This is a genomic window from Luteibacter sp. RCC_6_2 (assembly GCF_041360655.1).
Classification (GTDB): Bacteria; Pseudomonadota; Gammaproteobacteria; order Xanthomonadales; family Rhodanobacteraceae; genus Luteibacter.
Window position 1 is genome coordinate 170,997 of record NZ_JBFUPQ010000008.1, and the last position, 51,846, is coordinate 222,842.

Genomic DNA, 51,846 nt, shown 5'->3' on the forward strand with positions numbered 1-51,846 from the left:
GAACCTGATCGGCTCGGCCACGCATCTTGGCGAGAAGCCCAAGCTCGAAGACCTGATCGGCGTGATCAAGGTGGTCCTCGATGCGTATTCCGACAACAAGCTCGACCGCGTTTTCCTGGTCTACAACGACTTCGTGAACACCATCGTGCAGAAGCCGAGCATCGACGCCCTGTTGCCGCTGTCGCTGGTGGCCACGGAGCTCGAGAACGCGGAAGGCAAGACGTCCGAGGGCGTGAAGGTCGAGCAGACGCACGACTGGGACTACATCTACGAACCGGACGCACGCACGGTGCTCGAGCACCTGATGACGCGCTACATCGAGTCGGTGGTGTACCAGGCGGCGCTGGAAAACCTCGCCAGCGAACACGCCGCGCGCATGGTCGCCATGAAGGCCGCGTCGGACAACGCCAGCAAGGTCATCGGCGAACTGACGCTCGTCTACAACAAGGCGCGCCAGGCGGCGATCACCCAGGAAATCTCGGAAATCGTCGGCGGCGCCGCCGCGGTCTGACCGAACACGTCATGGCGACGCGAAAGCGGCGCCGCTACAGAACCTAAAGAAGATTCATCCGGAGCATTCCATGAGCCAGGGTAAAGTTGTTCAGATCATCGGCGCGGTCGTCGACGTCGAATTCCCGCGCGACCAGGTACCGCAGGTCTACGACGCACTGAAGATCGACGGCACCGAGATCACCCTCGAAGTGCAGCAGCAGCTCGGTGACGGCATCGTGCGCACCATCGCGCTCGGTTCCACCGACGGCCTGCGCCGCAACCTCATCGCCCGTAACACCGGCGAAGGCATCAAGGTGCCGGTCGGCAAGGCCACGCTCGGCCGCATCATGGACGTGCTCGGCAATCCGATCGACGAAGCCGGTCCGATCGGCGAGCAGGAAAAGTGGGTCATCCACCGCGAAGCCCCGTCGTACGACGAGCAGGCCGCCGCCAGCGAACTGCTGGAAACCGGTATCAAGGTCATCGACCTGATGTGCCCGTTCGCCAAGGGTGGCAAGGTCGGCCTGTTCGGCGGCGCCGGCGTGGGCAAGACCGTCAACATGATGGAGCTCATCAACAACATCGCGAAGGCGCACTCGGGTCTGTCCGTGTTCGCCGGCGTGGGTGAGCGTACTCGTGAAGGTAACGACTTCTATCACGAGATGAAGGACTCCAACGTCCTCGACAAGGTCGCGATGGTGTACGGCCAGATGAACGAGCCGCCGGGCAACCGCCTGCGCGTCGCCCTGACCGGCCTGACCATGGCCGAGTTCTTCCGTGACGAGAAGGACGAGACCGGCAAGGGCAAGGACGTCCTGCTCTTCGTCGACAACATCTACCGTTACACGCTGGCCGGTACCGAAGTGTCCGCGCTGCTCGGCCGCATGCCGTCGGCCGTGGGTTACCAGCCGACGCTGGCCGAGGAAATGGGCGTCCTGCAGGAGCGCATCACCTCGACCAAGACCGGTTCGATCACCTCGATCCAGGCCGTCTACGTTCCCGCGGACGACCTGACCGATCCGTCGCCGGCGACCACCTTCGCGCATCTGGACGCGACCGTGACGCTGAGCCGTAACATCGCCTCGCTGGGTATCTACCCGGCGGTGGACCCGCTCGATTCCTCCAGCCGTCAGCTGGACCCGGCCGTCATCGGCCAGGAGCACTACGACACCGCGCGCCGCGTGCAGATGACGCTGCAGCGCTACAAGGAACTGAAGGACATCATCGCCATCCTCGGCATGGACGAGCTGTCGCAGGAAGACAAGGAAGCCGTGTCGCGCGCCCGCAAGATCGAGCGCTTCTTCTCGCAGCCGTTCCACGTGGCCGAAGTGTTCACCGGCTCGCCGGGCAAGTACGTGGCGCTGAAGGAAACCATCCGCGGCTTCAAGATGATCCTCGACGGCGAGTTGGACTACCTGCCGGAACAGGCCTTCTACATGGTCGGCGGCATCGACGAAGCCATCAAGAAGGGCGAGGAGATGGGTGCGAAGAAGGCTGCGTAAGCCCTCTTTCCCCATCCTCGACCAACGGAAGACCAGCCCATGACCCATACCATCCGCGTCGACATCGTCAGCGCCGAAGCCGAGATCTACTCCGGCGAAGCCACGCTCGTGGTCGCCACCGGTGAGCTTGGCGAGCTGGGCATCGCGCCGCGTCATGCCCCGCTGATCACTCGCCTGAAGCCCGGTCACGTGGACGTGGTGGCCGCCAACGGCGAGCGCCAGCAGTTCTACGTCTCCGGCGGCATCCTCGAGGTGCAGCCCCAGGTCGTGACCATCCTCGCCGACACGGCGGCCCGCGCCGCCGATCTCGACGAGGCGGCCGCCCTGAAGGCAAAGGAAGAGGCGGAGGCCGCACTGGCCAACCGCGGGCCGCAAATGGACGTCGCCGAAGCCCAGGCCAAGCTGGCGGAGGCACTGGCCCAGCTCCAGGCACTCGAACGCATGCGCAAGACGCTCAAGCACTGACCGGCGAACACCGATCAAGGAAGCCCCTCCCAGGAGGGGCTTTTTTGTTGTGGAAGCCGATCCGGTAGAAGCCGACTTTGGTGGGAGCCGACTTGTCGGCGATCCCGCGGCAGCGGGCCGGCTATCGCGAGCACCCATCGCCGCTGAAGCGGCTCCCACCAGAGACCGCAGGCTCCCATTGGAACCGGCGGTCTTCATCCGAAAATGACTAGAGCGGCGCAACACTCGATGACTACGTCACTTTAGCCGCATCATGCGTATCCACTACCGTCGCAGTCTCTGGATCATCGGTGTCGTCGCCGTCGTGCTCATCGCGGCGCGGCTCGCCCTGCCGTATGTGGTGCTCGACTATCTCAACGGCCGCCTTTCCCGCATGGGTGCTTACTCGGGGCATATCTCCGACATCGACATCCATCTCTGGCGTGGCGCCTACTCCATCGACCGGCTGACCGTCACCAAGGTGGACGGCAAGGTGCCGGTGCCGCTATTCGATACGGCACGTGCGGATATCTCGCTCAGTTGGCGGGCGATCGCGAAAGGTCACATTCGCGGAAAGATCGATTTCCACGAGCCCGTGGTGAACTTCGTCGACGGTCGTGGCGAGGGCGATACCCAGACGGGCAAGGGCGTGGACTGGCGGGCGCAGCTGCGCGCCCTGGTGCCGACGCAACTCGATGAGGTGAACGTGTTCAATGGCACGATCACCTTCCGCAACTTCGTCTCGAGTCCGAAAGTGGATCTGAAGATGACGGACGTCAACGGGACGGCGACGAACCTGACGAACGTGCAACGCGAAGGAGGGTCGCGCGTGGCGCACCTGCACGCCACGGCCAAGGTGCTCGGAGACGCCCCCCTGGAAACACGCGCGGAGTTCGACCCGCTGGAGCGCTTCGGTGATTTCCGCTACGAGTTGAGCGTCCGCGACATCAAGCTGGTGAAGGCCAACGACCTTGCCCGCGCGTATTCCGGACTCGATTTCGCGGGCGGTGAGGGTGATTTCTTCATGGAGTTGCAGGCCAGGGACCGCCGATTGAGCGGTTACGCCAAGCCCTTGTTTCACGGCCTGCAGATATTCAGCTGGAAGCAGGATGTCGAGCAGGACAAGAAGAACCCGCTCAAGCTTGCTTATGAAGCCGTGGCCGAAGGCGTCACCAAGATCTTCAAGAACCAGTCCAGGGACCAGTTCGCGACCCGTGTTCCCATCTCCGGAACCATCGACGACAAGAACGTTTCCGCCATGGAAGCGATCCTCGGCATCCTGCGGAATGCCTTCGTCGAGGCGTACAAGCCGAACCTCGAGCACCTGACCGAGCGGCCGAAAAACGACTAGCCGACTTGGCAGGGCGCCGTAAACGCGCGAAAGTGCGGCCCTCCCTTACCGGCAGGCAAGCGTGCCCATGACCGTCAAGCCACTCCATGTCCTGATCCTCGCCGCGGGCGAGGGCAAGCGGATGAAGTCCGCGACCGCCAAGGTGCTCATGCCGCTCGCTGGGCGGCCCCTGCTGGCCCACGTGATCGACGTCGCCAGGACCCTGAATCCCGCAGGCATGCACGTGGTGTACGGCCATCACGGGCAGCAGGTGCGCGATGCCTTCGCCAGCGATACGTCGCTGGCGTGGATCGAACAGCGCGAACGCCTGGGTACGGGCCACGCCGTGCGTACCGCGCTCGAGGCCATGCAGGCGGCAGGCAAGCCCGAGGGCCGCGTGCTCGTCCTGTATGGCGACGTGCCCCTCATTCGCGCCGAAACGCTGGCTGCGCTCGTGGCCGCCGATGACGGCCTGGCCATGCTGGCGACTCGTCTCACCGATCCGCGGGGCTATGGGCGCGTGGTGCTCGACGCCGCCGGCAAGGTCCGGCACATCGTCGAGGAAAAGGATGCGAGCGCGGCGCAGCGCGCCATCGACCTGGTGAATACGGGGATCGTCGCCGCCGATGCGGCGCGGCTGCTCGCGTGGACGCAGCGGCTCGGCAACGGCAATGCGCAAGGCGAGTACTACCTCACCGACATCTTCGAAATGGCTGCTGCCGAGAACACACCGGCGGCCTGCGTGGATTGCGACGCGGTCGAGGCTTCGGGTGCCAACGATCCCTGGCAGTTGTCCGGGCTGGAAGCCCTCCATCGCGAACGGAGCGCACGTGCGCTGGCCCTGGAGGGAGTGCGCTTCGCGGACCCCTCACGCCTGGACGTGCGCGGCAAGGTAAGCGTCGGCCGCGACGTCGAAGTGGACGTCGACGTCATCTTCGAGGGTGAGGTGGAACTGGGCGACGACGTGCGCATCGGTCCCTTCACCCGCGTGCGCAACGCGAAGCTCGCCGCAGGTACCGTCGTCCTCGCCCATTGCGACCTCGATGGCGTGGTGACGCACGGGCCGTGCACGATCGGCCCCTTCGCGCGCCTGCGCCCCGGGACGGATCTCGCCGCCGGAGTACACATCGGCAATTTCGTCGAGACGAAGAACGCGCGGATCGCCGAGGGCTCCAAGGCGAACCACCTGAGTTACCTCGGCGATACCGTCATAGGCAGCAAGGTGAACATCGGCGCCGGCACCATCACCTGCAACTACGATGGCGTGAACAAGAGCCGCACCACGATCGAGGACAACGTCTTCGTCGGCTCGAACAGCGCCCTGGTGGCGCCCGTGACGTTGCACGCGGGATCGACCATAGGCGCGGGGTCGGTCATCACCAAGGACACCCCGCCGGACGCGCTGACGCTGTCGCGTGCACGCCAGAGCACGATCGAGGGCTGGCACCGGCCGACGAAGAAGGGCTAGAGCGATATCAGGCGCGATAGCGCCAGCCGTCGATTTCCACCAGCAACTCCGCGCGGCAGACATCGCCATGCACGAGTAACAGCGGAGCGCCCGGCAGGTGTTTCGCCGCGAAGCCGCGCACGGTCTCCTCGTCCTCGGGGCGTCGCACATAGACCTTCAGCGGCGCCGACGGCCCGAATCCATGCGGCATGCCACTGGTGTCCAGCAGCGTCTCCAGGTTGCGCAGCGTCTCGGCCAGTTGCGCCTCGATGTCGCCGGCATGCGCCGAGGCATGGCCGACCACCGCCGCCGTACCCGAGATGGCGAGCACGTCGTTCGCCGGCAGTAGCGTGGCCCGCGCGAAGCTCGGCGGAGTACGGCCGTACTGGCGTGGGTAACGCCATGCGCTCACCTGGCGGGGATTTTCCACACGGGTGCCCGGGCGGTCCGTCGCGAGGAGATAGACCTGCAACAACGCCGTGTCGGCGTGGTGCCCGATCGCCGTGGCGGCAGGGTAGCCCTGGGCGAAGATCTCGCCCATGCCGCCGATCCTCCCGGTGCAAAAATGCTTGTAGCGTTCGTCGTCGCCGCTGCCCGCGTTGATCGCCCCGAGGTAATTCCATATCCGCTGGACATGCCGTTCCTCGGCCGTGGCCACGAAACGCGACAGCAAGCCATAGGCATACCGTGCCGCCCCTTCGGGACCGCCGTGCTCGTCCTCGTGGCACTCCACCGCGGCGAACAGCCAGCCACCTCCGCGCGACCAGCGCAGGTCGCCCTGGCGGCCGCGGTCCACGTCGCCGTCCACTTCCCAGACCTCGGCCGGCGCATCGCCCAGGGGCTCCAGTGCCACGCGCAGCCAGCGTGGGTCGTCGTGGACCGGGGCCGCGGCACCGAAGCCGAAGGCGGCCAACGTGGAGGGCGACAGGGCCGCCGCCGCGGGCCGGTAATCCACCCGTGGCGATGTAGGGGCCGAGAGCGGATTCCGCTCTCGCATTTCACTTCCTGGGAGCATCGGGTCTTCCATCCTGCGCGTTCGGAGCATGATATCGCCCCAGCGTCGGCGGGGAACGTGAACGCGGGTTGGATTCATCAGCCTGAACACCGTCCTAAGCGGCCCCAAAGACCCCTGTGTTAAACTTCGCGGTCGCTGCCATCCGGGGGGAGGCAGGAACATCCAGGACCTGGAAACACCAATGGCAACGCAGACCGCAGCACAGCACGAACTCGCCGAACTCATCGTCACAAGTCTCAATCTCGAATCGGTGCAGCCCGCCGACATCGATCCCGAGGCGCCCTTGTTCGGCGGCGAGCTGGGCCTGGACTCCATCGATGCGCTGGAAATCGCCCTGGCCGTTTCCAAACGCTACGGCTTCCAGCTGAAATCCGACAATCCGGATAACCGGACGATCTTCACGAGCCTGCGCACGCTGTCCGAGCATATCGAGCAGCACCGCGCCGCGGCCTGACCGCCGTTCAGGTCGCACTTGCCCGGGGCGTGCTTTGCTTCGCCCTGGACGGCCGGGCGAGAACCGCTATCGCCGGTGTGGCCCCGATCGTGCTCCGGAGATACCGATGACCGATCCGACCGATATCGCACCCTGCGTGCGCCCGCTGCGTTTCGACGCGGCACACCCCAGCTTCGCCGGTCATTTCCCGGGCCGGCCGATCGTCGCCGGCGTGCTGCTGCTCGAGGCCGCGGCCACCGCGCTGCGTGAATGGCGCGGACTCGTCGTGAGCCAGGTGATCGACGCCAAGTTCCTCGCGCCGCTCCTGCCTGATGAGGATGCCCATATCGAACTCGTCGCGGTGGACGCCGTCCGTTTCCGCTTCACGATCCGCCGGGCGGCGGAGGTCCTCGCGCGAGGCACGCTCGAGGGCATGGCATGAGTCACTGGAAGCAACGCGAAGGCGGCAGCCTGTTCGCCATCTGGCTGATTCGCACGATCGCACTGAGGCTCGGACGGGGCGTGGCCCGCGCGCTGCTCTATCCGATCGCCTTGTACTTCTTCCTGCGTCGTGCCGACGAACGCGCCGCCTCGCGTGCGTACCTGTCGCGCGTGCTGGGACGCCCCATCACCGGCTACGACGTCTTCCGCCATATCCACATGTTCGCCGCGACCCTGCTGGATCGCATGTTCTTCCTCGCCCATGGCGAACGCGATTTCGTCGTCGACGTGGAAGGCCTGGCCGATCTCGACCGTTGCATCGATGGTGGCCACGGCGTGCTGTTGATCGGTTCGCACCAGGGCAGTTTCGAAGCCCTGCGCGCGCTCGGCGCACGGCGGCCGGACGTGCCGTTGCGCGTCGTGCTCGACAAACAGAAGACTCCTGCGCTCACCACCGTCCTCGAAGCGCTCGCGCCGGAGGTCGGCGCGGCGGTGATCGACGCCTCTCGCGGCGGTGCCTCGGTCGCTCTGGCGATGGCCGAAGGGGCCGCCCAGGGCGGCATGGTCGCGCTGCTCGCCGACCGCGGACACCAGGGCGAGTCGATCTGCCGCGTGCCCTTCCTGGGCACGCCTGCGCCGTTTCCCGTGGGGCCGTGGCTGCTCGCGTCCGCGCTGAAGATTCCCGTGGTGTTGTGCATGGGCATCTATCTGGGCGGCAACCGTTACCGTCTGATCTTCGAAGCGTTCTCGGATGGCATCGACATTCCCCGCGCGCAGCGCGCGGTCGCTCTCGAAGCCGTCGTCGCCCGCTATGCCGCGCGCGTGGAGCACTATGCACGCCTGTATCCCTTCAACTGGTTCAATTTCTATGACTTCTGGCAAGAAACTGGCCCTGCTGACGAGCCTGCTGCTACCGCTCACGTGCCTCGCCACTCCGACGCCTGACACGGACGCCGCGAAGGCGCTGGTAGCGAGCCTCAACCGGCCCGCGGCCGCACGCACCTCGTTCGCCGAGGCGCGTTTCATGCGCGTGCTCGACAAGCCCCTGGTGGTCTCGGGCGAACTGGCCTGGCTCGGTGGCGATCGCCTGGAGCGCCGCGTCGACACGCCGATGAAGGAAACCTCCACGATCGCCGACGGCGAGGTCACCCAGGAACGCGAGGGCAAGAAGCCGCGAAGCTTCTCGCTGAAGCGCGCGCCGCAGTTGAAGGTGTTGCTCGACAGCTTCGTCGCGTTGCTCGCCGGCGATCCCTCACGGCTGGGCGAGTCCTTCGAGATCGCCCTGGGCCGCGACGCCGACCGCTGGCAATTGACCCTCACCCCGCGCGATCCACGGATCGCGAAGCAGATCGCCGCCATCCATGTGTACGGTAGCGGCAAGGTGCCGCGTTGCATGCGCATGGACGAGAGCGATGGCGACACCTCGATCGACCTGCTCGGCGAGCTCGCCACGAAGATGCCTGCCGAACCGACCCGCGAAGGACTCATCGCGCAGTGCGGCGGCGCGATGTGAAGGGCGCGCGCCTCGGCATCCTCGTCGCCTGGCTCGCCGCGCTCGCGGCCCTGGGCGCGATCGTCGCCACGCAACTGAAGGTGGGCACGGACCTGCGCAGCTTCATGCCGGCACCGACGACGCCGGACCAGAAGTTGCTCATGGACCAGGTCGGCGAAGGTCCCGGCTCGCGCCTGCTTCTCGTCGCGATCGACGGCGGCGACGATGCCGCCAAGGCCGCGTTGAGCCGGGGACTCGCCGCCGCCTTGCGCAAGGAGGCCGCCTTCACGCAGGTGGTCAATGGTGACTTCGACCTCGGCATGCTCGATACCCGCCTGATGCCTTACCGGTTCCTGCTGTCGCCGACACTCGATACGCAGGCGCTGGACGAGGACTATCTCGCCGACCAGCTGCAACAGCGCCTGGACGACCTGGGTTCGCCGGCGGCGACCTTGCTCAAGGGCCTGTTGCCGCGCGATCCCACGCTGGAAACCTTGAAGCTCGCCGAACGCTGGACCCCGGCACGCTCGCCGGAGGTGCGCGAAGGCGTCTGGTTCTCCTCCCGTGGCGAGGCGCTGTTGCTGGCGCAGACGCGCGGCGCCGGCTTCGATCCCGGTGCCCAGGACGAGGCGATCGGTCGCCTGCGCGCCGCCTTCGCGGCACTGCCGGACAGTGCCGGCTCGCACCTGACGATCAGCGGTCCGGGGTACTTCACGGTGGTGGTCAATGCGCAGACGCGCGACCAGGCCGACTGGATCGGCCGCATTTCCACCATCGGCTTCATCGTGTTGATGCTTGCCGCCTACCGCAGCGTGAGCAGCCTTCTTTTCGGCGCCTTGCCCGTGGCGACGGGCGCACTCGCCGGCATCGCGGTGATGACGCTGTGCTTCAGCGAGGTGCATGGCATCACATTGGCCTTCGGTTTCACCTTGCTCGGCGTGGCGCAGGAATACCCCATCCGCCTGCTCAGCCACCGCCGCGCGGGCGAGTCGGCCGTGGCGAGCGTGAAAGGCCTGTGGCCGCTCCTGCTGACCGCGATCGCGTCGGCGTGCATCGCCTACCTCGCGTTCTACGCTTCCGGCGTGGGTGGCCTGAAACAACTCGCCGTATTCACCATCATGGGCTTGCTGGCCGCGGGATTCACCACCCGTTATGCGCTGCCCTACCTCTTGCCCGCGCGCGCGCGCGATGTGGCCGATACGCCGGGACTGGCCCGCTTCCGTGGCTGGCTCGATGCCTTGCCGCGTCCGCGATGGCTGCCGATTCCCGTGGCGGCGGCCGCGGTGGCGATGCTTGCGTTCGCCCCCGGCCCGTTCTGGCAGAACGACCTGTCGGCGCTGACGCCTCTGCCGCGTGACCTGCTGATGACCGACGCGCGCCTGCGCGGCGAACTGGGCGCGCCGGATGTGCGTTACCTGCTGGTCGTGCAGGCACCGACGGCCGATGGCGTGCTCGCGGCGTCGGCGAAGCTCGAGCCGCGCCTGCGCGAACAGGTGGCGGCGAAGACGCTCGATGGGTTCGAGTTGCCTTCGATCTACCTGCCCGACCTGGCGACGCAGCGTGCGCGTCAGGCGAAGTTGCCGGACCGGGCGACGCTCGACGCGGCGCTGGATGGCGCGCTCGATGGCATGCCGTTCCGCAAGGACCTCTTCGCACCGTTCGTGGACGACGTGGAAACGGCGCGTGGCGCGCCCTTGCTTACGCCGGACGTGTTCGCCCGCTCGCCCCTCGGACAGCGGCTCGCGGCGATGCTGGTGCCACGCGGAGACCACTGGGTGGGTCTGTCGGCACTGAGCGGCGTACACGACGCGTCGGCCATCGCCGCAGCCGTCGCATCGGCTGGTGCGAACGCGCGCCTGCTCGATCTCAAGGACGCGTCCGAATCGCTGGTGGCGGAATACCGTACGCGGATACTGCACGCGCTGCTCGCGGCGACGTTGCTATTGCTCGTCACCATCACCCTGGCCCTGCGCAGCGTACGGCGTGCATGGCACGTGCTGGCGCCCATGACGCTGGCCACCTTCCTCGTGCTGGCCGTGGAACGCGTGGTGGGCATCCCCATATCGCTGTTCCACCTCGTCGCCCTGATCCTCGCCGCCGGCCTTGGCCTGCACTACGCCCTGTTCTTCGAGCGCGATACGGGCGATCCCGCCGAACAACGGCGTACCCTGCATGCGACCGTGGTATGCGTGATCTCCGCCTTGCTCGTGTTCGGCATGCTCGCGTGGTCGTCGATCCCCGTCTTGCGCGCCATCGGCCTCACGGTATCGCTCGGCGTCGCCTTCCATTTCTGTCTCTCCATCCTGATGGCACCGCATGCTCGCCAAGACCGACTTCATTGACCTGGTGCCCCACGCGGGCGACATGTGCCTGCTCGATGGCGTGCCGGCGTGGGATGCCTCGTCGATCCACGCGATCAGCACGAGCCATGTGTCGATGTCGCATCCGTTACGGGGTGAGGAAGGACTGCATGCCGTCCACCTTGCCGAATACGGAGCGCAGGCGATGGCCGTTCATGGCGCGTTGCTGGCACGCGAAGGAGGCGCGACGGAAGCCAAGCCGGGCATGCTGGTGAGTTTGCGTGGGGTGAAGCTGGCGGTGCAGCGTATCGACACGCTGGCGGGCGTGCTCGACGTGCATGCCGAGTGCCTGATCGCGGACGAGGGCGGTGCGCAGTACAGCTTTCGCATCGAGCACGAAGGGCGCGAGATCGCCTCTGGCCGCGCCGCGGTCATTCATCCGGCAGGATGACGGTCGGCCCGGAGGGGCTGCTTGAAAGGGGACTGATGAGGAGCCTGACCGCTACCCTCCGGGCCGACCAGGAGAGTCTGCGTGGCGGGCGTCTCACGGATCGCGACTGCGTCTCAGGCGACGCGGTCGAAGAGTTCCATGGGCGTGTCTTGCGCCCCGAGCAGGTGCTCGGCGCCTTCCCTGAGTGATGGGTGATCCACCGCGGCGCGTTCGACGATGCTCCCCGCCAGCGAACGCATCATGCGAACGTTCTCGCGCAAGCGGTAGGCGAGGGTCTCGTCGTCGAGGGTATCGTGCAACGTCGCGTTCATCGTGGCGAACCAGGTCAGGTCGCGCTGGTCCATCATGACCTTGCGATTGCGGCCTTCCGATACGGCGTGCCAGCGTTGGAAGAACGCCTGCATCCCGGTGTTGAGCTCGGCCGATGCCATCAGCTCGGGCCCCATGCGGGTGATGAACGCCGCGTCGCCCAGGCGTTCCTGGAAGACGATCTGGCAAAGCACGCCCCAGTAGTAGGCATAGTCCCAGATGACCTTGATCGGCAGCACTTCCGGATCGCCGAACAGGTTGTACTGCCCGCGATACATCCGCAGCGTACCTTCGTAGAACGAGAAGAACAGCCGTTCATAGTGACGCGCGTGCGCGTTCAACTGCTCACCTTGGCGATCCAGGCCGACCAGCAGCGTGATGTACGTATTGGCGATCGCGATGAAATCGCTGCCGGGCGAGTAGAACGGATCGAGGAACGCACCGGCCTCACCCGTGAGGCCCCAGCGATCGGGCGAGAACATCCTCGCGCAGCCGTAGGAAAAATGCCGGAAGAAGGCGAAGTCGAGCAGTTTGTCGCGCCGGCTGGCCACGTGGCGTGCGACGACGGGCTGGTGCTCCTGGAGCCACTCCAGGGCGAGGTCGAAGGTCTTCATCGTTTCCAGCGGATGCATCGACGCGTCCGCCACGATGCCGACCGAATGGGCGCCTGAGGACAAGGGAATCAGCCAGACCCAATAACCGGGGCCACACAGATGGTTCGTCGAGCGCCAGCGCTCCGGCGGCTCGCAGCGGCCTTTCCACGCGGCGTCGTCGCACCAGCCATCGATCTCGAGCCTGTCGTCGATGCGGAACCATACGGCGTTGGCGTGATGGCCATTGTCGCGGGTGAGATCGAGCTTGCGGCGCATCAGCCCGGCACGGCCCGAGGCATCGAGCAGCCAGCGCGCCTGCAAGTCGCCGGTGCCGGTGGCCGTCTCGAAACGAACGGTATGTGGCTGGGTGCCGGCACCGATGTCGAAGCCTCTTACCGTGACGCCTTCGCGAAAGTCGATGCCGCGGCGGCAGGCCTCGTCGCCAAGGAAGTTTTCCAGGATGCCGCGGTCGATCTGGTAACTCGGCGTCGGCAGGACGGCGCTCACGCCCAGTTCGGTCACGTCGGCAAGGTCGTCCCGCCCTTCGGAAAAGAAGAAGCGGAAGCCGAACTTGCGGATATGCGCGTCCTCGAGATGCGCGCGCAGTCCCAGCGTGTCCGCGAAGTAGTGCGCGGCGATCTCGACGGTGGACTCGCCCACCTTGTGTGCCGCCACGGGCAGCGGACGAGCCTGCCGCTCGAGCACGACGATGTCCATGTCGGGATAGGCGCCCTTCAGTTGCAGGGCCAGGGTGAGCCCGGCAAGGCCCCCTCCAAGGATGACGGCGTCGTGTGGCGTGCGATCCATCGTTTCGACCTCGTGCGTGGTTGCCCGAATCAGTATGCCGTGTGCCCTGCTTCCCGTTCCTGGATGATCGTAGGCTTCGCACGTGAACGGCGATAGCTGGCGATGGCGTTTCCGTAGTGGATGATCCGGCCGATCGTATAGAGCGTGATCCGGCTCACGTCGCGTACCGGGCTGAAATGGCTCAGCCGGAATTCCCCCTGGTAACGCGAAGCGATAGGCACCGAGACCACGTCGATGCCGCGTTCACGGCAGGCGGTGATGAGGACGGCGGCCTCGAAGACGAAATGTTCCGCCGGCAGGTCGACCAGGTCCAGCGTCTCCCTCGGATACAGCCGCTGCCCACTCTGTGTATCCGCGATCGCTCGTCCACAGGCCCAGGAAATGCCCCAGTCCGCCACGGCATTGGCACGGCGCCGCCCTGGCGGCTGTTGTTCGCGTTGCAGCAGGCGCGCACCGATGACGATGCTGCCGGGGTAGCGGCGGCTCGCCGCGAGCATGGCGGGGATATCGGAGGCGAGATGCTGACCATCGCCGTCCATGGTGACCACGGCATCGTAGCCGCGGCGGAGAGCCTCGCGAAAACCGCTACGCAAGGCTTCGCCCTTGCCGCGACGTGTTTCATGGCGGAGCAGGGTCACCGGCATCGCACCGACGATGTCGGGGGTACGATCGTCGGAGCCGTCGTCGACGACGATTACGGGAAGGCCTAGCGCGAGCGCATCCGTGACGACCCTGCCGATGGCGCGCTCTTCGTTGAGGCACGGGATCAGGATGCAGTAGCGCGGCTCGGAGGCACTCACGCGGCAACCTCCACGTCGATATGGAGATCGAGTCCGTTCGCGGCCGGCAAACGCAAGGCGGTGGACCGGGTCAGCGCGAGGGCGCGCATGAGGATGATGGAGCGCGCCGATGGATTGCTCGCGGCGATACCGTCCAGCCAGGGGTCGCCCAGGGCCTCGCTGCCGCTGTTACCGGGCTCGGGCGTGATGGCGAGCCGTACCGCGGCACCGTCGGCCCGTGGCGACAGCACGAGCGCCACCGCGAACGGTCCCGTGGTGCTGGTCATGCCGCCGAGGGGACCGGTGCCCGCGATATCGTAGCTGGCCAGCAACACGTCCTGGTCGTCGGCCACGGCAAGCGTGGCGGCTTCGAGCAAGCCGGCGCCGAAGACGTCTTCACCACCGGATATCGCGCTGGAACTGGCGTGGCAGTGCGTGGCGATGGTCCAGTAGCCGGCCGGCGCGTTGTGCACGGAATTATGGAAACGCGTGGGCGACAGTTCCGCGGGCGCACGGGCCAGTGTGTCGCACATGTAATCGGTGATGACCTGGTCGCCGTGGGCGGAGGCGAACACGCAGGGCAGGGTGGCCGCATCGAGGCCGCTCATGCGTATCGCCTGCCCGGCCACGGCCACGGCCAGCAATACGCTTTCGGGTGCGCGGCGGCGCTCGTTCGGTGGCAGGGCGTCAGCCATCGGCCGCTCGGTGGCGGCAGGGGAGGCGCCGCCGGTGACGATGTCCCGGAACGCATGCCAGTCCGACGCGCCCGGCGCCCACAAGCCGATGCCCTTCACCCAGACCGACAGCGCGGCGCTCATGCGGCGTGTCCTGCATGGGCGAAGGCGAGGCAAGCGTTGTTGCCGCCGAAGCCGAAGGAGTTGCTCAGCGCGATGCGGATGTCCCGCGTTTCGGTTCGCCACGCCATCTGCGGTCCGCATAGCGGGTCCGGCTCGTTCGCACCGAGGTTGCCCGGGACACGTCCGTCGCGCATGGCGAGCAAGGTAAGCACCGTTTCGAGGATGCCGGCGGCGCCCAGCGTGTGGCCGGTGAAACCCTTGGTGGAACTGGCCCGCGTATCGGCCGGAAAGGTGCGTGCCACGAGCGCGGCCTCGACTTCGTCGTTCTTCTGGCTCGCCGTGCCGTGCAGGTTGATGTAGTCGACATCGCCCGGGGCGATGCCTGCGCGCGCCAATGCATCGCGCAATGCCAGTTCGGCGCCGAGGCCGTCCGGATGCGGCGTGGACATGTGGTGTGCGTCGCTGGCTTCGCCATAGCCGATCAGGAGCGGTGCATCGTTCGGTTCCGTCACCCGTTCCAGGATGGCGAAACCGGCGGCTTCGCCGATCGAGATGCCGTTGCGTCGCGCATCGAACGGCCGGCAGGGGTCGGGCGATACCAGCTCGAGCGAGTTGAAGCCAAACAGCACGCTATCGCACAGGCTGTCGGTACCGCCGACGATGGCGGCGTCGACGAGGCCCAACCGGATCATCCGTTCCGCGTTGGCGAATACTTTCGCGCTCGACGAGCACGCGGTGGCGACGGTGAGGCACGGTCCTTCCAGTTCGAACGCGGCGGCGACGAAGCCGGCGAGCGAATGGGGCGTATGCAGCACCGGGCGGTGCAGGTCGGCGGGCATGCGTCCGTGGTCGAGACGCCGGTAGCCTTCCTCGGTGGCGCCGATGCTCGCGGTCGAGGTGCCAAGCAAGATGGCGACCCGGCCGCTGCCGTAGCGCTCGCGCGTGGCGCGCACGGCGTCGGCGAAGCCGTCCTGGCGGAGGGCCAGCCAGGCCAGCCGGTTATTGCGGCAATCCCAGTCGGACAGTCCGGCGGGAAGCGGCTCTTCCTCCACGCCGGCCACGCGGCCTATCCAGCAGTCGAGCGGGGCGACACTGAAATCGTTGGGCGACAGGCCGCCGCGTGAGGCGGCGAGGGCATCGGCGTGGGCCTGGAGGCCGCGGCCGAGGGCGGAGGTGGCGGTGTACGCGCGGATGGCGAGCGGAGGCATGGGATGGGGCATGCGGCGAGCCTATCCTTTTTGATCGATAGCGTCGCGTGAACGTGGACGGGCGTTCAGGCGATTGCACGGTGCGCCCGGAATACGCAGACTGCGCGTCTCCCCGGGATCGTCCCCATGTCCGGTATCCAAGCACCCAAAATCCTGCGCCGCGGTGTCTGGCGGTACCTGAGTGACCGCGACATCCTCCTCGCGGCGCTGGTGACCGCGATCGCTTTCGTGGGCAGCCTCGGCCTGCTGTACGCCGCGCACCTGGCGCGTGTCTGCTGGCTGGCGGGCCGCAGCCCGGCACGGGTGGCCGAGCGCAGGACCATGCTCGTCTTCGGCCGGCGCCTCGTCGACGACAACCCGGAAACCGATTTCATCGGGCGCCTTGCCCGCGTGCGGGAACATGCGTTGGTCGGGAAGGCCGAGCGCGTGCTCCTGCTCGGCGGTTTCAGCGGGGGAACGATGAGCGAGGCGGACGCCGGCGAGCGCTGGTTGTTGGCCGAGGGATGGCCGCCGGACGTGCCGATGTTGCTGGAGCAGGTCTCCATCGATTCCCTGGAGAACCTGCGCCACGCGCGGGTGTTGTTGCGTGAGCGCGACGATGTTCCCTTGCCGCGGGTCTGGTTGGTCACGAGCCGCTATCACCTCGCCCGTTGCCTCTATCTCGCCCACCGCCTGGGCTTCGATGCCGGTCCCCTCGCGGCGGAAGAACGCTTGCCGCTGACCCGGCGTTATCTCGCGAGGATACTGATGGAGGCCGGGTACCTCATGTGGATCGATACGGGCATGCGCTGGGCCGCCTTGACCGGCAACCGGCGTATGGCCGACCGCATCTCCTGATGCGTCGGTTCCACGCGGCGGCGTGCCGCAGCAGGCTCGTCGCCGCGTCTTGCTAAGCTCCGCTACATTCCCTACCCGTAAGAGGCCACGCCTTCCATGTCCGGACAAGCCGACCTTGCCGAATCGTTCCTGCGCGGCCTGCAGGACCGCATCTGTGCCGCCATCGAAGCGGTCGACGGGACGGCTCGTTTCGAAGAGGACGCGTGGACGCGCCTCGCTGGCGGTGGCGGGCGCACGCGCGTCCTTCGCGACGGCGGGATCTTCGAACAGGCGGGCGTCAATTTTTCACGGGTGTCCGGATCGCCCCTGCCACCCAGCGCCACGGCGCACCGGCCGGACCTGGTCGGCGGCAGTTTCATCGCGACCGGCGTGTCGCTCGTCTTGCATCCGCGCAACCCGTATATCCCCACCACCCATGCGAACGTGCGGTACTTCGAGGCCTCCAAGGAAGGCGCCGAGCCCGTCTGGTGGTTCGGCGGCGGATTCGACCTCACGCCCTTTTATCCGTTCGACGAGGACGTGCGCCATTGGCACGGCGTGGCGAAAGATCTCTGCGAGCCGTACGGCGACGACGTGTACGCGCGCTACAAGCGCTGGTGCGACGAGTACTTTTATCTGAAGCACCGGGGGGAGACACGCGGTGTCGGCGGGCTGTTCTACGACGACCTCAACGAGGGTGGTTTCGACCGCTGCATGGACTTCACCCGCGACGTCGGCGAGGGCTTCCTCGATGCCTACCTGCCCATCGTGGAGCGCCGCCGCGAGATGCCCTGGGGCGAACGTGAGCGCGAATTCCAGTTGTACCGCCGCGGCCGCTACGTGGAATTCAATCTCGTCTACGATCGCGGCACGCTGTTCGGTCTGCAATCCGGGGGGCGTACCGAATCGATCCTGATGAGCCTGCCGCCGCGCGTGCGTTTCGAATACGCCTATGCGCCGGAAGCCGACAGTCCCGAAGCGCGGCTGCAGGAATACCTGAAGCCGCGCGATTGGATCTGATGGCGCTTACGGCGCGCTGCCCGAGAACTTCTTCGCGGTGGCACCTTCGATCTTGCCGACCGTCGCGGAATCGCTGATGTAGAGGTCGACGTCGCGCTCGAAGGTGAGCGAGCCCTGCACGACGGCATGCGGGCCGATCACGATCTTCGGCTTGCGGTCGTTGTTGTTGAACCAGCTCATCGAAGGCTTCTTCACGAGCAGGCCGCCCTCGACCTTGGAGCCTTCGCCGATGGTGACATCGGCGTTGACCGTCTCGATGCCACCACCCACGTGCGCCTGCTCCAGCGAGATCTCGCCATTGACGTTCGACAGGTGGCCCTTGATGTCGGCGCCGCGATCGAGTCGCACCTTGCCGTTCACCGTCTCCACCTCGTCGGTGACCCTGGCCTGCTCATGCAGCGTGACGGAGCCGTTAACCGTCTTCAGGACCGCGGCCGTGGCGGACTCGCCGAGCTCGACCGCGCCGTTGACGGTGCTGGCCTTCTGCACGACCGCGCGGTCGCCGATGCGGACCGAGCCGTTGACCGAATGGACGTCGCCGGCGTGCTGGCCGGCCTCGACCGTGGCGCTGCCGTTGACCTTGCTGATGTCGTCGTCGGCCAGGGCCGCGCCGGAAACGGAAAGGGCGATGAGCAGGGAAATCAGGGTACGGCGCATGTGTGGTACTCCACGGGTGGACTGGACCCCTAGGATGCACCTGAACAGGCGAAGGTTTAGCGTGACTGACGGCACGGGGGGCGTGGAGGGCACCCGGCGAAGTTGACGGGTCCCGGTGCAGGTTCCACCATCGGATTTTTCCTTTCCCACGTTGGATGCCATGTACAAGCTCGTCATGATCCGTCACGGCCAGTCGGCCTGGAACCTCGAGAACCGCTTCAGCGGTTGGGCCGATGTCGACCTCAGCGAACAGGGCGTCGCCGAGGCCCGCGAAGCCGGGCGCCTGCTCAAGGAAGCCGGCTTCACCTTCGACCTGGCCCATACCTCCTACCTCAAGCGCGCGGTGCGTACGCTCTGGCACGTGCAGGACGAGATGGACCTGATGTGGATCCCGGTGGTCACCGACTGGCGGCTCAACGAACGTCATTACGGCGCCCTGACCGGCCTCAACAAGGCCGAGACCGCCGCCAAGTACGGCAACGAGCAGGTGCATGTCTGGCGCCGCAGCTACGACACCCCACCGCCGCCGCTGGAGCCGGGCGCGAAATCCTTCGCCGACGACGGCCGCTACGAGGGCATCGATGTCCCGCTGACGGAATGCCTGAAGGACACCGTGGCCCGTGTGCTGCCTTATTGGGACGAGGTGCTGGCGCCGGCCATCCGCGCGGGCAACAACGTGCTGATGGCCGCGCACGGCAATTCCATGCGCGCGTTGGTGAAGTACTTCGACGGGATATCCGACGACGATATCGCCGAACTGAACATTCCCAACGGCATCCCCCTGGTCTACGAATTCGACGCCGACCTCAAGCCCGTGAATCACTACTACCTGGGCGACCAGGCGGAGATCGAGGCCAAGATGGCCGCCGTGGCGAACCAGGGCAAGGCCAAGTAAGACGCCGGCCGGGGCCCGTGAGGGAGGAGGGTGACATCCGTCACCCTCGATGGGTCACAACCGCCCCTCGAACCCTGATGGCGGCTCGCTAAGCTAGCCTCACACCGACCAACCGAGGCCCACGCCATGCTGGCTCCATCCGCCATTCCCCTGATCGTCGCCCCGCTGATGGCCTTCGCCATCTATCGCCGTGTCCGTGGAAGCTTCGGCAGGCAGCCGATCCGCACGAAGCGGATGACCGTCCGGGTCGTCATGTTCGCCGTCATCGTGGGCCTGATGATGCTCTCCGGCCTGCAGGACATCCGGCTCGCCGAGGGTGCCTTGGGCGGGGCGGCGATCGGTGCTTCCCTGGCCCTCCTGGTCGGCCTGCGCCTGACCCGGTTCGAGCAGGGCAGCGACGGTACCGACTTCTACATACCCAATCCCTGGGTCGGAGGCGTGTTGTCGGCCCTGCTGCTCGGGCGGCTGGCCTGGCGGTTCCTGGTGCTCGCCCCCGCGTTCGCCAGCGGTACCGCCGCGGCCGCGCCGGGACCGGCCCCGGGAAACAGCCCGCTGACGATGCTGGTGGTGGGCCTGACCGTGGGTTATTACCTGGCCTACTACGCTGGCGTCTTGATCCATCACCGCCGCCACAAGCGGCAGTGGCAGGCGGCCTGATGCCGCCCGGGGCGCCCTCGGTCAGAGGGCGTCGTTGTCCAGTTCGCCGGTGCGGATCCGCACCACCTGGTCCAGCGGGCTGACGAAGATCTTGCCGTCGCCGATCTTGCCCGTCCGCGCCGCCTGCTGGATCGCTTCGACCACCCGCTCGATCTGCTCGTCGGCCACGGCGACCTCCAGCTTGATCTTGGGCAGGAAGTCGACCACGTACTCGGCGCCCCGATAGAGCTCGGTATGGCCTTTCTGCCGGCCGAAACCCTTCACTTCCGTCACCGTCACCCCCTGGACGCCCACGTCGGCGAGGGCCTCGCGGACGTCGTCCAGCTTGAACGGCTTGATGATGGCGACCACCAGCTTCATGTATGACTCCTCGGGGCGCGGCCGGCCGCCGGCGCGCGAAAGACCATTGTGCCATCCGGGTCCCGGATCGTCTCCATACGGTGGCTTGTAGGAAAAACCCTACACGACGTGTGGGCGAACGCCTATAGCGCCTACAATTCCATCACTTAGAATTCATCCACGACATCGAGGTGCGCAAGATGGATGTGCAGGGTATCGATCAACTCGCACAGCGGTTGGCATCGTTGGTTCCGCCAGGGTTGGCGCAAGCGCGTGAGGACATGCAGGCCAACTTCAAAGACATTCTGGCGCAGGGACTTCGCCGCCTCGATCTCGTAACCCGCGAAGAATTCGATGTTCAGAACCAGGTTCTGGCTCGTACGCGCGAAAGGCTGGAAGCCTTGGAACAACGGCTTGCAGAGCTCGAAGCAAGCACGCAGCACGGCCAATAGGAAGGCCACAGGTCCCGGGACCGCCCCCGATCCGTCACCCTCACCCCGAGAGCGGTCGGGGGCGGTTATTTTCCCAGCGAACGCAAGGGAGTGCGTATGCGAACCGGATCCCCTCAGGATCATGAACGGTCGCGTTCTCGCGCGATTCGTTACCGGTTACGATATTCGTCGTCATGAGCCTCGCCGTCACCCTTTCGCGCGCGCAGGAAGGTGTCACGGCGCCCCAGGTGGTCGTCGAAGTCCACCTCTCCGGCGGTTTGCCATCCACCTCCATCGTCGGCCTGCCTGAAGCGGCGGTCCGTGAAGCGCGCGATCGCGTGCGCGTGGCGATCCAGAACACCGCCTTCGAATACCCCAACCGCCGCATCACGGTGAACCTCGCTCCGGCGGAGTTGCCGAAAGACGGTGGCCGCTTCGATCTCGCCATCGCCCTCGGCATCCTTGCGGCCGGGTCCCAGGTGCCGCGCGAGCGTCTCGACGATTGTGAATTCCTGGGCGAGCTCGCCCTTTCCGGCGAGCTTCGTGCCGTCCCGGGCATCCTCCCGGCCCTGATCCGCGCTCGCCGCTGCGGCCGCCGCATCGTGGTGCCGCGTGCGAATGCCGCCGAGGCCGCGCTCATCGGGGAGGGCGACGTCCTCCTTGCCGACAGCCTTGCCGAGGTGTGCGCCTGGCTGAGCGGCCACACGGACCTCACCGCGCCCGCGGCCGCCGACTTCTACGACATGCCGACCTGTGGCCCGGACATGCGCGATGTGCGTGGCCAGTACCAGGCGCGACGCGCCCTGGAGATCGCCGCCGCGGGCCGCCATCATCTGTTGCTGATCGGGCCACCGGGCACGGGCAAGACCATGCTCGCGGAACGCCTGCCCGGCATCCTTCCGCCGATGACGGAATCCGAGGCGCTGGAAAGTTGCGCCGTCCGCTCATTGTCGGGCGACGAGATCGATCCCGGTTGCTGGCGCCGGCGTCCGTTCCGGTCGCCGCACCACACGGCATCGGGCGTGGCGCTCGTGGGCGGCGGCTCGTCGCCGCGCCCCGGCGAGATATCACTTGCGCACAACGGCGTGCTGTTCCTCGATGAGCTTCCCGAATTCAGCCGGCATGTCCTCGAGGTGTTGCGGGAGCCATTGGAGTCGGGGCAAATCGTCATTTCACGCGCCGCGCGGCAATCGACTTTCCCGGCGGAGTTCCAACTCGTCGCAGCGATGAATCCCTGTCCCTGCGGCTACGCGGGCGATCCCCTGCATGAATGCCGTTGCACGCCGGACCAGGTGCAGCGTTACCGTGGCCGCATCTCCGGTCCGCTGCTCGATCGCATCGATCTTTGCGTGGAAGTGCCGCGCGTCGCCATCGTGGAACTTTCGTCCGCCCCCGGCCCTCATGACGACGACAGCGCCACGGTGCGGCAGCGTGTGATCAAGGCGCGCGAGAAAGCCTTGCTGCGCGCCGGCCAGCCGAATTCCGAATTGAGCGTGGTCAACCTCGAACGCGATTGCGCACTGCCTTCGGCGGAGCGCGAGTGGTTGGAAAGTGCGCTGGACAAACTCGGCGCGTCCGCGCGTGCTTATCACCGCATCTTGCGCGTGGCGCGGACGATCGCGGATATCGAGGGTGGCAGTGGCTGCGTTGAGCAGGCGCATCTGGCGGAAGCGTTGCATTACCGGCGGTTCTGATACGGTCGGTAACGCGTGTGCCTCACGGGGACGGCTTACGTTTGAATGCCCGGTCCTTAAAGCGCACGCCCATCTATCGAGTGGATGTGTGGTTCGAGGGAGGAGACATATTTGACCACTTTCCGGAAGAGCGCGGTCCGCCAGATCGAATCGTCGCCAAATAAGAAGTGCGTGGCGATGCATTGCAAGCTCGAGGCCAAGACTCCCCCGTAAGAGTTAATACTTATTTCATGTACTGACGGGTTGACAAATAGTGGGGTCGAGCGGAGAATTCTGTACCAGGCGGTTCTCTAATGGGCTGCCCGCCCCGTCCCGGTGTTGGATACCCCTCCCTCCCCCCGCTCCAACACCGGGACCCGGCCTTTCTTCTTTCGGCATTCCACCCGTTGCCCGGATCGGCCCGCCTCCTTGGCGCTGGCCGATTTTTACTTTCTGGCCTGCTCTCAGGCTGCCGAGGCGGGATGGAACTGCTCTTCCTCGGTCGACCCGCTGAGTGCCGAAAGCGAACTCAGGGAGCCCGAGATCACCTGGTTCACCGTGTCGAAATACCCGGTACCGACCTCGCGCTGGTGCTTGGCGGCCGTGTATCCGTCCTTCTCCGCCGCGAATTCCGCTTCCTGCAACTCGACGTAGGCTGCCATCTGGCGATCACGGTAGCCGCGTGCCAGCTGGAACATCGAATAGTTGAGCGCGTGGAAGCCGGCAAGGGTGATGAACTGGAAGGCGTAGCCCATCTCGCCCAACTGCTTCTGGAAAGTGGCGATGGTTTTTTCGTCCAGGTTCTTCTTCCAGTTGAAGCTCGGTGAACAGTTGTAGGCAAGCTTCTTGCCGGGGAACTTCGCATGGATGGCATCGGCGAAGCGGCGCGCCTGTTCCATGTCCGGCGTCGCGGTCTCGCACCAGATCAGGTCCGCGTACGGTGCATAGGCCAGCCCACGACTGATTGCCTGCTCGATGCCCTGCTGGCTCTCATAGAAGCCTTCGACCGTGCGCTTGCCGGTGAGGAAGGGTTTGTCGTAATCGTCGACATCCGAGGTAACCAAACCTGCACCCATCGCGTCGGTACGCGCCACGATCAGCGTGGGCACGCCCGCCACGTCGGCGGCCAGACGGGCGGCGACCAGTTTCTGCACCGCTTCCTGCGTCGGCACCAGCACCTTGCCACCCATGTGACCGCACTTCTTCGCGCTGGCGAGCTGGTCCTCGAAATGCACGCCGGCGGCACCGGCCTCGATCATGTGGGTCATCAACTCGTACGCGTTCAACACGCCGCCGAAGCCCGCTTCCGCGTCCGCGACGATCGGCACGAGCCAATCGATGTTGTCCTTGCCTTCGGCATGGTGGATCTGGTCGGCGCGCAAGAGGGTCTTATTGATCTTGCGGACGACGTTGGGCACCGAGTCGACCGGATACAGCGACTGGTCGGGATACATCGTACCCGCCGTGTTCGCGTCGGCGGCCACCTGCCAGCCGGACAGGTAGATGGCCTGCAATCCAGCCTTCACCTGCTGCATCGCCTGGTTGCCCGTCAGCGCACCGAGTGCGTTGACGTAGGGTTTGTCGTGGATGGAACGCCACAGTCGCTCGGCCCCGCGCCGGGCAAGCGTGTACTCGACCTGGACCGTGCCGCGCAGGCGGATCACGTCCTCGGCGGTGTAGGGGCGCTCGACATTGCTCCAGCGTTCGTTGTTCTTCCAATCGAGCGTGATCTGTTCGGCGGTATGCGTCTTCATCGTAGGGCTCCGTGGAAAGAAGGCTTCAAGCCAGGTGTTCGTAGGCGGGCAGGGTGAGGAAGTCGCGTAGTTCGTCGGCATGGGTGAGCGCGGAGATCAGCGCTGCGGCTTCCTCCGCGCGACCGGCACCAGGTTGGCTGCTTTCGCGCAGGCGATGGCAATGCGTCGCCAGGGCGTGGTCGAACAAGGCCATGTCGATGTGCGCGTGATCACTGAACTCCAGCGGGCCGTGATGCAGCCATTGCCACAACTGCGCGCGGGCGATCTCGGCGGTGGCGGCGTCTTCCATCAGGTGGTGGATCGGCACGCAGCCGAGGCCTTCCAGCCAGGCGGCGGTGTAGCGCAGGCACACCTCGACGTTGTTATCGAAACCTTGCCGCGTGATCGTGCCGATGGCGGGTGCGATCAAGGCGTCGCGGGTCACCTCGACATCCTCGCGCAGCACATGCAACTGGTTCGGTGTCGGCATGTGCTCGTCGAAGATCGCCTGCGCGATGGGAACCAGGGCCGGGTGTGCCACCCATGTGCCGTCGTGGCCGGCGGTGACTTCGCGCAGCTTGTCCGCGCGAACCTTCGCCATCGCCGCCTCGTTCGCCGCCTCGTCGCCGCGGATCGGTATCTGTGCGGCCATGCCGCCCATCGCGAACGCACCGCGGCGGTGACAGGTGCGGATCAGCAACTCCGAGTACGCCTTGAGGAAGGGCACGGTCATCACGACTTGCCCACGTTCGGGGAGCAGGCGGTCGGGATGGTTACGGAACGTCTTGAGGTAGGAAAAGATGTAGTCCCAACGCCCGCAGTTGAGGCCGACGACGCGATCGCGCAACGCGTGCAGGATCTCGTCCATCTGGAATACGGCAGGCAATGTTTCGATGAGCACCGTGGCCTTCATCGTTCCGTAGGGAAGGCCCAGCTCCGCCTCCGCGTGGGACATCACGTCATTCCACAGCGTGGCTTCCTCCATGCTCTGCAGCTTCGGCAGGTAGAAGTAGGGGCCGCGGTCACGCTCGTGGAGCGTAGTCGCGTTATGGAACGCGTACAGGCCGAAATCCACCAGGGCACCGGCGACCACGTCGCCGTCGACTTCCGCGTGGCGCTCCGGCAGGTGCCAACCCCGCGGACGCACCACCAGCACGGCGGGGTCCTTGCCTACGCGATACACCTTTCCTTCGGTGTTGGTGAACTCGATGCTGCCGTCCACTGCGTCGCGAAGGTTGCGCTGACCGTCCATCTGGTTGGCCCAGGTAGGGGCGCTCGAATCCTCGAAGTCCGCCATGAACACCCTGGCGCCGGAGTTCAGCGCGTTGATGATCATCTTGCGTTCGACCGGTCCCGTGATTTCCACGCGGCGATCGCGGAGTGCAGGAGGGATGGGAGCGACTGACCAGTCGCCTTCTCGAATGGCCACGGTATCCGCGCGGAAGTCCGGCAACTCGCCAGCGTCGTACCGCTGCTGCCGGGCCACCCGTTCCGCCAGAAGGGCGAGGCGGCGGCCGTCGAAGCGGCGATGGAGTCCGGCCACGAAAGTGATGGCGGCGGGGGTCAGGATGTCGCTGTAGGCGCCGCTCTCGTCGCCGAAGCGGATGCCGGCCTGCGGGTCGATCGCGATCTTGGGAACTGCCATGGGAATGAGCCTCCGGACGTGGGTCTGGTATCCACGCTAGGCCCGGGGCTATGCTTTTGACAAAGCATATGTTTCAAAGAGAAGCATTAACAATGTTAATGAATATGGTAAATACTTGAACAAGTTGGAGTTATCGGTGGCAAAGAAGCTGAATACCACCAGTGAAAAGGCCACGAAGCGCTCGCGCGGCGACAAGACGCGGGCTACCGACTCTGGAAGCGATACCGCCGCCCGCTTCTACTACAAGGGCAACCGCCTGAAGCAGTTGCGGGCTTTCGTCTACATCACGCGGTTGGGCACCCTCAGCCGTGCCGCGGAGGCGCTGTTCCTGTCTCAGCCATCCGTGAGCTTGCAGCTGAAGGCGCTAGAGCGGGAATTGGGAGCTCCGCTCCTGGAACGAACCCGCCGTCGCGTCACCCTTACCGACGCCGGAGAGGCGCTCTACGAAATGGCCCGTCCGCTTGTCGAAGGTCTCGAGAACCTGGATCGCGAGTTCCACACGAAGACTCGCGGTTCCCAAGGCGGGAAGCTCACCGTGGCGGCGGGCTCGTCCACCATCCAATACCTGCTGCCCGAACTGGTGAAGGCCTACCGCGAGCGTCACCCGTCGGTGCACCTGCAACTGGCCAACGTCACGGGCAAGGACGGCCTTGCCTTGTTGCGCGCGGACGAAGCGGACATCGCCATCGGCTCGATGCTCGATGTGCCGAACGACATCGCATGGGCACCGGTGTATCACTACGACCCGATGCTGATCATGCCACCGGATCATCCGCTCGCCGCGCTCGACAACATCCGCCTGGAGGACCTCTCACCGTACGGGTTGATCCTTCCGCCCCAGCGGCTGACCACGTTTCGACTGGTCGACATGGTGTTCCAGCAACGGCACGTGCCCTACACCGTGGCGATCGAGGTAGGTGGCTGGGACGTGATCAAACAGTACGTGGCGATGGGACTGGGCATATCCATCGTCACAGGCATCTGCATCACGGAAGCCGACCGTGAGCGCCTGGCCGTACGCAACCTGCGCCAGTTCTTTCCCCAGCGCAGCTATGGTGTCGTCATGCGCAAGGGCAAGTTCCTCAGCCCCGAGGCGCGTGCGTTCATCGACCTGATTCGTCCCGGTTTGCTGACGCATCGCGATTACGACGAGTCGGGGCATTCGGAACGCTGACTCTTATGCATAGATATCAATCGGGCGTATTCCCTTGATGGCCGCCGCCAGATAATTCAGGCCACGGGCACTCATTGCAAACTCCGCGTACAACCGTTCAGGACTGAAGTCCGCTTGTTCACGCGACATGGCTTTCGCAACGGTAAGACCTTGGCGTACCTCGTCCAAAAAATTGAACGGAAGATCTGGCCCGGGCTTACCATGAACATCGAGTGTGAATTCCTTGATTTTGTCTAACGCGGTCCTGGACATCAGGCCCTCTTTACGAAGTGCCGAAGCGATTACAACCAATTCCGAAGGACGCACGCGCGTCAGATCCATTTGCTTGAGCGACTGCTTCACCGGACCAGGAAGACTCCACGAAAGACGCACCGGGTCACAGCGATGCTGGCCGACCTTGCCAAGTACGTCGACTTTCGCTGGCGGAGTATCAAATCGACCGAGCCATGACGGAATGATCATGAAACGCACTCGCTAAAAGTGGATAGCGAGCGTCCCGTATAGAACAGTCAGGTGCTGTCAGGAATGTGCAGCGTGTCGAGTAGTTGAAGTACTAAAAGCTATCTCGCCTTTCTTCCCCGTGGGGTTGGTGCGTCAGAACATCAAACGCCGCGGTGCTTCCCGCGATACCCGGCGAACAGCGCACGAATGGAGGCGAGATCGACCTCGATGTCCGCACTGGCATTCACCAGCGGTCCCACCGTGAACGTCTTCGTCGGATAATCGATGAAGACGGTCTGGATAGGCACGTCGGCAGCACGGGCGATGCGAAGGAAGCCGGACTTCCACTGCTTCACTGCCTTGCGTGTTCCCTCGGGTGCGATGCCCAGCCACATCTTGTCGTGCGTGGCGAAACGCTCGACCATCTGGTCCACGACGTTCGTCGCCGCGGAGCGGTCGATGGGGATCATGCCGAGGCGGCGCACGATGGGGCCGAACGGGCCGTTGAGAACCTCGCGCTTGATCATCACGCCCAGGTCGAGGCCGATCGCCGATTTCATCAGCAGGCCCCACACGCCGTCCCAATAAGACGAATGCGGTGCGCCGATAAGCACGACCTTGGGCAGGTTGGGCAACTCGCCGACGAGGCGCCATCCACTCAGGCCGATCGCCCAGCGGCAGGAGCGTTTCCACAGCGAGTCGGGCAGTGACGGCACCTGGGGCGGAAGTCGCTCGGGAACCCCGATCACTCGTGGCTCCAGTCGCGCGACCGCGTGCGCTTCACCTGGCCGCGCTGGGTCTTGCCGGTGAGCCGTCGTTCCTTGGATGCGCGCGTCGGTTTCGTCGCCACGCGCTTCTTCGCCACGACCGTGGCCTCGCGCACGATATCCGCGAGACGGTCGCGGGCGTCGTCACGGTTGCGTGCCTGGTCGCGGAACCGCCGTGCCTGGATGACCAGGACGCCGGCGTCGGTCATGCGGCGGTCGCGGCGTGCCAGCAGGCGGGCGCGGACCTCATCGGGGAGCGAGGGGGAGCCGGCCACGTCGAAGCGCAACTCCACCGCGCTTTCGGTGCGGTTGACATGCTGCCCGCCAGGGCCGTCGGCACGCGTGAAGCGCTCGATCAACTCGGCGTCGGGAATGGCGATGGAGGGAGTGACGATGAGCATGGCGGGACGAAGTCTAGCAGCGGTACGGCGCCTGGCATGCTGCGGCGCGATTTTACAGGGCGTCGCGCCAGTTCGCGAAGGCGTCGGTCCATGCGAAGCGCTGAAGCAGCTTGAGCCATGTCTCGTCCAGGCCGGCTTGCAGCGTCACCGGCCTGCCATCCACCGGATGCGTGAACGACAGGGCGGTGGCGTGCAACAGCAGCCGGCGCGAGGCGAAGTGTTGCTTGAAAAGCCGGTTGTGATCGCCGCGTCCATGCTGGCTGTCGCCGACGATCGGATGATGGATGTGGGCGAAGTGCTTGCGGATCTGCCGGAACCGGCCCGTACGCGGCTCCGCCGCCGCGAGTGCATAGCGTTGCTTTTCGTAGCGCCCCAGCGGAATGTCGACCTCGACCGTGGCAAGGCGTCGATAGTCGGTGCTGGCATCACGCCGTGGGCCGGTATCGCGCGAACCGGGCAGGGGGTAGTCCACCGTCCCTTCCTCCGGCTCCGGCCACCCACGCACCACGGCGAGGTAGCGCTTGCGCACGCTGCGGCCCATGAATTGTTCGCCGAGTTGGCCCGCCACTTCGGGAGAGCGCGCGACCAGGAGCACGCCGGAGGTGGCACGGTCGAGGCGATGCGCCAGGTGCAGGCGTCCCTCCACCTGCTCGCGCAGAAGATCGATCAGGAAGGCATCGTCCGGACCCACGAACTTCGAGCGGTGCACGGCCAGGTTCGCGGGTTTGTTGACGGCGACGATGTCGTCGTCCTGGTAGAGGATCTCGAGCACGGCGGTCAGGGAGTGCGACGCGGCCAGCCGGCAGCGAAGGAGGTGAGCCCCGCCACTCCGGCGACCACGGCTGGCCACATGCCGCGCGGCGCGAGCGTCCCGACCAGGGCGGCGGAAACCAGGAGCGTGGCGCCCAGCAAGCTACAGGCCACGAGCCGGCGCATCCGCCGCGCGTCTTCGCGAGCCACGGCCAGCGCCAGGGGATCGGCCACCTGTCGATGCTCGCCACTGGCCACCTGGCGCAGGGCGTCGCGCACCAGTTCCGGCATGCGTGGCGCGCTGTGGACCCATTCCGGCAGGCGGCGCCGCACGTCGCGCAGCGTGGCGCGCATGCTGTAACGCTCGCGCAGGATGCGCCGCAAGACCGGGTGCGCCACGGCCCAGATGTCGATTTCCGGGTCGAGCATGCGTCCCACGCCCTCGATGTTGAGCAGGGTCTTCTGCAACAGGATCAGTTGCGGCTGCAGCGTGAGTTCGAAACGTCGGGCGGTCTGGAACAGCTTCACGACGAGTTCCGCGATGGAGATCTGCGCGAGCGGCCGGGTGAAATACGGTTCGCACACCGTGCGCACGGCTGCTTCGAGTTCATCGATGCGGACGGTGGCCGGCATCCATCCCGCCGCCACGTGCAGTTGCGCGATGCGCGCGTAATCCCGCTCGAACAGCGCGATGAAGTTCTCAGCGAGCCAGTACTGGTCCGCTTCCGGCAGGGAGCCCATGATGCCGAAGTCGAGCGCGATGAAGCGTGGCTCGTCCACGCGCGACGTGTCGACCCAGATGTTGCCGGGATGCGCGTCGGCGTGGAAGAAGTTGTCGCGGAAGACTTGCTCGTAGAACAAGCGGACGCCCTTGGCGGCGAGGCGCTTGCGGTCGAGACCGGCCTCGTCGATCGCGACGACGTCGTCCGCGCTCACGCCGTGCACGCGCTCCAGCGTGAGTACGCGTTCCGTGCTGAAGTCCCAATGCACTTCCGGCACGTAGAGATCGACACCACTGGCGAAGTTGCGCCGCAGCAGGCTGGCGCTCGCGCCTTCACGCTGGAGGTCGAGCTCGTTCGAGAGCATCTTCTCCACTTCGGCGACGACTTCGAGCGGACGGATCTTGTCCGCGTTCGGATGCCAGCGCTGGGCCAGCCCGCCGAGTGCGTGCAGCAGGTCGACATCGCGGGCGATGCGCTTGTCGATACCGGGACGCAGCACCTTCACCACGACCTCGCGGCCGTCGTGCAAGGTGGCCGCGTGCACCTGGGCGATCGAAGCGGACGCCAGCGCGACCTCGTCGAACGAGGCATACAGCACGGTGACCGGCGCCTTGAGTTCGCGCTCGACGATGGCGCGCGCTTCGGTGCCGGGAAAGGGCGGCACCTGGTCCTGCAACAGCGCGAGTTCATCGGCGACATCGGCCGGCACGAGATCGCGGCGCGTCGACAGTACCTGACCAGCCTTCACGAAGATCGGGCCGAGCTCGGTGAGCGCGAGTCGCAGGCGCGCGCCACGCGGCAGGCTGCGCACGTCGGCGGAGGGTTTCGGGAAAAGCGGCCGGACCAGCTTCAGGGGGCGGAAGAGATGGGCTCCGTCGACGAGTTCGTCGAGCTGATACTTCAGCAGGACCGCGGCGACGCGCAGCAGGCGGGGAACGAGCCGCAGCGACGTCATGCGCCGCGTCCCTTCAAGGCGCGCTCCAGGCGCGCAAGGCGTGCTTCCGCGCGCTCGGCACGTTCACGGATGGTATCCACCCCATCGAGGAAGACGTCCATCTCGGCGGGCGCCACCGCCACGCGGCCTTCGTCGCGCAGCCAGTCCGCGGCGTCTTCCGTGAGATGGGCGGCGGACTCGCGGGCATGGCCGAGTGCCTCGCGCATGGCCTTCGCCAATGGCACGCCGATCACGTCGCCGAAGGTTTTCGCGAATGCCTCCTCGACATCGGGCGCGTACTGCCGCGCCAGGCGTTCGAGCCGGCGGGCCAGCTCGGCGTCACCCGCGATGTCCACCTTGCCGGGTGCCACGCCGTCGTCGTCGCGGCGCAAGGCCATGGCCAGCAAGCTGCCGGGCGACGCGGTGACCCGGAGACTGCCACCGTCCTCCGGCGGGCCGACCCGGAGGCCGCCCTTCTCGACGGAGATGCGCAGGGCCAGCCCCGGTCCCGTGAGGTACACCTGGACGCTGCGGCCATCGAGCACGTCGAGGCGTGCCCGGGTGTCCGGGTCGAGGTCCACGGCGCGGTTGAGCGCGGACTCCATGGCTCGTCCGGCGAGGACGCGCAGCGGGCGGGGCAGGAAGCGGTTGGGGCCGGCGTCGGCCGCAGGGCGATCGGAGGTCATGCGCCGGATTGTAGCTTGCCCGTACCCGCCGTTCGTCAGGCCTGCGGTGTCGCGCCTTCGAAACCGGCCTGGCGCCAGGCTTCGAATACCGCCACGGCGACCGCGTTGGAAAGGTTGAGGCTGCGGTTCCCCGGTCGCATCGGCAGGCGAATGCGCTGGGCTTCCGGGATGCCATCGATCACGTCGTCGGGCAGGCCCGCCGTCTCACATCCGAAAAGGAAGGCATCGTCCTGGGCGAAGGCCACATCGGTATGCAGGTGGCGGCCGCGTGTCGAGAAAGCGAAGACGCGGGGATGGCCGATGGCGGCGAGGCAGGCGTCGAGGTCGTCGTGCACGGCCACTCGGGCGAACTCGTGGTAATCCAGCCCGGCGCGGCGCAATCGGGTGTCGTCCAGCTCGAAGCCAAGCGGTCGCACCAGGTGCAAAGCCGCGCCGGTATTGGCGCACAGGCGAATCACGTTGCCCGTATTGGGCGGTATCTCGGGTCGGAACAGGATGACGTGGGGCATGTCCCCATTATGAGGCCGCGCGAGGGCAGACGATGCCATCGGGCGGCAGCGCGCAAGCGGTCGCCGTCGCGCTGACGGCCGTGCCGACGCTGGCGAGCTGGATGGGGTTGCCGGTGTAGGTCAGCATGTTGCCGAGGATCAGGCCGCAGACGACCAGGGAGGCGACCAGCAGGCTGCGCAGCATCAGGAGTTCGTGTTTCATGGTGTATATGCCTTGATTCATGGTTATTCGAAGGGTTCAGAACATCTGTGCGAGGGTGAGGCCGCAGATCAGCATCGAGGTGACGAGCAGGCTGCGGAGCATCAGCATTTCGTACTTCATGGCGTTCTCCTCATCTGGCGTCGGGTCGAAAGCCACCCGGCTTGGCAGGACTAGTAACGCAAACGCCGTGCCAGTCTTTAAGAGCGCGCAATCAGCTGATTCGCATGAGGTTTGTCAGGTGGGCCTCTGATCCTTTCCTGTCCGCGGACACTGACCACCCGTAAGCGGACACCGTCCGCACCCTGTCCGAGGGCCGATTGCGCCAGGAGGACGGCGCGGGCTAGCCTCACCGGGATCGAGGCCACGAAGGCCCCTGAGGAGCCGTACATGAAGCGTCCCTTCGCCCTGCTTGCCGCAGGGCTGATTTCCCTGGTCGGTGCCGCCACTGCGGCCCCCGCGTCGTCCGACGCGATTCCCGACATCCCCTACACGCGTTTCCAGCTGCCCAACGGCCTCACCGTGGTCGTCCACGAGGACCACAAGGCGCCCGTCGTCGCGGTCAGCATCTGGTACCACGTGGGCTCCGCGGACGAGCCCTCGGGCAAGACCGGGTTCGCCCACTTGTTCGAGCACCTGATGTTCTCCGGATCGGAAAACCGCAAGGGCACCTACTTCCAGCCTTTCGAACGGGCCGGCGCCACCGACATGAACGGCACCACGTGGTTCGATCGCACGAACTACTTCGAAACCGTGCCCACCACGGCGCTCGACATGGCGCTGTGGATGGAATCGGACCGCATGGGTCACCTGCTCGGCGCGATCGGGCAGAAGGAACTGGATACCCAGCGCGGCGTCGTGCAGAACGAGAAGCGGCAGGACGAAAACCGGCCGTATGGCCGCGTGGATGAAAACGTCCTGGTCAATACGTACCCCGCGAACCACCCATATCATCACGACACGATCGGTTCCATGGCGGATCTCGACGCCGCCTCACTGGCCGACGTGAAGAAGTGGTTCCACGATTACTACGGCGCGGCGAACACCACGCTCGTGCTCGCCGGCGACATCACCGTCGCCCAGGCGAAGGCGAAGGCCGAGGAATACTTCGGCGACATTCCGGCTGGGCCGCCGGTGCCGCGCCAACAGCCGTGGATCACGCCGCTGACGACGTCCACGCGTGGCGTCCAGCACGACCAGGTCGCGCAGACGCGCATCGTGCGCACGTGGATCGTGCCGCAGCTGGGCAGCGACGATGCCATCCAGCTCGACCTCGCGACGACCGCGCTCGGCGGCGGCAAGACCTCCCGTCTCTACCAGCGCCTCGTCTACCAGGACAAGCTCGCCGATGACGTCAGCCTGGGCATCGCGCCGTTCGCGCTCGCCAGCCAGGTGCAACTGACCGTCGATGTGAAGAACGGCGTCGATCCGGCGAAGGTCGAGGCCGCGGTGGCCGACGTGTGGAAGGAATTCCTCGCCCACGGCCCCACCGACGACGAACTCGTCCGCGCCAAGGTCGCCAACCGGGCCAGCTTCGTCCGTGGCCTGGAAAAGGTCGGCGGGTCGAGCGGCAAGGCGGTGATCCTGGCCGAGGGCCAGGTGTACCGTGACGATCCGGAGGCCTACAAGAAGGATCTCGCGCGGGCGCAGGCGGCCACCGTGGCCTCCGTGCTTTCCGCCACGAAGACATGGCTGACCAAGGGCGATTACACGCTCACCGTCCTCCCCGCCGCGCCGGGTTTCGATCCTGCCGCGGAAGACAAGGCGGTCACGGCGCTGGGTCCCGCACAGGGACGCCCCGCCGCGGTCACGCCGCCCGCCAAATCGTATGCCGTGGCGAAATCCGCGGTGGATCGCTCCAAGGGCGTCCCGCCGGTCACGAGCTTCCCCGATCTCGTCTTTCCGCAGCTGCAGCGCGGCAAGCTCAAGAACGGGATCGAAGTGGTGCTGGCCGAGCGCCACACGGTGCCGGTCACGCAGGTGCAGTTGCTGTTCGATGCCGGCTATGCGGCCGACCAGGGCCGCAAGCTCGGCACGGCCAGCTTCACGTCCTCCCTGATCGAGGAAAGCACCAAGACGCTGGATTCGGTCGAGGTCGCCCGTCGCAAGGAGCGTCTCGGTGCCTTCGTCAGTTCCAGTTGCTCGCTGGATACCTGTGGGGTGGGTCTCAACGCGCTCAACTCGGAATTGAAGCCGTCGCTCGACCTGTTCGCCGACATCGTCCGCCACCCGGCGTTCAAGTCGGACGATATCGAGCGCGTCCGTGGCCAGTGGTTGGCCGGCATCGCGCAGGAAAAGACCGAACCGACGGGGCTGGCGCTGCGCACGCTTCCGCCGCTGCTCTACGGCAAGGACCATGCCTATGGCATTCCGTTCACCGGCAGCGGTACCGAGAAGGCCATCGCTTCGTTGACGGCGGATGACCTCGCCACCTTCCAGCGTGACTACCTGCGCCCGGACAACGTGCGCATCCTGGTCGCGGGCGACACGACGCTGGCGCAGATCCTGCCCCAGCTCGATGCCGTCTTCGGCGACTGGACGTCACCCGCATCCGCGGTACCGAAGAAAAACATCGGCCAGGTCGCCGCGCAGGCGAAGCCACGCGTGTTCCTGATCAACCGCACCGACGCACCGCAGTCGCTCATCCTCGCCGGTTTGCTCGCTCCCTCCACGAAGGCGAAGAACGCCATCGACCTCGGCATCGCCAACGGCGCGTTCGGCGGCACCTTCACCTCGCGGCTCAACATGAACCTGCGTGAGGAGAAGCGCTGGGCCTATGGCGCCGGAAGCATGCTTTCCGATGCCCAGGGCCAGCGCCCGATGCTGTTCTACGCACCGGTCCAGACCGACAAGACGGCGGAATCGGCCGCGGAAATCCTCAAGGAAGCCAAGGCGGTGATCGGGCCGAAACCATTGACCGACGACGAGATCGCGAAGATCCGCGCCCAGCGTGTCCGTGCCCTCCCGGGTAGCTTCGAGACCACCGGCGCGGTGCTCGGCGCCATGACCGGCATCGTCGTCTACGACCGGCCCGACGATTACGTGCAGACGCTCAAATCACGTATCGAAGGCGTCGATCGCAAGGCGGCGGAGGACGCGCTCGCGGCCGTCATACGGCCCGATGCGCTGACCTGGGTCATCGTCGGCGACCTGCGCAAGATCGAGGCACCCGTGCGTGCGTTGAACCTTGGCGAGGTGCACGTGGTCGATGCCGATGGCAATCCGGTGAAGGCCAGCCACGCCAGCGCTTCGACGGGCAAGGCCCACGGCGCCCCGGCCGCATCGTCGGAAAGTAAGTAAAGCGTCGGCGAGGGCGTGAACGAATCGCGCCCTCGCCGGCATCCGTTAGCATATGCCTCGTCGTTTCCCCGGAGTTCCCCCATGCGCAAAGCCTTCGTCCTTCTCGTTCCTCTCGCCCTCTCGGCCTGTACCTGGGGCATCAAGCTCGACGATGGCGCGCGCAACGTGCGCACCGCCTGGAACGGCGATGTCGGCAGCTGCAAGGAGCAGGGCAAGGTCACGGTGTCGGTCATGAATCGGGTCGGCCCCGTCGACCGCAGCGATCTGAAGGTCCGCGATGAACTCGAAGTGCTGGCTCGCAACGAGGCGGCAAAGATGGGTGCCGACACGATCAAGCCGCTCGCGGAACCCACCGAAGGGTCCCAGCCGTGGGGTGCCTATAGCTGCGGCAGCCGCGCCGTGGAGCCTGCGCGCGGCAACAACACCCAGTCGCCCCCGCCGCAGAACACGGCCCCGCAGGGCGGCTTCGAAACCGTTCCGCTGAAGAACTGATCCGGCGGCGCCACGTGCGCCGTTCCTCATTCCTCGACAGTCGGCTCGTCCTGCGAATACGCCACCTTTCCCTGGCGGAGTGCTTCAACGAGCGACGTGACTTCCCGCACGACCAGCTCCGGCCGGTCCACGTGGATGTAATGGTCGCTGCCTTTCGCGATGATCCGACGGGATAGCGGTGACAGCTGTTTGCTCTCCTCCTGCATCTGGTCCCATACCAGCGAGTTTGCCTTCGCGACATCCGCCGGCCAGTTCGACGGCATGGATGCCGGGTCCCTCGAAAGAATCAAGATGGGCAGGCTAGGGAAGGGACCCACATGATGTGTCTCTTCGCCGGACCGTCGTACGGCGTCGAGTTCCGCTTCGAGCGCGTCGAACTGTGCCGGATCGCAGTTGTTCGCCTGGATGATCGCGCTGTAAGCCTCGAAGCCGACGGGCACGCTGGAGCAATCACCGTGCAAGCGATACCACCCGACGGTCATCAGGAATTTCTGCCAGGGCATCCGGGCCCGTTGGTCGTCCTGGATGGCGACCAGGGACTTCGGTACGCGGTCATCCTGAAGGGGCGTGGCGCCGTCGATGAAAACCAGGGCGGCCAGGTCACTCATGTATTGCCTTGCATAACTACGCAGGTACAGGCCCGATATCGAGTGGCCGATGAGCACGAACGGCTTATCGACACCGATGGCACCGACCAGATCGTGCAGTTGCGCCGCGAGCGTGTCCGCGTCATGCGGCCCCGGCGTCATATGGCTCAGCCCAAAGCCGCTGCGGTCGAATGAACAGACCCGCGTGACTTTCGCCAGCGCCGGCTGAACCTTCAGCCATGTCGTGAAATCGTCGCCCAGGCCGGTGCTCAAGACGATCGCGGGAGACCCTGTCCCGAGACAATAGACGTGCACGTCGTAGCCGCCGACTTTGTATATCTCGCCAGGAGTGTGCGCGGCGGCCCGTTGCTTGCTCAGCGCGAGCCGGTTGTAGGTCGCACCTGCGACAAGGAGCAGCACGGCCAGCGACAAAACCCCACTGGCCGTCATGACGAGGGCCTTGCGCATACGATTCCCCTATAGATGACGCCTCACGCTAATGCCCAGGTCGTCGGTCTGGTCAGTGCGGGAAGTCACGTGGATCGTTGTGCGGCCGGGTATGTCGACGATGCGCCCGACGTGAGGTACGTTTTCGGCAATGTGATCGTTGTCGAGCGTTTCCCCTCAAGGGCTACCAAGCATCTGAGAGGGGAGGGGTGTATTGATCGCCTACCGGGCGTTTTTTCCGGGGGCAACCATCATTGCGCTTCGCAACTTCAAGCAGGCTAATGAAATTATGGAACTTTTTCCGGTCAGTCTTTGGCTTGGAAGTCATTCACACCTGGCGCTGTCGGGTGGTTGCGGCCGCCAGAGAATACCCGTGGGAACTACTTCGTCTAATCTCGCGAGGCGACCAAGAGGTCGTAGGCGCGCGCAGAGCCGGTACTCTTGCGCGACAGGCGGGACAACATTACGGAGGGCTTAGGAATGGCCGGTCGATTCGTTATACGAAAGGGAAGTCAGTACCACTTCGTGCTACAGGCGGGGAACTACGAGACCATTCTCACGGGAGAGACGTATGTCGCCAAGGCTGGTGCACTTAAGGGTATTGAGTCGGTGAAGGTCAATGCACCACTCGACCATAGGTACGACCGCAAGATGGACAGGAGTGGACATCCTTACTTCGTGCTGAAAGCTGCGAATGGAGAGATTATTGGCACGAGTGAAAGCTACTCATCATCGCAGGCCATGGAACACGGGATCACCGCGGTCAAGACGATCGCTCCAGACGCGCCTACGGGAGACGAAAGCTAGTTTTCCCCAGGCGTTTTGATCCTGCCGAAAATAAGTTTCGGATGTGAACCCGCAGCGACTCGCTGCGGGTTCTTTTTTTGCGCTCGCCGTTCAGTTGATCCCTCCGGAACAACAACTACCGCTATTGAATATACACAAATGAACTATATACTTATGAGGTAACCATCGCGGGGTACCTCCCATGCAGCGTTTCGCCCCCACCGAAGCTCGCCTCGATATCACCCGGACAAAATATCCGGAGTTCCCGCGTGGGCCGGCCGTGCTCGTGCGCCTGGTCAAGCATCTCTTCAAGGAGATCAGTGACGAGGCGAACGCGGTGATGCGTCCTTACGGACTCAACCACCCCGAGTACAACATCCTGATGATGTTGTACGGCTCGTCGGACAACAGCCTGCATCCCTCGCAACTGGCCGATGCCGCGGGCGAGAAATCCGCGAACGTCACGCGGCTCACCACCCAGCTTTGTGAAAAGGGTTACATCGCGCGTTCGGGTAACGACGAGGATCGCCGCAAGGTAACGCTGACACTCACCCCGGAAGGCCTCACCCTCATCGAAAGCTTCCTCCCCGATATCGTCACGTTGCTTCACCGGCAGACGCGTAATCTCACCGCGAACGAACAAGGGCAGCTCGAAAGCCTGCTCAAGAAGATGCTGGCCGGGTTCGGGGAATAGACGAGCACGTCATGTCCGCTGCCAATCTTTCAACCAGCGCTCCCGTGACACGACAGGTCGTCGCCGAGACGCTTCGCGAAGAAGCATCGGTATGGTTGTTCGTGGTCAAGACCCTGATCGCGTTCTTCCTTACCGGCTGGATCGCGATGCGCCTGGACCTGCCCGCGCCATCCACGGCGATGTTGACCACGATCATCGTCGCCAACCGGCAAGCCGGCATGGTGCTGGCGAAAAGTTTCTATCGCGCGCTGGGCACGCTGGCCGGCGCCACGGCGGCGGTCGGCATCGTGGCCGCCTTTCCGCAGCAGCGCGACCTCTTCCTCCTGGCCCTTTCCCTGTGGATCGGCCTCTGTGCCGGCGGTGCCACGTTGTATCGCAACTTCAAGTCGTACGCCTTCGTCCTCGGGGGGTACACCGCCGCCATCGTGGCCATTCCGGTCATCGAGAACCCGCCGGGAGTGTTCGATTCGGCCACGGCACGCATCAGCGAAGTGTTGCTCGGCCTGCTGGTCAGCGGCGTCGTCAGCGATGTCGTCTTTCCGAGCCGCATGCGCGATGTGCTGCGTCGTACGGCGCGCGAACAGTTCGCGAATTTCGTCGCCTTCGTCCGCGACAGCACCGGTGGTGCGATTCCGCGCGAGTCCATGGAGAAAGCGCACCTGCGCTTCGTGCGCACGGCCGTTTCGTTGGAGGATCTGCGCAGTTCGGTGATCTTCGAGGACGCCGAGGCACGCGCGCGCAGCAACCACCTGCGTCTCTTCAACCAGCGTTTCATGGCCGCGTCGACCAGCTTCCAGTCGTTGCATCACCTCATCAACCGCCTGAAGCGGGCGCGCCGCGATACGGCGGCGAACCTGCTGATCCGTCTCTATGCTCCCCTGGGCGATGCGCTGGACGCACCCATCGAGGCGGGGGCGGCGGCGCGCGTGCTATTGCCCCGATTGGCAGCCGCGCGCGATACGATGCGCGGCAATGCCGGTGCGTTGCGCGCCACCCTCGACGACGCACAGGATCTGCGCGACTTCGATACCGGTGCCGCGCTGCTGCTTCGCTTCGTCGATGAACTGCATGACTATGTGGACGCGGCGGCGACCTTGCAGACGCCGCGCGTCATCGCCGGTTCGGCCGAGCGCGTTCGATTCGACCGTGGCAACGATTTTCTCGGCGCCGGCATCGCCACCGTTCGCACGACGCTGACCATGCTGGTATTGGGCGCATTCTGGGTCGAGAGCGCATGGCCCATGGGTTCCAGCGCGATGCTGCTCGCGACGATCTTCGCCGGACTCTTCGCCACGACGCCGAACCCCACGAGGGTCACCTGGATGGTGATGCTCGGTTATGTCTCGGGCATGGTCGCGGGTTTCGTCTGTGAGTTCTTCGTGCTGACTCAACTGGATGGATACGGCTTGCTCGTAGTCGGCGTCGCACCCTTCCTCGCCGTGGGCCTGGTCATGATGATGACCCAGCGGTTCGCATCGCATGGACTTGGCTGGGCCATGGGCTTCGCTTACATCCTCGCCCTGAAGAACGTGCAGACCTACGACCCCGCGCATTTCATCAACGATGCGATCGCCCAGGTCATCGGGCTTGGCGCGGCGGCCGTGTCGTTCGTGGTGATTCCTCCGGCGATCGGCAGCGCGTGGTTGCGCCGTCGCCAGCTGGCCCGGCTTCGTGGACAGGTGGCGCTCGCCGCGGAGGCGCCCTTGCCGGGTCTTCGTCATCGCTTCGAGAGCGTCAACCATGATCTCGTGAGCCAGGTGGTCGCGCAGACCGAGCCGGGCAGCGCCGATTCGCGTGCCTTGATCGCGTGGGCGCTGGCGGTGCACGAGACAGGGCGTGCCCTGATCGAACTACGCCACGACATGGCACGCCGGGAGTTGCCGCCCACGTTGCGCCCGTACCTCGAAGAGGCGCTGCGCACCTTGTCGCGGTTCTACGAGAAGCCCGATGCGCCCGGGTATCTGCTGGCGCGCGACGCGGTCGCCACGGCGATCGCCAGTGTCGGTGAACACGACGGCGTCGCGCACCTGCTCGAACACCTGCATCTCGTTCGCATGGCGTTGCTCGACGGCGAATCCGTCCTCGCCGCGTACATGCCCGACGCTCCCCTCAGCAAGGAAATCGTCCATGCCTCGTGAGATCGCACTTGGCGACGCCCTGGTCCCGGGGCTGCTCGTCTTCTTCGTCCTGGCGTTGCTTCTGCTGTGGTTGCTCGACGGGCTGGCCGGCCGCTTCGGCCTGTACCGCCTGGTCTGGCATCCACCGTTGTTCCGCCTCGCTGTCTTCGTCTGTGTCTTCGGCGCCCTGGCGCTGTTCCTGTACTGAGTGATCCCGTCATGAAATTCGCCAGCCTCATCCGTTTCGCCGTGACCGCCGTGGTCGTCGTCTTCGCGGCCTTCGTCGGTCATGCGCTGTGGAAGCACTACATGTATTCCCCGTGGACGCGCGATGGCCGTGTACGCGCGGAGATCGTGCGGATCGCGCCCGACGTCGCGGGTCTCGTCACCGACGTGCGTGTCATCGACAACCAGACGGTGAAGAAGGGCGACCTGCTGTTCGTGGTCGACAAGGCGCGGTACCAGAACGCGGTCGCGCAGGCGCAGGCCAATCTGGCCGCCGCCGAGGCCGCCGCGCGCGCCGCGGGCGCGAACATCAACGCCGCCACGGCCGGTGCACAGCAGAGCCGGTCGAACTACGAAATGTACGAAGCGCAGTCGGAACGCCGGCAAAAGCTGGTCAACAACGTCATCTCCGCCGAGGACAAGGCCAATGCCATGGCCGCCGCCAACGCCGCGCGCGCCGGTTGGCAGCAGGCGCAGGCGAGCACGAAGCAGGCCAGCGCCGCGCAACAGCAGGCGCTGGCCGCCGTGGCCCAGGCGCAGGTGGAACTCGCTTCCGCGCAACTCAACCTCGACCGGACCGAGGTGCGCGCGCCGGTGGATGGCTACGTGACCAACCTCGATGTCCGCGTCGGCGACTACGCCAGCGCCGGTGCGGCACGGCTCGCCCTGATCGACAGCAATTCGTACTGGATCTACGGGTACTTCGAGGAAACGAAGCTGCCCGGCCTGCGTATTGGCGACCCCGTCGACATCCGCCTCATGAGCGGTGGGGTCGACCTGAAGGGTACGGTGGAGAGTGTCGCGCGGGGCATCACCGATGCCGACAACCCGACCGGCAGCGACCTGCTGGCGGATGTGAATCCCACGTTCAACTGGGTTCGCCTGGCCCAGCGCGTGCCGGTGCGTGTGAAGATCGACACCGCACACCTGCCGCCCGGCACGGTGCTGGCGGCCGGCATGACGGCCACGCTCGTGGTGCGCCCCTCCGGTGGCGAGGCGGTCGCGTCTCGCTGAATCCGGACGGCGCTCGTTTCAGGAAACGGCTGGAGCGAGACGCTTCAGCCGCAGCTCCAGCCACTTGTCCACGTCGGGCCACTCGGTGGCGAGGATGCTGTAGCAGACGGTGTCGCGCAGGGAGCCATCCGGCCGCCTCTTGTGGGCGCGCAGGATACCTTCGCGCTTCGCCCCCAGCTTCTCGATCGCCCGCTGCGAATCCTGGTTGTAGGCGTCGGTATGGAACTCCACCGCGACCACGCCCTCGTTCTGGAAGGCGTTCGCCAGCAGCAGGTGCTTGCACGCCGTGTTGACATGGCTGCGCTGCCAGCGCCGCGCATACCAGGTGTAGCCGATGGCCACGCGGTAAGGGTCGGGCGTGATGTCGTAATAGCGCGTGGAGCCGACGATCTCCCCGCTGCCGTTCTCCCGAACGACCCAAGGGGACATCCGCCCTTCATCCTGGCCGCGCAGTGCCGACTCCACGTAGTCGGTCATGCGGCCCGGGGCGGGCACCGAGGTGAACCAGAGGTCCCAGAGGTTGCCGTCGGCGGCGGCGCGTTCGAGCGGGCCGATGTGGGCGAGGGTCAGCGGTTCCAGGGTGACGTAGGCGTTTTCCAGGCGGACGGGGATCATGGATGGCTCAGGCGTCGAGGTCGGGGATCAGCCGGCTTTCGATCCGGGCGATGGCGTCTTTCAGCAGCAACTTGCGCTTTTTCAGGCGGGTGAGCTGAAGCTCGTCGCGGGTGATCGCCGCCGCCAGGTGCTCGATGGCGGCGTCGAGGTCGCGGTGCTCCACCTTGAGCTCGGCGAGGCGCTGGTTGAGTTCTGCTGGGTCCTGAACCTGCATGGCATTGGGCCGGACGGCGAGGGAAGCACCGATTGTAACCCCGGGCGGGCGGGCCCGCAGCGGCTACAATAGGGAACCGCCCCGCCCGAAGCACTCGCCGTACCATGTCCGCCTCCCCTGAAGCCACGCGCAAGCACACCTACGAGACAGGCAAGCTGGCCAAGCGCCTGCGCCGCCAGGTCGGCCAGGCGATCGCCGATTACGGCATGATCGAGGACGGCGACAAGGTGATGGTGTGCCTTTCCGGCGGCAAGGATTCCTACACCTTGCTGGACATGTTGTTGTCCTTGCAGGCGAAGGCGCCGGTCCGCTTCGAACTGATCGCGGTCAACCTCGATCAGAAGCAGCCCGATTTCCCCGAGCACGTGCTGCCGGAATACCTCAAGGCGCGGGGCGTTCCCTTCCACATCATCGAGCAGGACACCTACAGCGTCGTCACCCGGGTCATCCCCCAGGGCAAGACGATGTGCAGCCTCTGCTCACGCATGCGCCGTGGCGCGCTGTACCAGTGGGCGACCGACAACGGCATCACGAGGATCGCGCTCGGCCACCACCGCGACGACATCCTCGGCACCTTCTTCCTGAACATGTTCTACCAGGGCAGCCTGAAGGCGATGCCGCCGAAGCTGCTGTCGGACGATGGGCGCCACGTGGTGATCCGTCCGCTCGCGTATTGCCGCGAAGACGATATCGCAGCCTATGCCGAGGCGCGGGCCTTCCCGATCATTCCCTGCAACCTGTGTGGCTCGCAGGAAAACATGCAGCGCAAGGTGGTCAAGCGCATGCTGGCCGATTGGGAGAAAGCCCATCCCGGCCGCAGCGAAACCATCTTCCGCGCGATGGGCAACATAGCTCCATCGCAATTGACCGATCGAAACCTGTTCGACTTCGCCGCCCTCGGCTCACGCACCGACGCGCCGCGCGCCGACACGCGCGCATGGCTCACGGGTGGCGACGCCGCCGACGACAACGACTGATCATCTCCCTTCACACGCTTCAAGGCCTGCCGATCATGACCCTGTTCTCTTCCGTCGAACTCGCGCCGCGCGATCCGATCCTCGGCCTCAACGAGGCCTTCGGTGCCGATACCCGTACCGACAAGGTGAACCTCGGCGTGGGCGTGTACTACGACGAACACGGACACGTGCCGCTCCTGCGCGCCGTGCGCGAGGCCGAGAAGGCACGGCTGGAAGCCCAGCTGCCGCGCGGCTATCTGCCGATCGACGGCATCGCGTTGTACGACAGCGCCGTGCAGAAACTGTTGTTCGGCGAGACCTCGCCCTTGCTGGCCGAGCGACGCGTGGTCACCGCGCAGGCGCTCGGTGGCACGGGCGCGTTGAAGGTCGGCGCCGACTTCCTGAAGCGGCTGAACCCGTCCGTCCCGGTGGCGATCAGCAATCCGAGCTGGGAAAACCATCGAGCCTTGTTCGAGGGCGCGGGTTTCCAGGTCGTGGAATATCCCTATTACGATGCCGCGACGCATGGCGTCGACGTCGACGCCATGCTCGACGGCCTGGCGAAGCTGCCCACCGGCGCCATCGTCGTGCTGCACGCCTGTTGCCACAATCCCACGGGCGTCGATCTCGGTTCCGACGACTGGAAGCGTGTGATCGCGACGGTCGAGGATCGAGGCCTCGTGCCCTTCCTCGATATCGCCTACCAGGGCTTCGGTGACGGCATCGCGGCGGATGCCGAGGCGGTACGCCTGTTCGCCGGGACGGATATCGCGTTCTTTGTCGCCAGTTCGTTCTCCAAGTCGTTCTCCCTGTATGGCGAACGTGTCGGCGCGCTTTCGATCGTCACCGCGTCGCATGACGAAGCGGTGCGCGTGCAGTCGCAGTTGAAGCGCGTGATCCGTACCAACTACTCCAATCCGCCGACGCACGGCGCCGCGGTGGTGTCCGCCGTCCTCAATCACGACGACCTCCGCGCGACGTGGGAGGCCGAACTAGGCCACATGCGTGAACGCATCCGCACCATGCGCAGCGGCCTGACCGAGCGCCTGGCCAAGGTCGGCGATTTCGCATTCATCGAGCGCCAGCGTGGCATGTTCTCGTACTCCGGGCTGTCGGCGGCGCAGGTGGAGCGCCTTCGCGTGGAATTCGGCATCTACGCCGTGAGCACGGGCCGCATCTGTGTCGCCGCGCTCAACCAGGGCAATATCGATCGCGTGGCCGAAGCTATCGCCCGCGTCGTCTGATCCCCTGACAAAACCCTTTCGCCGGTGGGCGCACAGCGCCCGCCGTGGCCATCCCTTCGCAAGAGATCCGTCGATACATGTTTTTTCGCAACCTGACCCTGTTCCGTTTTTCCGAATCCGTCGCGGCCGACCTGGAGCGCCTCGACGAGGCGCTTCCCGAACACCGGCTGCGCCCGGTCGGGCCCATGGAAATGGCTACCCGTGGTTTCGTCTCACCGCTTGGCCGCAATGAGGAAGGCCTGACCCATAGCGTCGGCCGCAACACGATGGTCACGGTGGGAAGCGAGGATAAGCTCCTGCCGTCCTCGGTCGTGAACGACGAGCTGGCCAACCGCGTGCAGAAGATCGCCGAGGAAGAGGGGCGCAAGGTCGGCGGCCGCGAACGCAAGAAAATCAAGGACGACGTCATGAACGAGCTGCTTCCGCGCGCGTTCGTGCGCAGCTCGCGCATGAAAGCCTATGCGGACAAGAAGAACGGATGGCTGGTCCTGGATACCTCAAGCCGGAAGTCGGCCGAAAACACGCTCAGCCAGGTCCGTGAGGCGCTGGGCAGCTTCCCGGCCGTGCCGCTGGCGCCCGAGGAGTCGCCCCGGATCCTCATGACCCACTGGGTCGCCTCGGGGGAGTTGCCGGCCGGGCTGGCCCTGGGCGACGAGTGCGAACTGCGAGATCCGGCCACGGCGTCGGGCGCCATCGCCCGGTGCCGCCGCCAGGATCTCGACACGGATGAGATTCGTGAGCACCTGCGGACGGGAAAACAGGTCTTCCAGTTGGGACTGGTGTTCGACGACCGCATCTCCTTTGTACTTGGCGAAGACCTGATCCTGCGTAAAATCAAGTTCACCGACGTCGTCCTGGACGAGCAGGCGGACAGCCCTGAATCGGCCGCGGCGGAAATGGACGCGAATTTCTCCCTCATGGCACTCGAATACGAGCGCCTGCTGGGCAAGCTGGAAGAGTGGTTCAAGTTGCCGCGTCCGGACTGACCGGGCGTCGGCGTCGCAGGTAATGATATGGCTTGGTGGGATGTTCGTCGGGATCGACACGAGACTCGCGACATGGCATCGGACGAAGGCGACTGGCTGGAACTGGCAACCCCCACGGGTGGCACCATCCGTGTGCTCAAGGCGGCGCACCCGCGTGCCCGCCGCTTGCGCCTGACAGTCACCCCCAAGGGCGCACGTCTCACCTATCCCAACGGCACGCATACGGCGCAGATGACGGCTTTCCTCCGCCATCACGCCGACTGGCTCGAGCAGAAGCTCGGCGAGTTCAACCTCGATGCCCAGCCCTTGCCGCCGCTACGCGTCGGCGTGCCCACCACCTTTCCCTTCCGCGGCGAGGAGATCACCCTCGACTGGTCGGAAGGGTCCTATCCCCGGGTGGAGCACGAGCCAGGCCTGTTGACCCTGGCCCTTCCGCGGCCGCACACGCGCGCGTTACTCGTCGCTCGCGGCCTGCTGGCCACCTACTTCGAAGCGCAGATCCGCCGCGATGTCTCGCGCTGGCTGCCTGCCTACATCCCGCAGATCAACGCCGCACCCACGGCCTTGCGCATCCGTCCGCTGAAGAGCCTGTGGGGCAGCCTGGACACGCGGGACAGGATCAACCTCGATCTCGCCCTGGCGTTGGCGCCACCCGCCGCGCTGCGCTACGTGCTCGTGCATGAGCTTTGCCATCTCAAGGTGCGCAACCACTCGCCGAAGTTCTGGCATTGGGTGGAGAGCGTGTTCCCCGATTACGGGGAACAGCGCGCCTGGCTGCGTGCGAACGGTAGCGGGCTGAAGATGCAGTTGGACAGGCTTATCGCGGACGTGGCCGATTAGGCTGCGGCGAGTCCGTATCGCCGACAGGATCGGCTCCCACCACGGCGCCGTCAGTGGGCGAGTGCGAAGCCCGTGATGATGCGCGCGGTTTCTTCCGGCTTCTCGAGCATCGGCATGTGGTTGCAGCCGTTCAATATGGTGGCGCCGATGGATGGTGAACTCTTCAGGCCGCCGCGCAGCGTATCCAGCGCCGAGACATCGATGATCTTGTCCTCGCGACACCAGAGGCCCAGGACGGGCATGGGCAGCTTGCCGATCACGGGATCGAGCGCGAACGCCTGCGCCGGTTGCTTCAGCTGGTTGAAGGTACGTTCGATGAACGCGTGGTCTTTCTGGTTGCGCGCGACCAGCGCATCTTCCAGGCGGCCGGGGATGTGCGGCGGCGTGAGGAAGATTCGTGCCAGCAACGCTTCCAGCCCGGCGCGGTCGCTGTAGAGGAACGGATTCGCTCCCGCCTTCACTTCGCGGGTGAAATCGTTGTCCTTGAAGGTCAACCCCAGCGAACTCATCAGGACGAGGCTGGCGACACGTTCCGGGTGCTGTTCCGCATAGATGCCGGCGATCGCGCCGCCCATCGACTGTCCGACCAGTAGAAAACGTTGCGCGCCGACGGCCGCCGCAAAAGCTTCCAGGCGTGCCGCCTGCGCGGGAATGCCGTAATCGCCGCCTTCGTTGCGCGACGATTCGCCCCAGCCGGGCAGGTCGGGAATGACGACGTGGAAATGGTCGGTCAGGCCCTTGGCCATTTCCAGCCAGGTCTCCTTGTTCGCGGCGAAACCGTGCAGGAGGACGATCGTGGGGCCGTCACCGCCTTCGTAGTACGACCAGGTGGTATCGCCGGCGACGATGGTTTTCTTCTCGACATGCGACGCCATGGCCAGGCGTGCCGCGTCGGCCTTGAGCAGCAACGAAGGGGCGAACAGGTAGACGAGCCCCGCGCCGATGCCGAGTACCAGCGCCACCACGACGAGGAACTTGAGCCGGCGCAGCAGCAGGCGCTGCCAGAGCGGGCGGCTATCGGAGGAAGCGGAAATCGGGGTCTTGGCCATGGAATGGGGAGCCTGGAACGGAGGACGCCCCGCAAGATGCGGGGCGTCGCGGAAGGATGCAAGTCTCGCGGCCGGAATGGACCGCAAGTTCGTGCGTTATTTCTTCTTCGACGTGCCGGCGAGAATGCGTTCCACGGCCTGCTGCGTCATCGGATGGTAGCCACCCTTCGCCTTGGCGTAGGTCTGCTTGGCGAAGGCGAGGCCTTCCGGGGTGCGGGCGAAGGCGCGATAGACCGGCGTGGTGAGGTACAGCCGGCCGATCCGGGTCATGTGTTCGGCGGCGGCCGTCCACACGTCCTTGTCGCCGGCGGCGATGGCGTGCGCATACCAGCGCATGCCGATCTCGGCGTTCGGCGTGCCCGTGAGGTGCCACGCGGTGTCGATGTCCTTGATCCGCGCCAACGGCGTGACGTCGGGCAGGCGATCGAGGAAGTACATCCATTCCTGGGTATTCCAGCTTTTCGCGTCGAGTTTGGCGGCGTCGAGCGTGCCCGCGAGGAAGGCTTCACGTTGTTTGTCGATGCTGTCGAAGCGGGGCGATGACGGCAGCGGCGCGTCCTTCGGAATGCCCGGTTGCCAGACCCAGGCGCGGGCTTCGGCTTCGCTCATCTTGCCCGGGTATTTGTCCAGCAGGTTGGTCTTGAGATAGGCGAACATCGTATCGGTGTCGATGCTCTGGAAGGCGAAATGGGCGAAGTAGCCTTTAAGGTAGGCATCGAAGTTGTCGCGGCCGAAACGCTGTTCCAGCGTACGCAGGAACCACGAGCCCTTGTCGTACGCAACCGATGACAGGGCATCGTCCGCGTCCGTGCCGCGAGGGTCGGGCGTGAGCTTCTGCGCGTTCAGGGGCATGTGGCCGATGGTTTTCTGCAGTTCGCGTGCGGACAGCAGTGCTTCCTCGTCGGCAAGCGCCTTGCCGTAGACGGCTTCGGTGATCCGCCCTTGCACGTAAGTCGTGAATCCTTCATTCAACCAGCCATCGCGCCAGGCGGCGTTGGTGACGAGGTTGCCCGACCAGGAATGCGCCAGTTCGTGCGATACCAGTGAGACGAGGCTCTTGTCGCCGACCAGGACGGTGGGCGTGGCGAAGGTCATGTTCGGGTTTTCCATGCCACCGAACGGGAACGACGGCGGAAGCACGAGGATGTCGTAGCGCCCCCATGCATAAGGCCCATAGAGCTTCTCGGTGGTCTCGATCAGCTTCTCGGTGTCCTCGAATTCATGTGCCGCCTTGTCGACCACGCCTGGCTCCGCATAGACGGCGCTGCGCGGGCCTGTCTCCTTCACCGCGATGTCGCCGGCGGCGATCGCGAGCAGGTACGAGGGAATGGGGTGGGGCTGGTCGAAGGCGAAGTCGCCGTCGAGCGGATGTTTCGCGTCGTTGATCGCGCTCATGACCACGCGGACATTCTTCGGTGCACTGATGTGGGCGTCGTAGGTGATGCGGATCGCGGGCGAATCCTGCAGCGGTACCCATGAGCGCGCATGGATCGATTCCGACTGCGAGAACATGAAGGGAAGCTTCTTGCTGGCCGTCTGTTCCGGCGCGAGCCATTGCAGGCCCGACGCTTCCGGCACCGTCGCATAGGCGATACGCACGCTCACGGGATGAGCGGGGGCTTCGACGGTGAGCTTCGAGCCCAGTTCCTTGTCGCGTGGGGCCAGCGCGAACTTCAGCGGCGTGGCCTTGCCCGAGGCGTCCAGGGCCTCGACCCCGGCGATCTTCAGGTCGCGCGTATCGAGTACGAGGTCCTTCGCCTTGGCATTCTTCCAATCGAGCTTCAGCGTGGCGGTGCCAGCAAGCACACGCTTGTCGAAATCCAGCTTGAGGTCGAGGTCCAGATGGGTGACGAGCACCGCGTCCGGCTGCGCATAGGAATGCGGATCGGAGGCGAGGGCCGCGGCGGGAAACACCATGGCGAAGGCGACGACGGGAAGCAGGCGCATAGGGCATTCCGGTGGAAGGAAGCCGGAAGTATGCCACTCCCGGCCCTGGTCCCGGGCCCATTCGCGGCGATTGTCGCGCCGTGCTACAGCTTGTAGGCGCGATGGATGGCGACGATGCCGTTGCTGAGGTTGCGCACTTCCACGTGCCCGAAACCGGCGTTGAGCATCATGCCCTTCAGGGTTTCCTGGTCGGGATGCTTGCGGATCGATTCGGCGAGGTACTGGTAGCTATCCGCATCGTTGGCGAACAGACGGCCAAGGCGCGGCAGGATCTTGAAGGAATGGACGTCGTAGAGCTTCGACAGGACCGGGCTTCGCACCTTGGAAAACTCCAGCACGAGGGCACGCCCGCCAGGCTTGAGGATGCGATGCATGTCCGCGAGTGCCTTGTCCTTGTCGGTGACGTTGCGCAGGCCGAAGGCGATCGTGACGGCATCGAAGCTGTTGTCGGGGAAGGGCAACATCTCGGCGTTCATCTGCGCCCAACGCAGTCCGGCCACGAGACCGCGATCGGTAAGCCGGTCACGGCCCACGCCGAGCATGGCGGCGTTGATATCGCCGACCACCACTTCGCCCTCGTCACCCACGACGGGCTTGAGCAGGGCGGCGATGTCGCCAGTGCCGCCGGCGAGATCCAGCACGCGGTCGCCCCGGCGCACGCCGCTCACGGCGACGAAGTGCCGCTTCCACAAGCGATGGATGCCGAACGACATGAGGTCGTTCATGAGGTCGTAGTTGCGTGCCACCGACGTGAACACCTGGCCGACGAGCTTTTGCTTGTCGGCCAGGGGTACGTCGCGGAAGCCGAAGTGGGTGGTTTTCTCGTTTTCCATGCCGCGCATGGTACTCCCGTTCACCCTGCTCCGGCAGGCGCCTGTCAGGGCGCTTCGTTGGGTAGTTTCGAAATCACTTCATGCTGGTGCCGATGGAACCTGACACGGGTTCCCTCCGGCGCACGCATGACATAGTGCCCCGCCGGCCCATCTTGCCGAATCAACAGGTCGGCCTGTGGGGTCCTGCTCCTTTCGCTCACCGTGAGCATGGTTCTGGGGTGAATACGCACGGCGAACATGTCTCCTCGGGCCGCCTGGACTCCACTGGCCGCGCGGATCTCCTCGATCGGCGCGGTGGGTGGGACGGTAGTGAGGCGAAGACCGCTCATTCGTCCATCGACGCGTTCAGTGCGAATGTTCGCCCAGTAGGGATCGAATCCATGGTTCCCCGCCGCCCTGGGGCGTTCGAGCGAACTGTTCTTGAAGGGCTTGCTGCCGTAATACCAAAGCTCATCGGGAACCTCCGCCAGCGTCGTGAGGCGATAGCCTGCAGGTATCCAGGTGGGGGTGGGTATACGCGGGACAATCATGTCGTGGCTGATGTTTGGCCCTGGGTGCGCCGGCTGTGTTTCCGCCAATGCGCGATTGCGTGCGTACGCGCGGGCGGTCGCTTCGTTCCAGCGCAGGCGCTGTGCCGCGGTTACATTGATGGCTGGAACGTTTTCAGTCAGTTCGCGGCGCATTTGCGTGCGGATGAGGTCGCGCTCGAAGGGGTCGGGAAAGGTGCGTTCGAACTCGTCGAGGTATTCATTGAAGATGTCGGCCTGGCGCCCCTGGGCGGCGGGAGCGCCGCGGCCGGAGCCGCCACGCAGTCCGATGGGGTTGTAGGCCCAGGAGCCATCGCGGGCGCGGTGGATGGCGGGTCCGCGGAAGGCGGGATTGCCGCCGGGCCGGCTGAGGCGCCAGGTGCCGATGTGGGGGTCGTGGCGGACGCCGTAGAGCTGACCGTGGTGCTCGATGTAGGAGCGGCCCTGGAGGGTGAAGATGCCCTGGTCGTTGGGCGGGGAGGTCTTGCGCACGCCCTTGGCGAGGTAGCTGGGTTCGAAGACGACGGCGGGCTGGACGGCGGGGCGGGCCTCGACGAGGCGGCCGGCGAAGCGGACGCGAGCGCCGAGGATGGCGCGTGCCAGGGGGGCGGAGCCGAGGGCCTGGACGGGCGCGGCGGCGGCGAGGGAGGCGTTGTAGAAGTCGGCGAAGTCGACGACGGCCTG

53 protein-coding genes (1 of these 53 cut by a window edge) are annotated in these 51,846 nt (G+C 65.6%); 29 read left to right on the top strand and 24 right to left on the bottom strand.

Annotated elements, in window-relative coordinates; all coding sequences use genetic code 11:
* From atpG to glmU, 5 genes are all read left to right on the top strand, one after another.
* Positions 1-511: the 3' portion of a F0F1 ATP synthase subunit gamma gene (gene atpG / locus AB6730_RS11005; protein WP_371023645.1), read on the top strand. Its footprint begins 398 nt before the window's first position; 511 of the gene's 909 nt are visible here — the last part of the coding sequence; its start codon lies off the left edge, out of view; it ends in the stop codon at positions 509-511.
* A 70-nt stretch (positions 512-581) separates the two neighbouring features.
* Positions 582-1,994, top strand: coding sequence for a F0F1 ATP synthase subunit beta (gene atpD / locus AB6730_RS11010; RefSeq protein ID WP_371023646.1), 1,413 nt, complete (start codon positions 582-584; stop codon positions 1,992-1,994).
* A gap of 39 nt (positions 1,995-2,033) precedes the next feature.
* Positions 2,034-2,459: a F0F1 ATP synthase subunit epsilon gene (locus AB6730_RS11015; protein WP_306848216.1), complete on the top strand. Its 426-nt coding sequence runs from the start codon at positions 2,034-2,036 to the stop codon at positions 2,457-2,459.
* Positions 2,460-2,712: 253 nt separating this feature from the next.
* Positions 2,713-3,789: a DUF748 domain-containing protein gene (locus tag AB6730_RS11020; protein ID WP_371023647.1), complete on the top strand. Its 1,077-nt coding sequence runs from the start codon at positions 2,713-2,715 to the stop codon at positions 3,787-3,789.
* 67 nt (positions 3,790-3,856) lie between these two features.
* A complete protein-coding gene (gene glmU, locus AB6730_RS11025) occupies positions 3,857-5,236 on the top strand; it encodes a bifunctional UDP-N-acetylglucosamine diphosphorylase/glucosamine-1-phosphate N-acetyltransferase GlmU (RefSeq protein WP_371023648.1) in 1,380 nt (459 codons plus the stop codon).
* A 7-nt stretch (positions 5,237-5,243) separates the two neighbouring features.
* On the opposite strand, the gene AB6730_RS11030 is transcribed toward glmU, so the two are convergent.
* Positions 5,244-6,212 (bottom strand): pteridine-dependent deoxygenase, encoded by a 969-nt coding sequence (locus AB6730_RS11030; protein ID WP_371023649.1) that lies wholly within the window; start codon positions 6,210-6,212, stop codon positions 5,244-5,246.
* Positions 6,213-6,411: 199 nt separating this feature from the next.
* Between AB6730_RS11030 and AB6730_RS11035 the strand changes: the two genes are divergently transcribed.
* The 6 genes from AB6730_RS11035 to AB6730_RS11060 all read left to right on the top strand — a co-directional run bounded on the left by AB6730_RS11035 (position 6,412) and on the right by AB6730_RS11060 (position 11,347).
* Positions 6,412-6,684, top strand: coding sequence for a phosphopantetheine-binding protein (locus tag AB6730_RS11035; RefSeq protein ID WP_371023650.1), 273 nt, complete (start codon positions 6,412-6,414; stop codon positions 6,682-6,684).
* 106 nt (positions 6,685-6,790) lie between these two features.
* On the top strand, positions 6,791-7,105 hold the full coding sequence (locus AB6730_RS11040) for a hydroxymyristoyl-ACP dehydratase (RefSeq protein WP_371023651.1): 315 nt from the start codon (positions 6,791-6,793) through the stop codon (positions 7,103-7,105).
* Positions 7,102-8,049 (top strand): acyltransferase, encoded by a 948-nt coding sequence (locus AB6730_RS11045; protein WP_371023652.1) that lies wholly within the window; start codon positions 7,102-7,104, stop codon positions 8,047-8,049. The genes AB6730_RS11040 and AB6730_RS11045 overlap by 4 nt, the downstream gene beginning before the upstream one ends.
* Positions 7,973-8,617 (top strand): LolA-related protein, encoded by a 645-nt coding sequence (locus tag AB6730_RS11050; RefSeq protein ID WP_371023653.1) that lies wholly within the window; start codon positions 7,973-7,975, stop codon positions 8,615-8,617. Before AB6730_RS11045 ends, AB6730_RS11050 begins: the two co-directional genes overlap by 77 nt.
* Positions 8,599-10,938: an MMPL family transporter gene (locus AB6730_RS11055; RefSeq protein WP_371023654.1), complete on the top strand. Its 2,340-nt coding sequence runs from the start codon at positions 8,599-8,601 to the stop codon at positions 10,936-10,938. Before AB6730_RS11050 ends, AB6730_RS11055 begins: the two co-directional genes overlap by 19 nt.
* The gene (locus tag AB6730_RS11060; protein ID WP_371023655.1) at positions 10,913-11,347 is read left to right on the top strand and encodes a phosphotransferase; all 435 of its coding nucleotides are present in this window, start codon (positions 10,913-10,915) and stop codon (positions 11,345-11,347) included. Before AB6730_RS11055 ends, AB6730_RS11060 begins: the two co-directional genes overlap by 26 nt.
* A gap of 113 nt (positions 11,348-11,460) precedes the next feature.
* Here AB6730_RS11060 and AB6730_RS11065 read toward each other — a convergent pair whose 3' ends face one another.
* From AB6730_RS11065 to AB6730_RS11080, 4 genes are read right to left on the bottom strand one after another with little or no spacing between them, the layout of a single operon-like run.
* Complete coding sequence (locus tag AB6730_RS11065) at positions 11,461-13,056, bottom strand: NAD(P)/FAD-dependent oxidoreductase (RefSeq protein WP_371023656.1); 1,596 nt, start codon at positions 13,054-13,056, stop codon at positions 11,461-11,463.
* A 29-nt stretch (positions 13,057-13,085) separates the two neighbouring features.
* Entirely contained in the window at positions 13,086-13,856 is a 771-nt protein-coding gene (locus tag AB6730_RS11070; RefSeq protein WP_371023657.1) for a glycosyltransferase family 2 protein, read from the bottom strand.
* The gene (locus tag AB6730_RS11075; RefSeq protein ID WP_371023658.1) at positions 13,853-14,653 is read right to left on the bottom strand and encodes a beta-ketoacyl synthase chain length factor; all 801 of its coding nucleotides are present in this window, start codon (positions 14,651-14,653) and stop codon (positions 13,853-13,855) included. The genes AB6730_RS11070 and AB6730_RS11075 overlap by 4 nt, the downstream gene beginning before the upstream one ends.
* The gene (locus AB6730_RS11080) at positions 14,650-15,852 is read right to left on the bottom strand and encodes a beta-ketoacyl-[acyl-carrier-protein] synthase family protein (RefSeq protein ID WP_371023659.1); all 1,203 of its coding nucleotides are present in this window, start codon (positions 15,850-15,852) and stop codon (positions 14,650-14,652) included. The genes AB6730_RS11075 and AB6730_RS11080 overlap by 4 nt, the downstream gene beginning before the upstream one ends.
* A gap of 114 nt (positions 15,853-15,966) precedes the next feature.
* On the opposite strand from AB6730_RS11080, the gene AB6730_RS11085 reads away from it, so the two are divergent.
* Both AB6730_RS11085 and hemF read left to right on the top strand, forming a co-directional pair.
* Positions 15,967-16,677, top strand: coding sequence for an ElyC/SanA/YdcF family protein (locus AB6730_RS11085; RefSeq protein ID WP_371023660.1), 711 nt, complete (start codon positions 15,967-15,969; stop codon positions 16,675-16,677).
* Positions 16,678-16,773: 96 nt separating this feature from the next.
* Positions 16,774-17,676, top strand: a complete 903-nt coding sequence (gene hemF, locus AB6730_RS11090) for an oxygen-dependent coproporphyrinogen oxidase (RefSeq protein WP_371023661.1) — start codon at positions 16,774-16,776, stop codon at positions 17,674-17,676.
* Positions 17,677-17,682: 6 nt separating this feature from the next.
* On the opposite strand, the gene AB6730_RS11095 is transcribed toward hemF, so the two are convergent.
* Positions 17,683-18,333 carry a hypothetical protein gene (locus AB6730_RS11095; protein ID WP_371023662.1) on the bottom strand — a complete coding sequence of 217 codons (651 nt, stop codon included), beginning with the start codon at positions 18,331-18,333 and terminating at the stop codon, positions 17,683-17,685.
* 160 nt (positions 18,334-18,493) lie between these two features.
* On the opposite strand from AB6730_RS11095, the gene gpmA reads away from it, so the two are divergent.
* Positions 18,494-19,228, top strand: coding sequence for a 2,3-diphosphoglycerate-dependent phosphoglycerate mutase (gpmA, locus tag AB6730_RS11100; protein WP_371023663.1), 735 nt, complete (start codon positions 18,494-18,496; stop codon positions 19,226-19,228).
* Positions 19,229-19,354: 126 nt separating this feature from the next.
* Positions 19,355-19,885: a DUF1453 domain-containing protein gene (locus AB6730_RS11105; protein ID WP_371023664.1), complete on the top strand. Its 531-nt coding sequence runs from the start codon at positions 19,355-19,357 to the stop codon at positions 19,883-19,885.
* 21 nt (positions 19,886-19,906) lie between these two features.
* Here the strand turns inward: AB6730_RS11105 and glnK are convergent, their stop codons facing one another.
* Complete coding sequence (glnK, locus tag AB6730_RS11110) at positions 19,907-20,245, bottom strand: P-II family nitrogen regulator (protein WP_371023665.1); 339 nt, start codon at positions 20,243-20,245, stop codon at positions 19,907-19,909.
* A 179-nt stretch (positions 20,246-20,424) separates the two neighbouring features.
* Between glnK and AB6730_RS11115 the strand changes: the two genes are divergently transcribed.
* The gene (locus AB6730_RS11115; RefSeq protein ID WP_371023701.1) at positions 20,425-20,676 is read left to right on the top strand and encodes an accessory factor UbiK family protein; all 252 of its coding nucleotides are present in this window, start codon (positions 20,425-20,427) and stop codon (positions 20,674-20,676) included.
* A gap of 173 nt (positions 20,677-20,849) precedes the next feature.
* On the top strand, positions 20,850-22,349 hold the full coding sequence (locus AB6730_RS11120; protein ID WP_371023666.1) for a YifB family Mg chelatase-like AAA ATPase: 1,500 nt from the start codon (positions 20,850-20,852) through the stop codon (positions 22,347-22,349).
* Between the two features lie 443 nt (positions 22,350-22,792).
* On the opposite strand, the gene aceA is transcribed toward AB6730_RS11120, so the two are convergent.
* A complete protein-coding gene (gene aceA / locus AB6730_RS11125) occupies positions 22,793-24,082 on the bottom strand; it encodes an isocitrate lyase (protein ID WP_371023667.1) in 1,290 nt (429 codons plus the stop codon).
* A 25-nt stretch (positions 24,083-24,107) separates the two neighbouring features.
* Positions 24,108-25,706 carry a malate synthase A gene (gene aceB / locus AB6730_RS11130; protein ID WP_371023668.1) on the bottom strand — a complete coding sequence of 533 codons (1,599 nt, stop codon included), beginning with the start codon at positions 25,704-25,706 and terminating at the stop codon, positions 24,108-24,110.
* A 256-nt stretch (positions 25,707-25,962) separates the two neighbouring features.
* Between aceB and AB6730_RS11135 the strand changes: the two genes are divergently transcribed.
* Positions 25,963-26,880 carry a LysR family transcriptional regulator gene (locus AB6730_RS11135; protein WP_371023702.1) on the top strand — a complete coding sequence of 306 codons (918 nt, stop codon included), beginning with the start codon at positions 25,963-25,965 and terminating at the stop codon, positions 26,878-26,880.
* A gap of 3 nt (positions 26,881-26,883) precedes the next feature.
* Here AB6730_RS11135 and AB6730_RS11140 read toward each other — a convergent pair whose 3' ends face one another.
* From AB6730_RS11140 to AB6730_RS11175, 8 genes are all read right to left on the bottom strand, one after another.
* Complete coding sequence (locus AB6730_RS11140; protein WP_371023669.1) at positions 26,884-27,342, bottom strand: hypothetical protein; 459 nt, start codon at positions 27,340-27,342, stop codon at positions 26,884-26,886.
* Positions 27,343-27,482: 140 nt separating this feature from the next.
* Positions 27,483-28,070 (bottom strand): 1-acyl-sn-glycerol-3-phosphate acyltransferase, encoded by a 588-nt coding sequence (locus tag AB6730_RS11145; RefSeq protein ID WP_371023670.1) that lies wholly within the window; start codon positions 28,068-28,070, stop codon positions 27,483-27,485.
* Positions 28,067-28,489 (bottom strand): alternative ribosome rescue aminoacyl-tRNA hydrolase ArfB, encoded by a 423-nt coding sequence (gene arfB, locus AB6730_RS11150; protein ID WP_371023671.1) that lies wholly within the window; start codon positions 28,487-28,489, stop codon positions 28,067-28,069. The genes AB6730_RS11145 and arfB overlap by 4 nt, the downstream gene beginning before the upstream one ends.
* 52 nt (positions 28,490-28,541) lie before the next feature.
* Positions 28,542-29,261 carry a pseudouridine synthase gene (locus tag AB6730_RS11155; RefSeq protein WP_371023672.1) on the bottom strand — a complete coding sequence of 240 codons (720 nt, stop codon included), beginning with the start codon at positions 29,259-29,261 and terminating at the stop codon, positions 28,542-28,544.
* A 5-nt stretch (positions 29,262-29,266) separates the two neighbouring features.
* Complete coding sequence (gene ubiB, locus AB6730_RS11160; protein WP_371023673.1) at positions 29,267-30,916, bottom strand: ubiquinone biosynthesis regulatory protein kinase UbiB; 1,650 nt, start codon at positions 30,914-30,916, stop codon at positions 29,267-29,269.
* On the bottom strand, positions 30,913-31,581 hold the full coding sequence (locus AB6730_RS11165) for an SCP2 domain-containing protein (RefSeq protein WP_371023674.1): 669 nt from the start codon (positions 31,579-31,581) through the stop codon (positions 30,913-30,915). The genes ubiB and AB6730_RS11165 overlap by 4 nt, the downstream gene beginning before the upstream one ends.
* Positions 31,582-31,616: 35 nt before the next feature.
* Positions 31,617-32,090 (bottom strand): tRNA (cytidine(34)-2'-O)-methyltransferase, encoded by a 474-nt coding sequence (locus AB6730_RS11170; RefSeq protein WP_371023675.1) that lies wholly within the window; start codon positions 32,088-32,090, stop codon positions 31,617-31,619.
* A 7-nt stretch (positions 32,091-32,097) separates the two neighbouring features.
* Positions 32,098-32,292, bottom strand: coding sequence for a hypothetical protein (locus AB6730_RS11175; protein ID WP_371023676.1), 195 nt, complete (start codon positions 32,290-32,292; stop codon positions 32,098-32,100).
* A gap of 387 nt (positions 32,293-32,679) precedes the next feature.
* On the opposite strand from AB6730_RS11175, the gene AB6730_RS11180 reads away from it, so the two are divergent.
* Positions 32,680-35,589, top strand: a complete 2,910-nt coding sequence (locus AB6730_RS11180) for a M16 family metallopeptidase (protein ID WP_371023677.1) — start codon at positions 32,680-32,682, stop codon at positions 35,587-35,589.
* 81 nt (positions 35,590-35,670) lie between these two features.
* On the top strand, positions 35,671-36,081 hold the full coding sequence (locus AB6730_RS11185) for a DUF4156 domain-containing protein (protein ID WP_371023678.1): 411 nt from the start codon (positions 35,671-35,673) through the stop codon (positions 36,079-36,081).
* Positions 36,082-36,107: 26 nt separating this feature from the next.
* Here AB6730_RS11185 and AB6730_RS11190 read toward each other — a convergent pair whose 3' ends face one another.
* On the bottom strand, positions 36,108-37,136 hold the full coding sequence (locus tag AB6730_RS11190; RefSeq protein ID WP_371023679.1) for an alpha/beta fold hydrolase: 1,029 nt from the start codon (positions 37,134-37,136) through the stop codon (positions 36,108-36,110).
* 459 nt (positions 37,137-37,595) lie between these two features.
* On the opposite strand from AB6730_RS11190, the gene AB6730_RS11195 reads away from it, so the two are divergent.
* The 5 genes from AB6730_RS11195 (at position 37,596) to AB6730_RS11215 (ending at position 41,951) form a co-directional block, all read left to right on the top strand.
* Positions 37,596-37,922: a YegP family protein gene (locus AB6730_RS11195; protein ID WP_371023680.1), complete on the top strand. Its 327-nt coding sequence runs from the start codon at positions 37,596-37,598 to the stop codon at positions 37,920-37,922.
* A 181-nt stretch (positions 37,923-38,103) separates the two neighbouring features.
* Complete coding sequence (locus tag AB6730_RS11200) at positions 38,104-38,595, top strand: MarR family winged helix-turn-helix transcriptional regulator (protein WP_371023681.1); 492 nt, start codon at positions 38,104-38,106, stop codon at positions 38,593-38,595.
* Positions 38,596-38,606: 11 nt separating this feature from the next.
* A complete protein-coding gene (locus tag AB6730_RS11205) occupies positions 38,607-40,733 on the top strand; it encodes an FUSC family protein (RefSeq protein WP_371023682.1) in 2,127 nt (708 codons plus the stop codon).
* A complete protein-coding gene (locus tag AB6730_RS11210; protein ID WP_371023683.1) occupies positions 40,723-40,920 on the top strand; it encodes a DUF1656 domain-containing protein in 198 nt (65 codons plus the stop codon). Before AB6730_RS11205 ends, AB6730_RS11210 begins: the two co-directional genes overlap by 11 nt.
* A gap of 11 nt (positions 40,921-40,931) precedes the next feature.
* Positions 40,932-41,951: a biotin/lipoyl-binding protein gene (locus AB6730_RS11215; RefSeq protein ID WP_371023684.1), complete on the top strand. Its 1,020-nt coding sequence runs from the start codon at positions 40,932-40,934 to the stop codon at positions 41,949-41,951.
* A gap of 18 nt (positions 41,952-41,969) precedes the next feature.
* On the opposite strand, the gene AB6730_RS11220 is transcribed toward AB6730_RS11215, so the two are convergent.
* Entirely contained in the window at positions 41,970-42,566 is a 597-nt protein-coding gene (locus AB6730_RS11220; RefSeq protein ID WP_371023685.1) for a GNAT family N-acetyltransferase, read from the bottom strand.
* Positions 42,567-42,573: 7 nt separating this feature from the next.
* Positions 42,574-42,780, bottom strand: a complete 207-nt coding sequence (locus AB6730_RS11225; RefSeq protein WP_371023686.1) for a YdcH family protein — start codon at positions 42,778-42,780, stop codon at positions 42,574-42,576.
* A 104-nt stretch (positions 42,781-42,884) separates the two neighbouring features.
* On the opposite strand from AB6730_RS11225, the gene ttcA reads away from it, so the two are divergent.
* From ttcA to AB6730_RS11245, 4 genes are all read left to right on the top strand, one after another.
* Positions 42,885-43,757: a tRNA 2-thiocytidine(32) synthetase TtcA gene (gene ttcA / locus AB6730_RS11230; RefSeq protein WP_371023687.1), complete on the top strand. Its 873-nt coding sequence runs from the start codon at positions 42,885-42,887 to the stop codon at positions 43,755-43,757.
* A 35-nt stretch (positions 43,758-43,792) separates the two neighbouring features.
* Positions 43,793-44,980, top strand: a complete 1,188-nt coding sequence (locus AB6730_RS11235) for an amino acid aminotransferase (RefSeq protein ID WP_371023688.1) — start codon at positions 43,793-43,795, stop codon at positions 44,978-44,980.
* A 77-nt stretch (positions 44,981-45,057) separates the two neighbouring features.
* Positions 45,058-45,966, top strand: coding sequence for a recombination-associated protein RdgC (locus AB6730_RS11240; RefSeq protein WP_371023689.1), 909 nt, complete (start codon positions 45,058-45,060; stop codon positions 45,964-45,966).
* A 72-nt stretch (positions 45,967-46,038) separates the two neighbouring features.
* The gene (locus AB6730_RS11245; RefSeq protein WP_371023690.1) at positions 46,039-46,806 is read left to right on the top strand and encodes a M48 family metallopeptidase; all 768 of its coding nucleotides are present in this window, start codon (positions 46,039-46,041) and stop codon (positions 46,804-46,806) included.
* Between the two features lie 50 nt (positions 46,807-46,856).
* Here AB6730_RS11245 and AB6730_RS11250 read toward each other — a convergent pair whose 3' ends face one another.
* The 4 genes from AB6730_RS11250 to AB6730_RS11265 all read right to left on the bottom strand — a co-directional run.
* Entirely contained in the window at positions 46,857-47,855 is a 999-nt protein-coding gene (locus tag AB6730_RS11250; RefSeq protein WP_371023691.1) for an alpha/beta fold hydrolase, read from the bottom strand.
* Between the two features lie 96 nt (positions 47,856-47,951).
* Positions 47,952-49,802: a M1 family metallopeptidase gene (locus tag AB6730_RS11255; protein ID WP_371023692.1), complete on the bottom strand. Its 1,851-nt coding sequence runs from the start codon at positions 49,800-49,802 to the stop codon at positions 47,952-47,954.
* A gap of 83 nt (positions 49,803-49,885) precedes the next feature.
* On the bottom strand, positions 49,886-50,635 hold the full coding sequence (gene ubiE / locus AB6730_RS11260) for a bifunctional demethylmenaquinone methyltransferase/2-methoxy-6-polyprenyl-1,4-benzoquinol methylase UbiE (protein WP_371023703.1): 750 nt from the start codon (positions 50,633-50,635) through the stop codon (positions 49,886-49,888).
* Positions 50,636-50,679: 44 nt separating this feature from the next.
* Positions 50,680-51,846: hypothetical protein (locus tag AB6730_RS11265; protein WP_371023693.1), on the bottom strand; the 1,167-nt coding region annotated here is incomplete at its 5' end.

What these genes read in the sequence shown, in the direction of transcription:
- atpD (WP_371023646.1), top strand. Translation starts at nt 582, where the DNA reads ATGAGCCAGGGTAAAGTTGTTCAGATCATCGGCGCGGTCGTCGACGTC.
- AB6730_RS11015 (WP_306848216.1), top strand. Translation starts at nt 2,034, where the DNA reads ATGACCCATACCATCCGCGTCGACATCGTCAGCGCCGAAGCCGAGATC.
- AB6730_RS11020 (WP_371023647.1), top strand. Translation starts at nt 2,713, where the DNA reads ATGCGTATCCACTACCGTCGCAGTCTCTGGATCATCGGTGTCGTCGCC.
- glmU (WP_371023648.1), top strand. Translation starts at nt 3,857, where the DNA reads ATGACCGTCAAGCCACTCCATGTCCTGATCCTCGCCGCGGGCGAGGGC.
- AB6730_RS11030 (WP_371023649.1), bottom strand. Translation starts at nt 6,212, where the DNA reads ATGCGAGAGCGGAATCCGCTCTCGGCCCCTACATCGCCACGGGTGGAT.
- AB6730_RS11035 (WP_371023650.1), top strand. Translation starts at nt 6,412, where the DNA reads ATGGCAACGCAGACCGCAGCACAGCACGAACTCGCCGAACTCATCGTC.
- AB6730_RS11040 (WP_371023651.1), top strand. Translation starts at nt 6,791, where the DNA reads ATGACCGATCCGACCGATATCGCACCCTGCGTGCGCCCGCTGCGTTTC.
- AB6730_RS11045 (WP_371023652.1), top strand. Translation starts at nt 7,102, where the DNA reads ATGAGTCACTGGAAGCAACGCGAAGGCGGCAGCCTGTTCGCCATCTGG.
- AB6730_RS11050 (WP_371023653.1), top strand. Translation starts at nt 7,973, where the DNA reads ATGACTTCTGGCAAGAAACTGGCCCTGCTGACGAGCCTGCTGCTACCG.
- AB6730_RS11060 (WP_371023655.1), top strand. Translation starts at nt 10,913, where the DNA reads ATGCTCGCCAAGACCGACTTCATTGACCTGGTGCCCCACGCGGGCGAC.
- AB6730_RS11065 (WP_371023656.1), bottom strand. Translation starts at nt 13,056, where the DNA reads ATGGATCGCACGCCACACGACGCCGTCATCCTTGGAGGGGGCCTTGCC.
- AB6730_RS11075 (WP_371023658.1), bottom strand. Translation starts at nt 14,653, where the DNA reads ATGAGCGCCGCGCTGTCGGTCTGGGTGAAGGGCATCGGCTTGTGGGCG.
- AB6730_RS11080 (WP_371023659.1), bottom strand. Translation starts at nt 15,852, where the DNA reads ATGCCCCATCCCATGCCTCCGCTCGCCATCCGCGCGTACACCGCCACC.
- AB6730_RS11085 (WP_371023660.1), top strand. Translation starts at nt 15,967, where the DNA reads ATGTCCGGTATCCAAGCACCCAAAATCCTGCGCCGCGGTGTCTGGCGG.
- hemF (WP_371023661.1), top strand. Translation starts at nt 16,774, where the DNA reads ATGTCCGGACAAGCCGACCTTGCCGAATCGTTCCTGCGCGGCCTGCAG.
- AB6730_RS11095 (WP_371023662.1), bottom strand. Translation starts at nt 18,333, where the DNA reads ATGCGCCGTACCCTGATTTCCCTGCTCATCGCCCTTTCCGTTTCCGGC.
- gpmA (WP_371023663.1), top strand. Translation starts at nt 18,494, where the DNA reads ATGTACAAGCTCGTCATGATCCGTCACGGCCAGTCGGCCTGGAACCTC.
- AB6730_RS11105 (WP_371023664.1), top strand. Translation starts at nt 19,355, where the DNA reads ATGCTGGCTCCATCCGCCATTCCCCTGATCGTCGCCCCGCTGATGGCC.
- glnK (WP_371023665.1), bottom strand. Translation starts at nt 20,245, where the DNA reads ATGAAGCTGGTGGTCGCCATCATCAAGCCGTTCAAGCTGGACGACGTC.
- AB6730_RS11115 (WP_371023701.1), top strand. Translation starts at nt 20,425, where the DNA reads ATGGATGTGCAGGGTATCGATCAACTCGCACAGCGGTTGGCATCGTTG.
- AB6730_RS11120 (WP_371023666.1), top strand. Translation starts at nt 20,850, where the DNA reads ATGAGCCTCGCCGTCACCCTTTCGCGCGCGCAGGAAGGTGTCACGGCG.
- aceA (WP_371023667.1), bottom strand. Translation starts at nt 24,082, where the DNA reads ATGAAGACGCATACCGCCGAACAGATCACGCTCGATTGGAAGAACAAC.
- aceB (WP_371023668.1), bottom strand. Translation starts at nt 25,706, where the DNA reads ATGGCAGTTCCCAAGATCGCGATCGACCCGCAGGCCGGCATCCGCTTC.
- AB6730_RS11140 (WP_371023669.1), bottom strand. Translation starts at nt 27,342, where the DNA reads ATGATCATTCCGTCATGGCTCGGTCGATTTGATACTCCGCCAGCGAAA.
- arfB (WP_371023671.1), bottom strand. Translation starts at nt 28,489, where the DNA reads ATGCTCATCGTCACTCCCTCCATCGCCATTCCCGACGCCGAGTTGATC.
- ubiB (WP_371023673.1), bottom strand. Translation starts at nt 30,916, where the DNA reads ATGACGTCGCTGCGGCTCGTTCCCCGCCTGCTGCGCGTCGCCGCGGTC.
- AB6730_RS11165 (WP_371023674.1), bottom strand. Translation starts at nt 31,581, where the DNA reads ATGACCTCCGATCGCCCTGCGGCCGACGCCGGCCCCAACCGCTTCCTG.
- AB6730_RS11170 (WP_371023675.1), bottom strand. Translation starts at nt 32,090, where the DNA reads ATGCCCCACGTCATCCTGTTCCGACCCGAGATACCGCCCAATACGGGC.
- AB6730_RS11175 (WP_371023676.1), bottom strand. Translation starts at nt 32,292, where the DNA reads ATGAAACACGAACTCCTGATGCTGCGCAGCCTGCTGGTCGCCTCCCTG.
- AB6730_RS11180 (WP_371023677.1), top strand. Translation starts at nt 32,680, where the DNA reads ATGAAGCGTCCCTTCGCCCTGCTTGCCGCAGGGCTGATTTCCCTGGTC.
- AB6730_RS11185 (WP_371023678.1), top strand. Translation starts at nt 35,671, where the DNA reads ATGCGCAAAGCCTTCGTCCTTCTCGTTCCTCTCGCCCTCTCGGCCTGT.
- AB6730_RS11190 (WP_371023679.1), bottom strand. Translation starts at nt 37,136, where the DNA reads ATGCGCAAGGCCCTCGTCATGACGGCCAGTGGGGTTTTGTCGCTGGCC.
- AB6730_RS11195 (WP_371023680.1), top strand. Translation starts at nt 37,596, where the DNA reads ATGGCCGGTCGATTCGTTATACGAAAGGGAAGTCAGTACCACTTCGTG.
- AB6730_RS11200 (WP_371023681.1), top strand. Translation starts at nt 38,104, where the DNA reads ATGCAGCGTTTCGCCCCCACCGAAGCTCGCCTCGATATCACCCGGACA.
- AB6730_RS11205 (WP_371023682.1), top strand. Translation starts at nt 38,607, where the DNA reads ATGTCCGCTGCCAATCTTTCAACCAGCGCTCCCGTGACACGACAGGTC.
- AB6730_RS11210 (WP_371023683.1), top strand. Translation starts at nt 40,723, where the DNA reads ATGCCTCGTGAGATCGCACTTGGCGACGCCCTGGTCCCGGGGCTGCTC.
- AB6730_RS11215 (WP_371023684.1), top strand. Translation starts at nt 40,932, where the DNA reads ATGAAATTCGCCAGCCTCATCCGTTTCGCCGTGACCGCCGTGGTCGTC.
- AB6730_RS11220 (WP_371023685.1), bottom strand. Translation starts at nt 42,566, where the DNA reads ATGATCCCCGTCCGCCTGGAAAACGCCTACGTCACCCTGGAACCGCTG.
- AB6730_RS11225 (WP_371023686.1), bottom strand. Translation starts at nt 42,780, where the DNA reads ATGCAGGTTCAGGACCCAGCAGAACTCAACCAGCGCCTCGCCGAGCTC.
- ttcA (WP_371023687.1), top strand. Translation starts at nt 42,885, where the DNA reads ATGTCCGCCTCCCCTGAAGCCACGCGCAAGCACACCTACGAGACAGGC.
- AB6730_RS11235 (WP_371023688.1), top strand. Translation starts at nt 43,793, where the DNA reads ATGACCCTGTTCTCTTCCGTCGAACTCGCGCCGCGCGATCCGATCCTC.
- AB6730_RS11240 (WP_371023689.1), top strand. Translation starts at nt 45,058, where the DNA reads ATGTTTTTTCGCAACCTGACCCTGTTCCGTTTTTCCGAATCCGTCGCG.
- AB6730_RS11245 (WP_371023690.1), top strand. Translation starts at nt 46,039, where the DNA reads ATGGCATCGGACGAAGGCGACTGGCTGGAACTGGCAACCCCCACGGGT.
- AB6730_RS11250 (WP_371023691.1), bottom strand. Translation starts at nt 47,855, where the DNA reads ATGGCCAAGACCCCGATTTCCGCTTCCTCCGATAGCCGCCCGCTCTGG.
- AB6730_RS11255 (WP_371023692.1), bottom strand. Translation starts at nt 49,802, where the DNA reads ATGCGCCTGCTTCCCGTCGTCGCCTTCGCCATGGTGTTTCCCGCCGCG.
- ubiE (WP_371023703.1), bottom strand. Translation starts at nt 50,635, where the DNA reads ATGGAAAACGAGAAAACCACCCACTTCGGCTTCCGCGACGTACCCCTG.